The 55,460-nt window shown below is 46.5% G+C and carries 41 protein-coding genes, 1 tRNA gene, 1 pseudogene and 1 riboswitch; of the genes and pseudogenes, 23 read left to right on the top strand and 20 right to left on the bottom strand.

From position 1 onward, the window contains the following. On the top strand, window positions 1-4,596 hold a 4,596-nt coding region (locus QT987_RS19250; protein ID WP_333242991.1), incomplete at its 5' end, for a CHAT domain-containing protein. Window positions 4,597-4,736: 140 nt separating this feature from the next. On the opposite strand, the gene QT987_RS19245 is transcribed toward QT987_RS19250, so the two are convergent. From QT987_RS19245 to QT987_RS19230, 4 genes are all read right to left on the bottom strand, one after another. Continuing rightward, window positions 4,737-10,040, bottom strand: a complete 5,304-nt coding sequence (locus QT987_RS19245) for an AAA family ATPase (protein WP_333242988.1) — start codon at window positions 10,038-10,040, stop codon at window positions 4,737-4,739. Window positions 10,041-10,371: 331 nt separating this feature from the next. Beyond that, window positions 10,372-10,785: a hypothetical protein gene (locus QT987_RS19240; RefSeq protein ID WP_333242985.1), complete on the bottom strand. Its 414-nt coding sequence runs from the start codon at window positions 10,783-10,785 to the stop codon at window positions 10,372-10,374. 336 nt (window positions 10,786-11,121) lie between these two features. Then, the gene (gene ligA, locus QT987_RS19235; RefSeq protein WP_333242982.1) at window positions 11,122-13,353 is read right to left on the bottom strand and encodes an NAD-dependent DNA ligase LigA; all 2,232 of its coding nucleotides are present in this window, start codon (window positions 13,351-13,353) and stop codon (window positions 11,122-11,124) included. A 400-nt stretch (window positions 13,354-13,753) separates the two neighbouring features. Next, the gene (locus QT987_RS19230) at window positions 13,754-14,734 is read right to left on the bottom strand and encodes an Npun_R2479 family HD domain-containing metalloprotein (RefSeq protein WP_333242994.1); all 981 of its coding nucleotides are present in this window, start codon (window positions 14,732-14,734) and stop codon (window positions 13,754-13,756) included. 287 nt (window positions 14,735-15,021) lie between these two features. On the opposite strand from QT987_RS19230, the gene QT987_RS19225 reads away from it, so the two are divergent. Next, complete coding sequence (locus QT987_RS19225) at window positions 15,022-16,767, top strand: alpha/beta hydrolase (protein WP_333242978.1); 1,746 nt, start codon at window positions 15,022-15,024, stop codon at window positions 16,765-16,767. Window positions 16,768-16,964: 197 nt separating this feature from the next. Next, entirely contained in the window at window positions 16,965-18,047 is a 1,083-nt protein-coding gene (gene psbA, locus QT987_RS19220; protein ID WP_333070606.1) for a photosystem II q(b) protein, read from the top strand. A gap of 191 nt (window positions 18,048-18,238) precedes the next feature. Here psbA and QT987_RS19215 read toward each other — a convergent pair whose 3' ends face one another. From QT987_RS19215 to QT987_RS19185, 7 genes are all read right to left on the bottom strand, one after another. Next, window positions 18,239-18,793: a GNAT family N-acetyltransferase gene (locus QT987_RS19215; RefSeq protein WP_333242975.1), complete on the bottom strand. Its 555-nt coding sequence runs from the start codon at window positions 18,791-18,793 to the stop codon at window positions 18,239-18,241. A gap of 467 nt (window positions 18,794-19,260) precedes the next feature. Then, on the bottom strand, window positions 19,261-19,650 hold the full coding sequence (locus QT987_RS19210) for a hypothetical protein (RefSeq protein WP_333242973.1): 390 nt from the start codon (window positions 19,648-19,650) through the stop codon (window positions 19,261-19,263). Beyond that, complete coding sequence (locus QT987_RS19205) at window positions 19,647-20,216, bottom strand: hypothetical protein (RefSeq protein WP_333242971.1); 570 nt, start codon at window positions 20,214-20,216, stop codon at window positions 19,647-19,649. The genes QT987_RS19210 and QT987_RS19205 overlap by 4 nt, the downstream gene beginning before the upstream one ends. 134 nt (window positions 20,217-20,350) lie before the next feature. After that, window positions 20,351-20,599: a DUF4926 domain-containing protein gene (locus tag QT987_RS19200; protein ID WP_333242969.1), complete on the bottom strand. Its 249-nt coding sequence runs from the start codon at window positions 20,597-20,599 to the stop codon at window positions 20,351-20,353. Further along, window positions 20,596-20,970, bottom strand: coding sequence for a type II toxin-antitoxin system RelE/ParE family toxin (locus QT987_RS19195; protein ID WP_333242966.1), 375 nt, complete (start codon window positions 20,968-20,970; stop codon window positions 20,596-20,598). Before QT987_RS19195 ends, QT987_RS19200 begins: the two co-directional genes overlap by 4 nt. After that, on the bottom strand, window positions 20,960-21,244 hold the full coding sequence (locus QT987_RS19190) for a hypothetical protein (RefSeq protein ID WP_333242963.1): 285 nt from the start codon (window positions 21,242-21,244) through the stop codon (window positions 20,960-20,962). The genes QT987_RS19195 and QT987_RS19190 overlap by 11 nt, the downstream gene beginning before the upstream one ends. A 93-nt stretch (window positions 21,245-21,337) precedes the next feature. Then, complete coding sequence (locus QT987_RS19185) at window positions 21,338-21,679, bottom strand: XisI protein (protein WP_333242959.1); 342 nt, start codon at window positions 21,677-21,679, stop codon at window positions 21,338-21,340. 431 nt (window positions 21,680-22,110) lie between these two features. On the opposite strand from QT987_RS19185, the gene QT987_RS19180 reads away from it, so the two are divergent. Then, window positions 22,111-22,656, top strand: a complete 546-nt coding sequence (locus QT987_RS19180) for a hypothetical protein (protein ID WP_333242956.1) — start codon at window positions 22,111-22,113, stop codon at window positions 22,654-22,656. A 174-nt stretch (window positions 22,657-22,830) separates the two neighbouring features. Here the strand turns inward: QT987_RS19180 and QT987_RS19175 are convergent, their stop codons facing one another. Then, a complete protein-coding gene (locus QT987_RS19175; protein ID WP_333242952.1) occupies window positions 22,831-23,112 on the bottom strand; it encodes a hypothetical protein in 282 nt (93 codons plus the stop codon). Window positions 23,113-23,305: 193 nt separating this feature from the next. Then, window positions 23,306-27,892 (bottom strand): glutamate synthase large subunit, encoded by a 4,587-nt coding sequence (gene gltB / locus QT987_RS19170; RefSeq protein ID WP_333242949.1) that lies wholly within the window; start codon window positions 27,890-27,892, stop codon window positions 23,306-23,308. Window positions 27,893-28,089: 197 nt separating this feature from the next. On the opposite strand from gltB, the gene QT987_RS19165 reads away from it, so the two are divergent. From QT987_RS19165 to QT987_RS19135, 7 genes are all read left to right on the top strand, one after another. Beyond that, complete coding sequence (locus tag QT987_RS19165; protein WP_333242946.1) at window positions 28,090-28,302, top strand: DUF433 domain-containing protein; 213 nt, start codon at window positions 28,090-28,092, stop codon at window positions 28,300-28,302. Between the two features lie 101 nt (window positions 28,303-28,403). Beyond that, on the top strand, window positions 28,404-28,730 hold the full coding sequence (locus QT987_RS19160; protein WP_333242943.1) for a DUF433 domain-containing protein: 327 nt from the start codon (window positions 28,404-28,406) through the stop codon (window positions 28,728-28,730). A 3-nt stretch (window positions 28,731-28,733) separates the two neighbouring features. Next, window positions 28,734-29,075: a DUF5615 family PIN-like protein gene (locus QT987_RS19155; protein ID WP_333242939.1), complete on the top strand. Its 342-nt coding sequence runs from the start codon at window positions 28,734-28,736 to the stop codon at window positions 29,073-29,075. A gap of 117 nt (window positions 29,076-29,192) precedes the next feature. Further along, on the top strand, window positions 29,193-30,161 hold the full coding sequence (locus QT987_RS19150) for a Fic family protein (RefSeq protein ID WP_333242936.1): 969 nt from the start codon (window positions 29,193-29,195) through the stop codon (window positions 30,159-30,161). Between the two features lie 383 nt (window positions 30,162-30,544). Continuing rightward, window positions 30,545-30,964 (top strand): phosphomannose isomerase type II C-terminal cupin domain, encoded by a 420-nt coding sequence (locus QT987_RS19145; protein WP_333055108.1) that lies wholly within the window; start codon window positions 30,545-30,547, stop codon window positions 30,962-30,964. Window positions 30,965-31,096: 132 nt separating this feature from the next. Next, window positions 31,097-31,426 (top strand): iron-sulfur cluster assembly accessory protein, encoded by a 330-nt coding sequence (locus QT987_RS19140; RefSeq protein WP_333242932.1) that lies wholly within the window; start codon window positions 31,097-31,099, stop codon window positions 31,424-31,426. Window positions 31,427-31,736: 310 nt separating this feature from the next. Then, window positions 31,737-32,309 carry a Uma2 family endonuclease gene (locus tag QT987_RS19135; RefSeq protein ID WP_333055231.1) on the top strand — a complete coding sequence of 191 codons (573 nt, stop codon included), beginning with the start codon at window positions 31,737-31,739 and terminating at the stop codon, window positions 32,307-32,309. Window positions 32,310-32,445: 136 nt separating this feature from the next. Here QT987_RS19135 and QT987_RS19130 read toward each other — a convergent pair whose 3' ends face one another. The 7 genes from QT987_RS19130 to QT987_RS19100 form a co-directional block, all read right to left on the bottom strand. Continuing rightward, the gene (locus QT987_RS19130) at window positions 32,446-33,444 is read right to left on the bottom strand and encodes a glycosyltransferase (protein ID WP_333242929.1); all 999 of its coding nucleotides are present in this window, start codon (window positions 33,442-33,444) and stop codon (window positions 32,446-32,448) included. A gap of 105 nt (window positions 33,445-33,549) precedes the next feature. Further along, complete coding sequence (locus tag QT987_RS19125; protein ID WP_333055110.1) at window positions 33,550-34,764, bottom strand: response regulator; 1,215 nt, start codon at window positions 34,762-34,764, stop codon at window positions 33,550-33,552. Window positions 34,765-34,980: 216 nt separating this feature from the next. Then, the gene (yidD, locus tag QT987_RS19120) at window positions 34,981-35,211 is read right to left on the bottom strand and encodes a membrane protein insertion efficiency factor YidD (RefSeq protein ID WP_333242926.1); all 231 of its coding nucleotides are present in this window, start codon (window positions 35,209-35,211) and stop codon (window positions 34,981-34,983) included. A 149-nt stretch (window positions 35,212-35,360) separates the two neighbouring features. Beyond that, entirely contained in the window at window positions 35,361-36,287 is a 927-nt protein-coding gene (gene truB / locus QT987_RS19115; RefSeq protein ID WP_333242924.1) for a tRNA pseudouridine(55) synthase TruB, read from the bottom strand. Window positions 36,288-36,514: 227 nt separating this feature from the next. Next, entirely contained in the window at window positions 36,515-37,261 is a 747-nt protein-coding gene (locus QT987_RS19110) for a calcium-binding protein (RefSeq protein ID WP_333242921.1), read from the bottom strand. A gap of 40 nt (window positions 37,262-37,301) precedes the next feature. Continuing rightward, complete coding sequence (atzF, locus tag QT987_RS19105) at window positions 37,302-39,116, bottom strand: allophanate hydrolase (protein ID WP_333242918.1); 1,815 nt, start codon at window positions 39,114-39,116, stop codon at window positions 37,302-37,304. A gap of 205 nt (window positions 39,117-39,321) precedes the next feature. After that, window positions 39,322-39,459, bottom strand: a complete 138-nt coding sequence (locus QT987_RS19100) for a hypothetical protein (protein ID WP_333055115.1) — start codon at window positions 39,457-39,459, stop codon at window positions 39,322-39,324. 432 nt (window positions 39,460-39,891) lie between these two features. Then, a riboswitch (guanidine-I (ykkC/yxkD leader) is annotated at window positions 39,892-40,046 on the top strand. Window positions 40,047-40,190: 144 nt separating this feature from the next. On the opposite strand from QT987_RS19100, the gene QT987_RS19095 reads away from it, so the two are divergent. The 12 genes and pseudogenes from QT987_RS19095 to QT987_RS19040 all read left to right on the top strand — a co-directional run bounded on the left by QT987_RS19095 (window position 40,191) and on the right by QT987_RS19040 (window position 55,188). Continuing rightward, window positions 40,191-41,258: an ABC transporter substrate-binding protein gene (locus QT987_RS19095; RefSeq protein ID WP_333242915.1), complete on the top strand. Its 1,068-nt coding sequence runs from the start codon at window positions 40,191-40,193 to the stop codon at window positions 41,256-41,258. A 108-nt stretch (window positions 41,259-41,366) separates the two neighbouring features. Further along, a complete protein-coding gene (locus QT987_RS19090; RefSeq protein ID WP_172186088.1) occupies window positions 41,367-42,218 on the top strand; it encodes an ABC transporter permease in 852 nt (283 codons plus the stop codon). A 59-nt stretch (window positions 42,219-42,277) separates the two neighbouring features. Further along, window positions 42,278-43,054, top strand: a complete 777-nt coding sequence (locus QT987_RS19085; protein ID WP_333242912.1) for an ABC transporter ATP-binding protein — start codon at window positions 42,278-42,280, stop codon at window positions 43,052-43,054. Window positions 43,055-43,375: 321 nt separating this feature from the next. Further along, entirely contained in the window at window positions 43,376-44,107 is a 732-nt protein-coding gene (locus QT987_RS19080; RefSeq protein WP_333242909.1) for an urea amidolyase associated protein UAAP1, read from the top strand. Window positions 44,108-44,184: 77 nt separating this feature from the next. Beyond that, a complete protein-coding gene (locus QT987_RS19075; RefSeq protein WP_333242906.1) occupies window positions 44,185-44,826 on the top strand; it encodes an urea amidolyase associated protein UAAP2 in 642 nt (213 codons plus the stop codon). Between the two features lie 144 nt (window positions 44,827-44,970). Beyond that, a complete protein-coding gene (gene uca / locus QT987_RS19070; protein WP_333242902.1) occupies window positions 44,971-48,588 on the top strand; it encodes an urea carboxylase in 3,618 nt (1,205 codons plus the stop codon). A gap of 339 nt (window positions 48,589-48,927) precedes the next feature. Beyond that, window positions 48,928-49,153 (top strand): annotated as a pseudogene (locus QT987_RS19065) (IS66 family transposase); the annotation flags it as partial. A 476-nt stretch (window positions 49,154-49,629) separates the two neighbouring features. Continuing rightward, window positions 49,630-50,361 (top strand): RadC family protein, encoded by a 732-nt coding sequence (gene radC / locus QT987_RS19060; RefSeq protein WP_172193060.1) that lies wholly within the window; start codon window positions 49,630-49,632, stop codon window positions 50,359-50,361. A gap of 317 nt (window positions 50,362-50,678) precedes the next feature. After that, on the top strand, window positions 50,679-51,017 hold the full coding sequence (locus tag QT987_RS19055) for a DUF1815 family protein (protein WP_015176985.1): 339 nt from the start codon (window positions 50,679-50,681) through the stop codon (window positions 51,015-51,017). 704 nt (window positions 51,018-51,721) lie between these two features. Next, window positions 51,722-52,201 (top strand): DUF4079 domain-containing protein, encoded by a 480-nt coding sequence (locus QT987_RS19050; RefSeq protein WP_015176986.1) that lies wholly within the window; start codon window positions 51,722-51,724, stop codon window positions 52,199-52,201. 200 nt (window positions 52,202-52,401) lie between these two features. Next, entirely contained in the window at window positions 52,402-55,041 is a 2,640-nt protein-coding gene (locus tag QT987_RS19045; RefSeq protein ID WP_333242897.1) for a ComEC/Rec2 family competence protein, read from the top strand. A gap of 60 nt (window positions 55,042-55,101) precedes the next feature. Continuing rightward, window positions 55,102-55,188 (top strand) — tRNA-Ser (locus QT987_RS19040). The last annotated feature ends 272 nt before the right edge of the window (window positions 55,189-55,460 follow it).

The raw sequence follows: 55,460 nt of genomic DNA, 5'->3' as shown, positions 1-55,460 counted from the left end.
ACCGCATTTAATCAAACAGTCAATGCCGCGAGTTTGACTACAGATGCTGGCGGCACAACTCAAGTCAAGGGAAATGTTACTACAACTGGCGCTCAAACTTATGGAGATGCAGTTACAATTGCCAATAATCCGATTCTCTCCGGCAGCGAAATTACTTTCAATACAACTGTTGACGGTAGCAGCGATTTAACTGTGAATGGCGGTACTGGTAATGTTACCTTCAATGGTGCAGTTGGTGCTGTAACTCCGATCGGCAATTTAACAGCTAACTCTACAGGCACAACCGCATTTAATCAAACAGTCAATGCCGCGAGTTTGACTACAGATGCTGGCGGCACAACTCAAGTCAAGGGAAATGTGAGTACAACTGGTGCTCAAACTTATGGAGATGCAGTTACAATTGCCAACAATCCGATTCTTTCAGGTGACAGCATTACTTTCAATAATACTGTTGATGGTACCAGCGATTTGACTGTGAAGGCGACTAGCGGTAATCTTACCTTCAAAAGTGCGATCGGCGAAACAACTCCTCTCACAAGTTTAACTGCCAACAGCAAGATATCTTTAGGCGGGAATGTCACTACAACCGGCACTCAAACTTATGCAGATGCTGTGACGGTTGCCAATAATCCGATTCTCGCAGGCAGCGACATTACTTTCAATAATACAGTTGACGCACCTGGAAATCTCGGTATTGCTGCGGACAATGTTAATCTCAAAGGAACTGTAACAACCACCAACGACGGCACGCTCACAATTACCAATAAGGTGAATCTCAATATTGAGAAAAACCTGAACTTGGACGGTGCATTTATTCAAAATGGCGGGGGAAATGTTGCGGTTAGCGAAAATATCACCACAACTAATGATAACATTAGTTTTAGCAATCCAGTGACATTAAAAGCTCCTGTAACTTTTACACTGGGGGATGCAACTATTGATTTCGGTTCGAGTTTGTCAGCAGGTAGTAACCCGCTGACTTTAAGGGCAGGTGAAATTGATTTTTCGGGGAATGTTTCGGGTACGGGCGCGCTAACGCTGCAACCCGCAACAGCCGGACAAAATATTGTTGTTGGCGGAACAGATAACAATACTAGCGCTTTAGATTTGACTGCTGCGGAACTTAATTTGATTCAAAATGGATTTAGCTCGATCGCGATCGGGCGATCGGATAGCAGTGCCAATATTAGTGTTCCCTTTAATCTCACATTTTTAGATCCAGTAAATATTCAAACGGGAACTGGTGCGATCGCACTTGATGGCACTATTACCGGCAATGACAACAGCAGCATTGCTCTCAAGGCTGCCACAATTAATTTGAATGATGGCATCAATACCAATAAAAATCCGATCGCTCTCAACGGCACTGTCACACTCGGCAACGATATTAATCTCAGTACCAGCGGCGGAGATATTAAGATAATTGGGGCGATAGACGGTAATCATTTGTTGAACTTAGATGCCGCGACAGGCAATGTGTTGGTGCAAGGAAATCTCGGAGAAACAACGCCATTATCTGTTTTGAATGTTAGTGCCTCAAATGCAGAATTTATTGGAAACGTTAACAGTAATGCTGGTTTTAATTTTAGGGCTTTAAATACTAAATTAGGCGGTAATATTACGAATAATAACGGCAACATTAATATTAGCAATGCTTTGTTTTTGACAAAGGATGCGGTATTTAGTACGGCAGGGGGAAATATTGCTTTGGGTGCGATCGACAGTGACAGCATTAATGCCCGCAACTTAACTCTAGCCTCCGGTAGCGGCAGCATAACTTTCAACGGTGCGGTGGGTGCCACCAGCAAGTTAGGAAATCTTGCGATCGAAAATGCTGGCAATGTGACAGGAAACTCGACAATTAACGCGCAACAATTGACCGCACTAAACACGGAAAAAGTCAATTTATCGGGAGATGTCACCGCCGGCAAAGTCGATATTACTGCCAAGGGCGATATAACCGTTAAAAATATTACTGCTAATGGCGGAGAAATTCTATTTACAACTGGTAACAATTTCATCGCAGGCAATTTGAATACATCGGCAAACAGTGGCGGCAACATAACTGTTAAGGCGATAACTTCAATTACCACCGGACAAATTAACTCTAGCGGTATAGTCGGAAATGCCGGCAATGTGTTCTTAGATCCGATCGGCGATATTCAAGTAGAGTTTATCAATGCCCAAGGCGGTACAGGCGGCACCGGTGGCGATGTCACAGCAATAACAGGCAATTATTTCCGCGCTACGGGTACTTTTTCCACCCCACTGTCGCCGACGGGATTTGCTAGCATTTCTACTGCTGGCGGCACAGGTAGCGGAAATATCGCAATTACACACGCTGGGGGAGATAGAGGGACGCCGATTCAACCGTTTGTGGTGGGGGATGCTGCTAGCAACGGTACGGCGGGTGCAATTACCACGGGACAATCTACCATTACATCGCAGTCGTTTCCGCGTTCTAGTAGTGTTGGTAATATTGTATTTTCGACTGATGACGCGATCGACCCGCCGCCAACACCAACTCCCACTCCGGTAGTAACTCCAACTCCGACTCCGAGTGAAACTCCAACTCCGGTAGTAACTCCAACTCCGACTCCGAGTGAAACTCCAACTCCGGTAGTAACTCCAACTCCGACTGCAATTGTCACTCCAACTCCGGTAGTAACTCCCACTCCGACTGCAATTGTCACTCCAACTCCGGTAGTAACTCCCACTCCGACTGCAAGTGTGACTCCAACTCCGGTAGTAACTCCCACTCCGACTGCAGTTGTCACTCCCACTCCGACTGCAGTTGTCACTCCCACTCCGCTAGTAACTCCAACTCCGACTGCAGTTGTCACTCCAACTCCGGTAGTAACTCCAACTCCGACTGCAGTTGTCACTCCCACTCCGCTAATAACTCCAACTCCGACTGCAGTTGTCACTCCCACTCCGCTAATAACTCCAACTCCAACTCCGGTAGTAACTCCAACTCCGACGGCAGTTTTCACTCCCACTCCGCTAATAACTCCAACTCCCACTCCAAGTGTCACCCTAACTCCCACTCCAAGTGTCACTCCCGCTTCGATCGATCCTACGGAAATACAAGTGCCCACACCTGTGACAGCACCAAAATCGCCCACAGCCGCCGATACACCCACACCCGAACCCTCAACCTCCGATGAACAAGACTTTAAACGCCCCGAAAGTCGATCGCTAGACAATCTCGGTGTTGCTGCTGCCGATCATCGAGTTTTAACCATCGATCAAAGTATCACCAGTCAATTACCCGCTGGCATCGTAGCCTCTTCACTCGCATCCCAACAAGCACCAACAGTTAACCCTACTTCTAATTTAGTTCTGGGATATGTTCCGTCTCCCGATCGACTTTTTGAAGGTAACGACATACAGAAAACAGTCTGGGGAATCGAAGAAATGAGGAATCAAGAATTTGCAGAATACCTGGGGGTAGAAGCCAACATCCTAGAGGAAAAAACCTTGATTTCGACATCCCAACAAACTTTACAAAATATCGAACAGCAAACCGGCAAGCGGTCTGGTATTATCTACATGGTCTCGCGAGAAGATCAATTGGAACTAATTTTAGTTCCTCCCGCCGGGTGGCCGATTCACTACAGCGTCCCCGAAGCCAACAAAGCAGCTCTTTTCCCCACCGTCCAGGAGTTTCGCGCTGAAATCACCAATCCCGCAAAACGCGATACTAGCACTTATCTAGCCGCCGCTCAGCAACTATATAAATGGGCGATCGCACCCCTAGAAAAAGACCTACAAAACTTAGGAATTCAAACTTTATTACTGTCAGTCGATCCGGGATTGCGAAGCCTGCCCTTTGCCGCTTTGCACGACGGTAAAGGCTTCTTGATTGAAAAATACAGTTTTAGCCTAATTCCGAGTTTTAGTTCGACTAATACCGATTATAAAGCTGTTAGAGACGCCACAGTGCTAGCAATGGGAAGGTCAGAATTTGTTGACCAACAGCCCTTGCCCAGTGTGCCGATCGAATTGCAGGCGATTTCGGCTCAGTGGCAGGGCCCATCTTTCCTCAATTCTGCTTTCACTTTAGATAATCTCACGTCGGAACACACCAAGGGAGGATTTCGGATCGTTCATCTAGCAACTCACGCTGAATTCAAACCGGGAAAAGCGAGCAATTCCTACATTCAAATGTGGAATTCCAAATTGCAGCTCGATCGCATAGAGAGTTTGAATTGGCGCAATCCGCAGGTAGACTTGTTAGTATTAAGTGCTTGTAGAACTGCTATGGGCGATCGGGAAGCAGAGTTAGGTTTTGGAGGTTTAGCAGTAAAATCCGGCGCAAAATCTGCTTTAGGGAGTTTGTGGTATGTTGACGATGGAGGCACTTTGGGGCTGATGAGCGAATTTTACCACCAGTTGCGAGGAACCACAACTAAAGCAGAAGCTTTGCAACTGACTCAACAAGCAATAATGTCCGGTAAAGTTCGGATGGAAAACGGACAGCTAGTAACAACAGGCGGCAAGTTAAATTTACCTGCTAATTTACAACAACCAAACCAAAACTTTTCTCATCCTTATTATTGGAGTAGTTTCACCATGATCGGAAGCCCTTGGTAAGCTGCCATCTTTATTTTTCAGTCTCCGCTTCTGAGGGACGAAAGTTTCTACAGTAGCGGCAATGCCCGCTTGGGGCGGTTGGGGGGATTCCCCCCTGAAGAGCCGCAATTTCAACCGCCTATCCAGGGGGTTTGGGAACTCTATTTCTGCTTCATCACCACCAAAGTAATATCATCAAAAACCTTCTGAGCGCCAATATACTGCCGCACATCATTAATTACAACTTCCCGAATTTCTTGGGCACAGCGGTGACGATTTTCAACCACCACTTGCCACAACCTCTTTAATCCGTACTGCCCTTTATTAATATCGAAAGCTTCAGGAATTCCATCAGTATAAAGCACCACCACATCCCCAGGATTTAACTGCACTTCTGCTTGAGCAATAAACTCGCCAATCTCTTCTACTAAGCCAATGGGAAAGCCTAAATCCATCGTATCTATGCACTCCAATTTCCCATCAGCGCGCACCACAATCATTTCCTCATGTTGTCCGCTTAATTTCAGGACGCCTCCGGCATAGTCTAAGATAGCTAGAGACATATTTCTAGAGGAGTCCATGCGCTGGAGATTATCATACAGAGTCTGGTTGAGGACATCCAAAAACTTCACTGGATCTGTTTCGTTAATTTTCTGAAGCGTCCTGACCGCCGTTTGTGCCATAATCATCAACACGCCGCTTTCTAAACCATGTCCCGTGACATCGCCAATGCTAATCTTGACTTGACCATCCTGTTGCAATACGTCGTAGTAATCGCCGCCAACTTCGTCAGCCGGTTCCATGAAACCAGCTATTTCTAAGCCTTCAATTGCTGCGAATTCTGACTGTTTTGGCAACACCATTTGTTGCAGTTGTTTGACTATATCGAGTTCTGCACTCATGCGGATATTTTCTGCCTTGAGTTTCTGATTCAGGGTGCTAATTTCTTGATTCGCTTCAGCTAGTTGAGCCGTGCGTTCTTGAACTTTATCTTCTAAAGTGCGATATAGCAGGGCATTTTCAATGGAAATCGCAGCTTGAGAAGAAAGGACTTTGAGAATTTCTAGGCGATCGCGCGTAAAAGCTCCCGTAGTCAGATTATTTTCTAGATACAGAATGCCGAGCAGTTTACCTTGATTAATAATAGGAGCGCATAAGACTGACTTAGGCTGATTTTTTATAATATAGGGTTCGCTAGTAAAGACACCCTCTTTCGTAGCTTCTGATAGCACTACATCTTCCTGAGTTCTCGCTACATATTTTATCATCCCTACAGGAAGATTCTCGCTGCCTTCAATCGAAATACTTTGCCCAACTTCTACTTGTTCATTATCAACTTCACCTCTAGCTTCAATGGTTAAGTTATCCTTATTTGATAAGACAATAAAGCCTTTTTGGGCTCCGCCATTTTCCAGTAAAATGGTCATTAACTTCTCTAACAATTTGTTGCTCGCAATTTCACCAGCCAGAACTTGGGAAGCTTTGATAACTGTGGACAAGTCTATATTAAAATTTCCTCCCGTCGTCGAATAAGCTGTGCCCCTAGCTGTAGTCTGCAAATCAATTTGTTTCTTGGCAGATACCTTGGAGATTAACTGCGGATATTTCTGCTCTAAATCCTCTACTTTACGCTTAGCACCCCAAAGTTGGTAGCCATAGTGTGCCTTTTTCATGTAAAGTTTGGCAATTTCATTTTGGCTTTTCCCTAACCAGAATTTAGCGACTAATTCATTGCCTAAAGCTTCATTCTGAATGTATTCATTTTCATTAGCTGAACTAATAGCGCGATCGTATAAATCTATTGCTTCCATTTCTTTACCAGAAATACGCGCAATTTCTGCCTCGACCAACAGGTATTTGTGCAGAAAGTTTTCAGGACAGTTATCTGCCCAAATTTTCATCTGTTGTTGGTTGGTTTCAATTTGTTTTTGATAACTAATTTGTTCTGATTTGCTAACGGTTGGATAAACAGCCAGTAAAATTAAAGAATTATAGAAATTATTAACGGCATTGGTAATCATCCCTTGCACATAAGGTAACATTGTTTGAGCTTCTTGGATACAATGTAAAGCGATAACATTGTCACCATACAAGTAGAGGACTTGGGCTTTATAGGTTAAATAGTTACCCAGAGCAAAAAAGTTTTGATGAGTTTGACAATCTTCGATATAATCAGCTTCATTGAGGGATTCGCTGGCAAATTCTCTGGGTTTGGGACTCAAGCCACTTAAATTATAAATGAATAGTTGACTGGCAAGGATGGTATGATAAGCTAATAAATTTTTAGTTTTAGCTGTGAATTTTAAATAATCATTGAGAAGCGCTAATATTTCGAGAAGATTTTTACCAGAAACAAAAAAATTAAGCATTTGATGGAAGGTGATATAGCCGGCAAACTGTAGCTCTCCTGACTCCAAACCCGCTTGATAACCTTCGTTATTAATCGCTTCAGCTTCTTTTATGGGGAGAACCCAATGTTGGATGTGATTAGCCATGTTATTAGCAGCTTTCGCTTTCATGGATGAGTCATTAAAGCGCTTAGAAATGTTGAAACCTAAACGAGCAAATTCATAGCCTGAGCGATATTCTTGTAAAACTGAACTGAGGGTAAGTCCATAGCTGGTATAAGCTTTAGCGGAAGCAGCAATAGCACCGTATTTAATGCAAATAGAAGCCATTTTTGCCGCAATAATTCCATACAGTTCAGGGTTACTGAAATAAGCTGGTGGATCGGCGCTGACTAATAAAGTTAGGGCGGCTCTCATTTCCAGGCTCGTCATTTCTGGTTGCTCTTGTAGGGTGCTAATTTCCCCAGGTTGCCAAAGTTTTCGCACTTCTGCTAGTTCTTTTTGTAAAGCCGTGGTGAAATCTTTATCCGTTAACTCAATTCCCAATAAGTTCAAGGCTTGTCGAGCGGCGGTAATAGCTTTTTCATGTTTAGACATCATGGTTAACATGACTATTAAAAGATTATAAACTTCGGCTTTTTCTAACTTATTTTTGCATCTCTCAATTACCAAATAGATCAATTCTTCAGCATAATCAAAGTTACTGTTTAAATATTCAATTTCGGCTTTTTCCTTATGAAGTTGCAGGGTCAATTGATATTCTTCTTGCCAAAAATCACCACTTAATAAAGATATGCCGATCGTCAAATATTCTCGCGCCGCTAGATAAGCGGTTGAGTCTTTCGCTTTGCGGGCGGCGATTAAATTAAATTTGGCTAAGGCTATTTTTTCGGTTTGATCGGTAATTAACTCGCGCCCCAGATTAAAATGTTCAACTATATCGAAAATTTTTGCATCTCGCTCTGTCACTGGAGTATTAACTTGTAACAAGCGTCCAATCTTCAAGTGAACTGCTTTTTTTTCATTTTCACAAATTAAAGTATAAGCAGCTTGCTGTACTCGGTCATGCAGAAATTTATAATCTTGAATTAATAGGTTTTCATCAAACTCCGATGCTGGCAATATGAATCCGGTCTGAATTGCTGCGAGTAGATCCGAAAAAATTACTTCTGGCGGTTCCTCACAAACAATCGACAGGGTACTTAAGTAAAAAGATGCGCCTATACAAGAGGCTAAACGTAAAACCTGCTGTGTGATAGGAGGCAGTTTCTTTAACTTGTAGATCATCAATTCTACGACATTATCAGTGATATTTTGTGCCTCAATTTGGGCAATATTCCACTGCCAACTCTGCTGCTGCACATCAAAACTTATCAGTTTTTCCGCGTGCAGAGTTTTCAGAAATTGGTTGACAAAGAATGGATTGCCTCCGGTTTTCTTCATCACCAGTTCTGCTAGGGATTCTACTGATTTATTGTCGCTATATAATGTGTCGGCAATGAGTTGGCTAATATTTTCTAGTTCTAAAGGTGCTAAAGTAATATAATTGATAGTTGCTCCTTCTTTAAGCAATCCATCAAGGGTCATGATCAAGGGATGAGTGGGGCTGACTTCGTTATCCCGATAGGCTCCAATTAAAAACAGATATTGCATATCTGCATCTGTCATCATCAGTTCAATTAATTTGAGCGTGGCGGAGTCGGCCCACTGCAAATCGTCGAGGAATATGACTAAGGGATGTTCTTTTGTGCAAAAGGCTCGGATGAAGTTACCCAAGACAATATTAAAGCGATTTTGTGATTCGGTTGCCCCTAATTCTGGCACTGGAGGCTGCTTGCCGACAATCAGTTCCACTTCGGGAATTACATCAATAATCACTTGACCATTGACACCAAAAGCATTTCTAAGTTTTTCTCGCCATTGTTGAAGCTGTATTTCACTTTCCGTTAATAGTTGCCGCACTAATCCCTTAAAAGCGCTAACTACAGCGGAGTAAGGAATACTTTTTTGAAATTGGTCAAATTTGCCGGCAGTGAAATAGCCGCGCAGTCGGGTATTTGGTTTGTGAATTTCGGCTATTAGAGATGATTTGCCAATACCAGAATAGCCCGCCACCAACATCATTTCTATTTGGGATTGGGCATTGTCCGCTACTCGCTCAAATGCTTTTAGTAGTGCTTCTACTTCGGCTTCGCGTCCGTAGAGCTTTTGGGGAATTTGAAACTGGTCGGAAATGTCTTGAGTCCCTAAAGAGAAATCAGATATATTTCCTGTGGTTTGTAACTGATGCAAACATTCTGCTAAATCATTTTTGATTCCGAAACCACTTTGGTATCGCTCCTCAGCGGTTTTTGCCATCAGTTTCATTACGATATCTGACACGGGCTTGGGAATTTCTGGATTAACTTGATGAGGACAAATTGGCACTTTAGCAATATGACAATGCACTAACTCCAGGGCATCATTTGTTTCAAAAGGGAGTTTTCCTGTCAGTAACTCATAGAAAGTGACACCGAGAGAGTAAAAGTCGGTGCGGTAATCTAGGGAACGATTCATTCTTCCTGTTTGTTCAGGTGAAATATAAGCTAAAGTACCTTCTAAGACGTTAGGATTTTTGACGGTAGGATTTTCGCGGGTGAATTGAGTAGAAATACCAAAGTCTATAATTTTGAGTTGCCCGCTTTCAGGGTTGAAAATAATATTGGCAGGGTTAATATCTTTGTGGACAATATTCGCAGCGTGAATACTGCTTAGAATTTCAGCCGTTTTAATAGCAATGCTCAGAAATTTCTGTAGGGGCAATACTCCCGTGCCTGATTCCCTACGCTCATCCATCAACTGTTTTAAAGATGACGCGCCAAAATCCTCAAGGATGATACACAGGGTCATCTGATAGGGTTTTAATTCATAAGCTTTAATTACTCCATCGATATTCAGATTTCGGGTAATTTCATATTCCTGCTTATAGCGAACCAGTTCGGAGGGGGTAGGATAGTCTTCTTTGAGGAATTTAAGGATGACGGCTTGGTTGTCCTGTTGGCGGATGCCTCGATAGATAGTGGAGTTGGTACTTTCGTAGATTTGAGTGAGAATTTGGTAGCCGTTAATCTCGATCATTTTCAGGTTTCAATGATAGAAGAAAATGTTATTAAAGATAGTCAGCAATCATTATGGGCGAGCGGACTGATCCATTATAGTGGCAGAGGATGCTTTGATACCCATGCTAAAGGTGAAATCTTCACATTAATATACTGTCGCACATCCTCTATCACAGATTACCTCATGGCAATAGCAGGTAACTTTCATTACCTGCTAATTTACAAAGGAAAAACAAGAGTTTTCCGATTTTTATTGTTGGAGTATTTTCACGGTGAGAGTTTTTTTGTAAGTCCCATATTTTAAGTAGCAAATCTGTTCGTTAAACAATCATCTCTAACCCCCAGATGCTCTATCTAGGGTTCATCTGTCTCGGATTTGGTGCCGCAGTTCCGTAATTGACTCGACAGCCGATATTGAACAAACTCGAACTGCACTCAAGAGGGACAATCTGCTGATCGAGGAGGGCACTGCAACTGACATACTGGTCGTTATTAGTATCTCTTACCATACATTCGATCGGGTTAGCTCCTGATCGCGCCGCCCAACTCTTCATACCTACGACTGCAATGTTATGCTGCCAGTAGAATGCAAATAGCGACACTGCAAACAGTACAGCAACTGCTAATCCTGCTTTCAACTTCCAACTATTTAGGACGTTTCCCAAACTATTTTTCACGTTTTCCACCCCAGAAATTGAGCTTTCGGTAGTTATTTCTGGAGTTGGCAAGTTTGTTTGTGCTTGTTCTGCTGGAATTTCCGACATAATGTATCTCCTGTGATTGCTGGGACTTGGCTAATCTGGCAGTTGCGATCGCTATTGCAAACTTTATCAAATTTTAGCAAAACTCGCCTGTACCGACAACCGATTGGCGCAGCACCGCCGGGGAAGTATGTACATTCACCAAGGGCGGTCGCGATTTCTATGCCTTTTGAGGTATTGCCCAATTCGCGAACGGCTATTTTGCACTTATGGCAATAGAATTGTTGGCGATGTTCTTGGAAAACGGCTCAAGTGAATCAGCTTTTTTTTGAACCGCAGAGGGCGCAGAGGGCGCAGAGAAAGAGCAAAGAGAGAGATATATTGACTTTTACCAATCATTTATGGTTTGGATAGCAGTTCTAATAAGTCAGATTCCGAAAGTAGTTTGATTCCCAAAGATTGAGCCTTTTCCAACTTAGAACCGGCATCTTCTCCGACAACTACATAATCAGTTTTAGCACTCACAGAACTTGTGACTTTACCTCCTGCTTTTTGAATCAAATCTTTAGCTTCATCTCGTTTCAAAGTGGGCAAAGTTCCCGTCAGCACAAAAGTTTTGCCTGTAAGTTGTAAATTTGTGCTGGCTGAATTCTGATTTTTTACTTCTGACTGCAATTGCAAGCCTGCAGTTTTCAACCGTGCAATTAAACTTTGATTCGCCGGCACTCTAAACCACTGATAAACAGCTTGAGCAATTTCCGGCCCGATGCCGTAAACGCCCTCAATCGATGCCGCCGATACCGCTGCTAACTCTTCCACATTTGCAAACCTTTCTGTCAGCAATTGAGCATTCACGCTGCCGACGTGGCGGATGCCCAAGCCGTAAAGTACGCGCGAATAGGGTTGATTTTTCGATTGGGCGATCGCACTTACCAACTTTTCTGCTAACTTCTTACCCATGCGTTCCAAACTCATCAATCTTTCCGCAGTCAAATCGTACAAATCCGCCGCAGAATGCACCAGATTGCTATCAACCATTTGCTGCACCAACTTTTCGCCAACACCGTTAATATCCAGAGCATCCCGGCTGCAAAAATGAATCAGCGAACCCCTCAAAATTGCTGGACAAGATGTATTGATGCAGCGAGTAACGGCCTCCCCTTTTTCCCGAACCACAGGCTGTTCGCATTCGGGACAGCAACTAGGCATTTGGAAAAGTTGAGCATTTTGGGGACGAAGTTCCGGCAAAACTCGCACAACTTCTGGTATAATTTCCCCAGCTTTTCTGACAATCACAGTATCGCCAATATGGAGATTTAGGTCGGAAAGTCGATCGCTATTATGGAGAGAAGCCCGCGAAACCGTCGTCCCCGCCAAATGCACCGGTTTCAGTTCCGCTACAGGAGTCAGAGCCCCGGTTCTCCCTACTTGTACGGTGACAGCTTCTACAATTGTAGGGACTTCCGCCGCGGGATACTTCAGGGCGATCGCCCAACGCGGAAACCTCTGAGTAAAACCCAATTGTTTTTGCAGCAAAACCGAATTAATCTTAACAACAACCCCATCCGTCATGTAAGGCAAATTCCGCCTCTCTGTATCCCAATATTCGTAATACTCGCGAACCTCATCCAAAGAATAGCAAATTTTGCGATGGGGATTCACCTTAAACCCCATTCTTCGCAACAACTCCAACGAATCCCACTGCGTGTTACCCTCGTTACCTTGATCTAAATGCAGAGTATAAGCAAAGAAATCCAACCGTCGCTTATCCACAATTTTAGAATCCAACTGCCGCAGCGTACCCGCCGCAGCGTTGCGAGGATTAGCAAACAATTGTTCCCCCGCTTTTTCCCGTTCCCGATTAATTTCCTCAAACACAGCTAAAGACAAAAAAGCTTCTCCGCGCACTTCCACAATAGGCGGCGGATTATCTAAATTGAGCTTTAAAGGAATCGAACGAATAGTCTTGACATTTTGAGTAATTTCCTCTCCGGCAATGCCGTCTCCCCGCGTTGCACCGCGAACTAAAATCCCATTTTCATAGGTTAACGCTAAAGCAGAACCGTCAATTTTTAACTCGCAAACATAGGAAACCCCCCCCAACCCCCCCTTGCTAAAGGGGGGAGTAATTTCCCTATTTTCCTTATTGCTAATGGAAGATGTTATTCCATCAAGTCCCCCCCCTTGATAAGGGGGGGTTAGGGGGGGTGCATTTCCTTCTTGACCGGGAGTTAGGGGGGGTACATTTCCCTCTTGTCCCCCCCCTTGATAAGGGGGGGCTAGGGGGGGTGCATTTCCTTCTTGACCGGGGGTTAGGGAAGGTGCTACCCTTTGCCAGCGTTCCTGCCATTTAGCAAATTCCTCAAAATTAAAAGCATTTTCCAAACTGTAGAGAGGAATATTGTGTTTGACGCTAAAAAATTGAGTAGCAGGCTGTTCTCCCACGCGCTGAGTCGGACTTTCCGCAGTAATTAATTCAGGATAATCTGATTCTAATTCTTGCAACTGGCGATAAAGTCGATCGTACACCTCATCTGGCATAATCGGCGCATCGAGAACATAATAAGCATAGCTAGCTTCCTGTAGCTGCTGCCTCAACTGTTGAATTTGCTGCTGAATCTCTGCTGCCATATCGATTTAAGGTTTTCGATTTTCGATGTTATATTTTTGATTATAACTCTCCATTTTAGCTCAAAAAAAAGGATCGAGCAACCTCTGTGCTGCCAGACCGATTTTAGATTGGAGATGAGCAATGTCAATTTGAGCTAAAAATCAAGATATAGCAACTAGAAAATCAAAACTTATCCTAATTGTCACCCTGCCCAAAAACGGATACTTACTTTCCGACAGGAGTTGCCAGTCGGCCAAAATTTTCGACTCTTGTTCAACCTCCCCGATTCATCTATGGAGTAAATTTCAAATCCTTCGACTGATTGAACGCCGAACGTTGCGCCAAACCAGTCAGGCCACATTCTCAATTTTAAAATCCACTGACTCGCCTTTATAGCTGTAGAATTCAGCGCGTAAGCCATCACAAATTTAAGTCGGGAAACTCGGTAAATTTCTTGTTTTCCCCGGACATTGAAGGTTGAAGATTATCACCATCTTTTTCGATGTTCAAGTTGCTATTGGCGCGGGATTTGGTAAATTCTTGAGCGTTTGGCTTTGTGAAAGCGAGCGGTTCAGCGTGTTCTACCTGAAATACATTGGCGTAGAGGTTGGCAATAATTTGTTTGCCTCCTTGGGTTAATTCCAAGTAGTTCAAAGCTGCTGGAATGTAGGGAAAAACTCCATTCCAATAAAACTTGGCGTAATTTTGTCGCAAATCTCCCGGAGATTTGTAGCCCAAGATTTTATTAGTGCCGACTTCCTCAAATTCGTAGAACAAGGCACTTATTTTTCGCAGGTAATTTGGATCGCTCAACTGGCCGATCAAATCGGCGGCTCTAGCGAGTCCAGAATAATTGTTTCTGTCTTGATGAGTTTCGCTAGCAGGAACTGGGAAGCGCGTCAATTCAATATTGCGCTTGATTTGTTCGGCATCAATTAATGTGTGGCCGCCGAAGCGTTCGTCAATTACGAGTTTTCCTCGATCGACATGATAAGGAGTTAAACTGGCAGAAGTTGCCCCGATCGGCACAGAAACCATGCCCCCGTCAATACCCGTAGCATATAGTCCCACAGCTTCTTGGTCTTGGCGGCAAACACCTTTGACGTAGCCGATATCGTGACACAGCAGCGAGATCAGGTAGTGCAGCCAATCTTCCGGCGACACTCCGCCTTCCCGAATATGCTTGCCCCGGAGAATCTCTTGTCCCACCAAAGCCACGAGCATTGTGTGTTCCACATTGTGGTAAAGAGCATCGCAATTAGCGATATTTTCCAGAGCCATAGTCCCTGCCCAGGCGATAATTTCAGGGTAGTCAGGCTTGTACTTGCCGTAGGTGCGACGGTAGCCGGCCTGCAACTCTTGCACAAAAGCGTCAATCAGGATAGCAGTTGCATTGAACATCATAAATTCTCTCACTCAGGCTGTAGTTACAAACTCGATCGAAAATATCTTGGCCTTGCTGAAAAAATAATTAATGGGCATTCCAGTAGGTTTGACCCCTCGGCGTTGAATTTTAAATTTCAGCTAGTCTTGTCAGGTCAGAAAATTGCTCTTTTGGCTATGCTTCCCAAGATAACCTAATTTCGGAAGCATCCGAAGCAACAGATCGATTTTTTGGTATTAAATGTTAGTGAAACAATTTACATCGTTTCACTGACTAATTATTAGAAGTCCTAGGTTTGAAACTTATGAACTGTCTGTTTCGGAGTCTCTCCACTGCTGCCCTGGGTACTCGGCGCTCGATCGCCCAAAAATACCTAGGATTGTGTGCATTCACTGCTGTTTGCACCGCCGCACCGGCAATGGGTGCCGAGCGAATTTACGTAACTTACGGGCCACTAGAAGAATCAGTTCCCATCGAATCTCTGGCACTTTTCGCCAAAGAAGGCAAAATAGACTCAAACTTGGACGGCTTCGCTCAGTACGTCAAAGCATCTCAGCTAGCTGAGATTCGCAGCGCCCTGCAAGCGAAGGCTGAAATCAGCCACGTGACGATCGCCCAATTTCTCTACACGCCTCAAGGAGAAGTGCTGCTGAAACGCTTGGGCCGAGTAATTCAAACCAAAGCTCGGCAGCCCGGATTTTATGCCATCCGAGCCGCCCTGATTTTAGCAGCCTCAGATCCAGAAGGCCTGACAATTCTCAACGTGCTGCGGAAATTCCCCACCTATGGCATCAGGATTGACATCGCCCGCGCCTTGGGTATCGCCAACGAGCTGACATCGCTGATCAACCGTTCCAATCAGACGATCGCCGGAGTCGCCCAGTTGTCGGAAGCACAAGCAGCCTTAGAACCCACCATACCGCCCGCCCAAATGCAGCAGCCCCAGCTACCTGGCCCCTATACTTGGAAAAAATCATCGGTAACTCTGACGAGTCCAAATCGCAATCGCACATTTGATATGGACATTTACCTACCACAGGGCAGCCCCCAACCGGCCCCAGTAGTAGTAATTTCCCACGGTTTAGGTTCCGATCGCATTTCCTTTCAATATTTAGCAAAACACCTAGCCTCCTACGGCTTTGCCGTCGCCGTCCCCGAACATTCCGGCAGCAACGCCCAACAAATCCAAAACTTAGTAACAGGCAGAGCCAGTGAAGTAGCAGAACCAGCAGAATTTGTCAACCGCCCCCTCGACATCAAAGACCTGCTCGATTATTTAACCAAACTTTCTACAACCGATCCGGCCTACCAAGGGCAGCTCGACTTGCAGCGAGTCGGCGTCATCGGCCAATCTTTCGGTGGCTATACGGCTTTAGCATTAGCCGGGGCGGGGATTAATTTTGCACAGCTAGACAAAGATTGCGGACTCGAAAACGATACTTGGAACCTCTCCCTACTGTTGCAGTGCCGCGCCCGCGGCCTAGAGCGCAACCAGTACAATTTCGCGGACCCGCGCGTCAAAGCTGCGATCGCCATCAACCCCATCGTCAGCAGCATTCTCGGAGAAACAAACCTCAGCAAAATCCAAATCCCAGTCATGGTAATAGCAGGCAGCGCCGATACTGTTGCCCCCGCTTTTCTCGAACAAATTCAACCATTCACCTGGCTGACATCGCTCAACAAATATCTCGTATTGATGATTAACGGGACTCACTTCTCAACGATCGAGGAATCCCCTCAAAGCCTCTTTCTGCCACCACCACAGGCGATCGGGCCCGAACCCGCTTTAGCCCGCCGCTACCTCAGCGGACTCAGCCTAGCATTCATGGAAAGCTATTTGAACAACAAATCAAAATTCCGCCCGTATTTGGAGCCATCCTACGCTTTAAGCATCTCCAGAGACACTCTCGGACTGAGAATTTTGCGATCGCTCACCCCCCAGCAACTCCTGCAGTTCAGGATTTCTCCACCTCCTCGCATCCCTGCCTCTCCACCTGCGATCGCTCCTGTTCCTCTACCTTCTCCACCTCCCATAGCTCCCGTTCGTTAGGCTTGAGGTGCGCCGCGTGTGCACGCTGTCATCTCTTTTCGTGCGGGGGCGATGGGCCATCTCTTTCCTCTCATCAGCTTTCCTAATCACACTCATCAGTTTAACTGTCGTCAGACCCCTTTACAAACCTTAACGATAGGCGTAATAATATAAACATCATCCGAACATTGACAACCAAATACAGCAATCATAAAACCATGACAACAACCTTACAGCAGCGCGAAAGCGCCAACGTCTGGGAACGCTTTTGTGAGTGGGTCACAAGCACCGACAACCGCATTTATGTAGGTTGGTTCGGAGTCTTGATGATTCCTACCTTGCTCAGCGCCACCATCTGCTACATCATCGCCTTCATCGCTGCCCCTCCAGTGGACATCGACGGCATCCGTGAACCAGTAGCAGGTTCCTTGATGTACGGTAACAACATCATCACAGGTGCTGTTGTTCCTTCATCTAATGCGATCGGTCTTCACTTCTACCCAATCTGGGAAGCAGCTTCCCTCGATGAGTGGTTGTACAACGGTGGCCCTTACCAATTGGTAATTTTCCACTTCCTGATCGGTGTATTTTGCTACATGGGTCGTGAATGGGAATTGTCTTACCGCTTAGGTATGCGTCCTTGGATCTGCGTCGCTTACTCTGCACCAGTTGCAGCAGCCACCGCAGTATTCTTGATCTACCCGATCGGACAAGGCAGCTTTTCTGACGGTATGCCCTTGGGTATCTCCGGCACATTCAACTTCATGATCGTGTTCCAAGCCGAGCACAACATCCTGATGCACCCCTTCCACATGTTGGGAGTTGCTGGTGTCTTCGGTGGTTCTTTGTTCTCCGCCATGCACGGTTCTCTCGTTACCTCTTCCTTGGTTCGTGAAACAACCGAAACCGAATCGCAAAACTACGGTTACAAATTCGGTCAAGAAGAAGAAACCTACAACATCGTCGCAGCCCACGGCTACTTCGGTCGTTTGATTTTCCAATACGCTTCTTTCAACAACAGCCGTTCTTTGCACTTCTTGTTAGGTGCATGGCCAGTAGTTGGCATCTGGTTTACCGCTTTGGGTATCTCCACGATGGCTTTCAACTTGAACGGTTTCAACTTCAACCAATCGATTATCGACTCTCAAGGTCGTGTCATCAATACTTGGGCTGATGTCATCAACCGCGCTAACTTGGGTATGGAAGTAATGCACGAGCGCAACGCTCACAACTTCCCGCTTGATTTGGCTGCTAGTGAAGTCACTCCAGTAGCTTTGGTTGCTCCTTCTATCAATGGCTAATTTTTAGTTTTTGATTAACAAAAAGCGCTCCTAGAAATAGGGGCGCTTTTTGTTTGGGGAAAAATATTTTTACTGCGGGGAGGCGAAGTATCGCAGCCGCCAAGGAAGTTATATCGAGTCCCTCGCTTCTGGTAATTCCTGTTAGGCTGGATTGATGTCGGCTTCTCGTGGGAGACTCACTCATGATAAATTCAAGTTTCTTTAAACATCACAATACATTCATAATTTTCTAAATCTAGAAATCGGTCAATTTGCAAAGTTCCTATTTGTTCAAATCCCTGTTTTTGGTGAAACATTAGGGAACGAGTATTAGCTATTGGCTGGGTAACAATAAACAGTGAAATAAATGAATTTGGAAAAACTTGATAAATTTCTTTATACATAAATCGAGCAACACCTCTACCCATCCAATCTACCTGTGTTGCTACTCTTTCGAGATAAAAATGCCGATCGCTGGTGACTCTTTTCTTAAAATCCTCATCTTTCCAGATAATTTTATCCAAGATTTCATCAGATATTTTGGGTTGTGATATAGCCACAAATCCCAGAATTTCCCCATCGGTTTTAGCTGCCACAAAATATCTGCATGAATTATTTAAGCTTTGGACAATCTCATCTTCAGTAATTTGTGTTAGCAAAAAGCCGCGATCGATCGACGTATTTTGACCGCGCGCATGAGAATTGTGAATATTGACGATCGCCTGTATGTCCTCTCGATCGACTTCTCTAAAAATTAGATATTCCATTGCATAGTTTGTAGGAACTCGGACAAGGGGCTGTAAGCCCCTTGCTGCATGAGTAGGATTTTACTCCATAACCCTAACTGCCGCCAATCCCAGCGACATCGCGAGCATTTTCTTCAAACGCAGCCGTCAGCGCACGATCACCGCTTAAACCCGATGCGATCGCCCTAGTCCGGTATTGGCAAAGCGAAGGAATTACCCAAGTTGCTGAGGTGTATTTTTGCTGTCATACATTGGCGATTTTAACGCTCAGGTTTATCTATTTTAACAGCTAGATATAGAGCGCATACCAGATTGAGTTTTGTAAATATTTTAGGGGCGATCGCCTTCGGACAATATCATGACTGTAGGTATGTCTGCACTTGTGGGCGATCGCAAATAACTTCCAGGTAGCGTCGCAACAGCTACAATGTTTCCCAACAAATCGAAGAACTCAAGGCCATAACCTGTTTCTAGACCCTCGACGAGTGCTATTGATTTACCAGTCCTCGCAGTTCCTTAATGTCGATGTGGATTCCTTGACGTTTCAGATATTGGCTCAAGTTAATCTGGATGAATAAATCTTTGAGCTCTTCAGCAATCTCTGCCGGGGGATTGCCAGATAACGCAGTTGCAATTAGACGTTCTGCTATTCGTAATTCGCCACATTCAATCGCTAAAGATGCTGCGCTGCGGTGAAGCACAGAACGAGTGGGTTCAGCATCAAGGGCGCTAGCGATTAAGGCTGCGGCCTGAGTTTCTTGTTCAAAGGCTTGGCGCGTCAATTGTGCAGCCAACTCCAACGCACCTCTTAAGCGGGCGACTGCCGCTGCTTCGGCTAAATCCATTGCTTGTTTGTGGAGCGATTGAATCTGGCTCATTGGAGTACGGTTCCTTCAGGATTTTGCTTGGCGCTAATAATAGAAATCGGTCGGCTGAACTCTACTACAATGATATACGCTGGCAAGCCTTGTGCGTCTGAGGCGCGGGTTTGTTCAGTTTTCAGCTTGACTCTAGTATTGATTTGACTTTGATTGCCTTTGCGAATTCCAGAAACCTCTAGCCGAGCCATTCGCTCAAATGGCAGTGTGGTAGCTGAATTTTGACTTCCTAACCAATAGTCAAATCCAGTTCCTTTGCGAGAGCGTTCAATGACTGTGAGATTTGTTAATTGCAAAATTAACAGGAATGCGATTCCATAAGCAGCCTGCTCGGTAGTATATTCTTCGTCATTCCAACATCGTCGGGTTTGCTCGGTGACTGGCTGCCAATCTATCTTGAATGTGGCAGAAAATTCTCCCTCAACTTTAAGTGTTACTCCTGGTTGGTGAGCTTCATCGGTTAGACAAATCGCACCTGCTTCTGCGATCGCGGCTCCAAAGGCAGGTGTAATCGCAGGGAGTCCCTGGCTAAGGCTTTGTAAGTTTAAGATTTGAATCTGGCTCAAAGCGACGTTGCTCTATGGAAAGTAGATATTCAATTTTACTCTCAGTTGCGACAATTTGAGTCGATAGCCACTATTTTTAGACGATCGCCTTCCTCGACTTGGGGTCATCATCGCGATTGTACTATTTCCTCTACTTACGCAGCAAAACTATTAACAAGTCTAACTGTAGGTCTGTCTGCACTTGTCGGCGATCGCAAATAACTTCCAGGTAGTGTCGCAACTGCTACAGTGTTTCCCAACAGATCGAAAAACTCAACGCTATAACCTGTTTCTAGTCCTTCAACGTGATGCTGTTCTACAACCGTACCGATATCGCCGGCATAAAGTCCTTCTTCTGGAAGGTTGCACAGTAAAATGACATCAGAATAAAGTTGATAGTTCATAATTCTTCTGATTCGGGAAATTGTTGCTCGTATTGGCCTAGAATTTCTCTAACTGTTTCGGCCGCGATATCTGATAGGTCTGATTTAGAATAGATAGTCACCAAAACGATCGAATCGCTAGTTTTGAGGTAATAAATAGCACGGTAGCCCGCGCTTTTGCCTTTTTGAATGTCGCTGTTCTTAATTCTGACTTTGAAAATTTCGTACTCCATCCCCGGAATGCGATCGCCCGGAAGTTCCCCCGCTTGAAGTTGTACGATTACAGGCTGAATGTCGTTGCGAATGTTGCGATAGCGTTTGCCTAAAGTTCGCAAGTCTCGTTGAAATCGGGGGGTGAGTTCAATTTGGATCGGTTGTCGCTCAATTGTCATCGATGCCATCCCACAGTTGAGACAAGGGGAGAGTTTGTCCGGTAATTGCCTCATGGAAGCCTTGCTGAATCCCTTCGATGACAGTTTCAGTGGGGTCATCATCTGGATCGATGTCAGTGTCTTGACGAATTTCTTGTTGCAGTTCTTTGAAGCGTCCTTTATAGATATCTTCCCATTTATCGGACTGCAAGAATTTGATGAAAGCTAAGACTTCTTGTTGTTGGTCTGGCGATAAGACCTTCACATTTTCCAAAATGGCTTGTTCGACGGTCATAATTATTCCTTTTTTTTGATTGCTATTCTACAATCTAGTAACAACATTATATCAAACGGGTGGGTCAACAGCAATTTAAAGTTTGATAAATTACTAGGAAACTACTGCCAAATCTGTGTACTCTCGCATTCCAGGCTCGTGAAATGCCAATACAATATCTTCCTTGGGAACTCCTGCACGCACCAAATCCGTTGCAATCCCATCTTCTGTCCAGTCTTCCTCGATCCAGAATTTACCATCGCGAATCCGAACGTACACAGTGATACCGGTAATACGATCGCCCTTTTCCCAGCCAAGATTCATCCAGATGTAATGACCGTTTTGTTCGTCGGTAATCAAGAATGTCTCGATGTCTGGTTGAGGATGGCGGCACAATTCTACATACTCGGTCAAAATACGTTTGATTAATTGGGGATACTCGATTAGTTTATCCATTGTACAATTTCCTCTACTTATGCAGCAAAACTATTAACAAGTCTAACTGTAGGTCTGTATAACCGAGTTGGCGAGCGAAAAGAACTTTTAGGTAGCGTAGTAGATACTGGAAAATCATCAATATTTTTTGAGTAGGTATTGACAAAAAATAAAATATTCGGTAATATACGATAAGATAGGTGTTTGTCACGGAAATGTAAATCAATATGTAGTTAGCTTGCTGATTTGTTAGTGAGGGTCTGGCTGAAAAAAAAATTTGCGAAACAGAAGTTCATGGCTGTTGTTTTCCGCTAGAGAATTGCTAAAAGTTATCTCTAACAGTATGGTTATGGTGAAGCTCAGTATTTATTGGTATGCGTGTAGTTGCTGAACTGGTAAGCCAGTCCACCGGGTCATACACTACAAAAAGATTGGTGCTAGGTGAAGTCAGAATGAAATTAGGAGACATAACAGAGCCAATGTTAAAGCTTCTTGAAGATGCTGGAGAAGCAGAGGCTTTGCTTAATAAAGAGCCGAATACGCAATTTTTTCGGCGTGCATACATCCGCAGCATTTTTGCTTCTATAGAAGGAATAATTTGGGTGATTAAGCAAACTTGCCTTAAAGCAAGATCACGTAAGGGAGTTCTGCCAATGACTATTGCAGAATATGCGATGCTTGCCGATGAAAGTTATGGTCTAAAAGGTAATGGCGAAACATGTATTCAAACAAAATTTCTGAGGCTTCCCGATAATCTTCGTTTTACAGTGAAGGTTGTTAACCGTCTGTTTAGAATGCAGCTTGAACTTGGAATTGGAACAACTACATGGAAAAATTTTCAAACCGCTCTTGCAATTAGGCATAGAATTACTCATCCTAAGAATGCATCTGACATTGACATCTCAGATGATGAGATAGAAATTTGTAAGGAGGTTACTGGTTGGTTCAATGATATTGTGGCTAAATTTATTCAAAATTTAGGTAATACATCAACTTGAGAAACCGGGGGAGTCAGAAACCGGGTTTCTTCTCCAAATCCTGGTGAAAATGCCAAAATTATCGCAGAAACCCGGCTTCTTGGATTTACTAACTACCCCCAATCTATCTCGGCTCGATGTCATGGTGAGAAGTGGCCTTGCTGAGCTTGCTCTTCTCACCATCATCTGATCTATTTAATTGTCCAGGAATTGGGTCTCATCACCTTTAAACCAAAGCTTAACTACTTCAACTACCTCAAAGACAAAACCAAACGTCCTAGCTCCTATAGTTGCTTTACCTATCATAAAAGACACCTCCTTGCCGAACGATAGGATTTTTTTAATATTTCTTTTTGTAGGATTTTCTTCGATAGTTTCACAAATAGTTGGTGCAAACTTAAATATATACTTGCTAAGAAATAAAATAGTCAAATAGGTTATGAAGGTTATAGCTTCGGTTTCATGGAGTTGAACCATGTGAGACCCTCCGAATACTTGCTAATCCATAAGTGTACCATGAATCTGGCTGGGTGTCAACCCCCAACCTTAAAAAACGTCTCGATGCGAGGTGGCATATTGCGATCTGTGGGCGGGAGTCAGAAACCGGGTTTCTTCCTAAATCCTGGTGACGATGCCAAAATTATCGCAGAAACCCGGTTTCTTGGATTTACTAGCTGCCGCCAATCCGGGCGACATCGCGAGCGTTTTCTTCAAACGCAGCCGTCAGCGCATCATCACCGCTTAAACCCGATGCGATCGCCCTTTCAATAGCCTGCAACACCCGCTTGTAATCCCTCGGCATCACCTTCACAAACACCGGCACCATCTCATCCCACGCAGCCAGAACCTTCGATGCCTTCGCACTTCCAGTCAAATCAACGTGAGTTTGAAGCATCTGCCGCAAATCGCTAATTTCCTCAACATCCTCCAGTTTTTCCAAATCCACCATCGACATATTGCAGCGAGTAGCAAAATCCCCCGCCTCATCCAAAATGTAAGCAACACCGCCACTCATACCCGCTGCAAAATTGCGCCCGGTTTCGCCCAAAACTACAACTTTGCCGCCAGTCATGTACTCGCAACCGTGATCGCCCACACCTTCAACTACTGCGTTAACGCCGGAGTTACGCACCCCAAAACGTTCGCCCGCCATCCCTCGGATGAAAACCTCGCCGGATGTCGCGCCGTAAAGCACTACGTTACCGACAATCACGTTTTCCTCGGCGACAAAGGTGGAAGCGTGCGACGGATACAGGATAATCTTGCCGCCGCTGAGCCCTTTGCCCAAATAGTCGTTAGCTTCGCCTTCGAGCTCCAGGGTGACACCCTTGGGCACAAAAGCCCCAAAGCTTTGTCCAGCGCTGCCTTGGAAGTGCAGGTGCACCGTGTCATCCGGCAAACCTTCCCAGTTGCGTTTGGTGATTTCGTTGCCGAGAATTGTGCCGACAACGCGGTTGACATTGGTAATCGGCAGCTTGGCGTGGACTTTTTCACCGTTTTCGATCGCACCTTTGCACAAATCCAGCAGTACACTCATGTCCAGAGACTTTTCCAAACCGTGATCCTGCGCCATCTGACAATAGCGCCCGACATCCGCCCCAACTTCCGGCTGATAAAGGATTTTCGAGAAATCCAAACCCTTAGCCTTCCAGTGTTCCACAGCTTGCTGAGGTTCCAAAACATCAGTCCGCCCCACCATTTCATTCAGCGTGCGGAAGCCCAACTGCGCCATAATTTCCCGGACTTCCTGCGCGACGAAGGTCATAAAGTTTACCGTGTGCTCTGGGTCGCCGGTAAAGTTTTTCCGCAGCAGCGGGTCTTGGGTTGCAACACCCACCGGGCAAGTGTTCAGGTGACAAACGCGCATCATGATGCAGCCCAATGTCACCAGCGGCGCGGTTGCAAAACCGAATTCCTCAGCGCCAAGCAAAGCAGCAATTACTACATCGCGGCCAGTTTTCATTTGACCGTCTGTTTCCACGACAATCCGGCTGCGGAGATTGTTGAGTACCAAAGTTTGGTGAGTTTCCGCCAGTCCCAATTCCCAAGGTAATCCCGCGTGTTTGATCGAAGTCTGCGGCGAAGCGCCGGTACCGCCGTCGTAGCCGGAAATCAACACGACATCGGCGTGGGCTTTCGCAACCCCGGCCGCGATCGTCCCGACTCCAACTTCCGACACGAGTTTGACGCTAATCCGCGCTTCCCGGTTGGAATTTTTCAAGTCGTGAATCAATTCGGCCAAATCTTCGATCGAATAAATGTCGTGGTGAGGAGGAGGCGAAATCAAACCCACACCCGGAGTCGAGTTCCGCACCTTCGCAATCCACGGGTATACTTTTTTACCGGGCAACTGTCCGCCTTCACCGGGTTTCGCGCCTTGCGCCATCTTGATTTGCAGTTCCCGCGCTTGGGAAAGGTACAAGCTAGTAACGCCGAAACGGCCGGAAGCAACTTGTTTGATCGCGCTGTTTTTCGAGTCGCCGCGATCGTTCGTCCAAGTGTAGCGATCGGGATCTTCGCCACCTTCACCCGTGTTCGATTTGCCACCAATGCGGTTCATCGCCACAGCTAAAGATTCGTGGGCTTCCTTAGAAATCGAACCATAACTCATCGCCCCAGTTTTAAAGCGTTTGAGAATAGATTCGATCGGCTCAACTTCCTCAATGGGTATCGATTCCCGCTGTTTGAATTGCAACAAACCGCGCAAGGTAAAATGCTGCTGGTTTTGTTCGTTAACCAGCCCCGAATACTGTTTGAAAAGCGTATAACTGCCCTCGCGCACCGACTTTTGCAGCGCGTGAATTGTCTGCGGACTAAACAAATGCGCTTCGCCTTCTTTCCGCCACTGATATTCGCCGCCAACATCGAGAGTATGTCCGCTGGATGGGCGATCGGGGAATGCGTGAGTATGGCGCAAAATTGCTTCTTGGGCGATGACTTCGAGGTCTACGCCTTCAATCCGCGAGGCTGTCCAAGCAAAGTATTTATCGACTACGGATTTGTTTAAGCCGATCGCCTCAAAAATCTGCGCGCCGCGATAACTTTGAATTGTGGAAATCCCAATTTTTGAGGCAACTTTCGTCACGCCTTTAGTTGCGGCTTTGATGTAGTTTTTGCAAGCAGTTTTGTACTCGACATTTAGCAGCAATCCTTCGCGGATCGAATCGGCGATCGTCTCAAAGGCCAAATACGGATTAATCGCGCCGCAACCATATCCAATAAGTGTCGCAAAGTGATGCACTTCCCTCGGTTCGCCGGATTCGAGCACGAGTCCCGCCCGCGTGCGCGTACCTTTACGGATCAAGTGGTGGTGCAGGCCCGCAACTGCCAGCAGCGCCGGAATTGGGGCTTTGTCTGGACTGATACCCCGATCGCTCAAAATGAGGATATTCACCCCGGAGGCGATCGCGCTGTCTGCTGCTGCAAACACCTCTTCTAAGGCTTGTTCGAGACCTTTTACACCGCTTTTGGGGTCAAACAAAATCGGCACGGTGATGGATTTGAAATTGCCCTCATTTACGTGTTGGAGCTTAGCTAATTCTTCATTGCTGAGAATTGGCGTTTTCAGTTCAATCAAATGACAGCTTTCCGGTTCTGGTTTGAGCAAATTGCGTTCAGCGCCGATCGTAGTTTCGGCAGAAGTTACAATTTCTTCGCGGATAGAATCGATCGGCGGATTGGTAACTTGAGCAAACAACTGCTGGAAGTATTCATAAAGCAGTTTTGGGCGATTAGAAAGCACCGCCAGCGGCGTATCCGCACCCATCGCGCCGACAGCTTCCACGCCATCTTTCGCCATCGGTGCTAACAGCAACCGCAGTTCTTCAAAGGTGTACCCAAAGGCCATTTGCCGCTGCAACAATGTTTCGGGATGAGATTCTGCTACTGCCGGCGCATCTTTCAGTTTGGCGATTTCGACCATGTGCTGGTCGATCCACTGGCGGTACGGGTGTTCTGTGGCGATTTTGGTTTTAATTTCCTCGTCAGAGACGATGCGGCCTTCCTCGGTATTTACCAGGAACATCCGCCCCGGTTGCAAGCGACCTTTTGATACAATTCGTTCTGGGGCGATCGGCAAAACTCCAGCTTCCGATGCCATAATTACTAAGTCATCTTTGGTAACGCAGTAGCGGGAAGGGCGCAAACCGTTGCGATCGAGGACTGCCCCGATCGAAGTACCATCGGTAAATGCGATCGAAGCTGGGCCGTCCCAAGGTTCCATCAAGCAAGAATGGTATTCGTAGAAAGCTTTTTTCTCGTCACTCATGGACTCGTGGGCTGTCCAAGGTTCGGGAATCATCATCATGACGGCGTGCGGCAAAGAACGCCCGGCCAAAGTCAGCAATTCCAAAGCATTGTCAAAAATCGTCGAGTCGCTGCCTTCGATATTGATTAAATTGGGGATTTTCTTTAAGTCATCGCCGAATAGTTCCGACTCGAACAGCGATTGCCGCGCGTGCATCCAGTTAATGTTGCCGCGCATTGTGTTAATTTCGCCGTTGTGGGCGATGTAGCGGTAAGGGTGCGATCGTTCCCAACTCGGAAAAGTATTGGTGCTGAAGCGCGAGTGAACCAGGGCTAGAGCGCTTTCCATGTCTGGGTCGTGCAGTTCGGGATAGTAATCGCCGACTTGCACCGGCATTAACATACCCTTGTAGACGATCGTCCGGCAGGAGAGTGTGGAATTATACCAGTAGGGGTCTACTTCCGTCCTGCGGATGGCATTGTGAGCCCGTTTGCGGATGACGTACAGTTTCCGCTCGAAAGCCGCCTCGTCAATACCTGCGGCGCGCCGGAGGAACACTTGCTGCATGAAGGGTTCGCTAGATTTGGCGGTGTCGCCGAGGGACGAGTTGTCGGTGGGAACATCGCGCCAGCCGAGCACTTCCTGGCCTTCTTCTGCGGCGATTTCCTCAAAAATGCGTTTGCCGTTTTCGCGTTCAGTTCGATTTGGCGACGAGTAAATCGCGCCAACGCCGTACTCGCCGGCTTCGGGAAGTTCGATGTTTAGGGCCGCAGTTACTTTCTTGAGAAACTTGTGGGGTACCTGCATCAAAATCCCCGCCCCGTCTCCGGTGTTCGGTTCGCAGCCGCACGCGCCCCGGTGGTCGAGGTTCAAGAGGATTGTCAGTGCCTGCTCGACTATTTCGTGGGATTTGTTACCCTTCATGTGTACGATGAATCCGACTCCGCAAGCGTCGTGCTCGAACTGCGGATCGTACAAGCCTTGTTTTTGTGGCAGTCCGTTGCTGTTCATTTTGATGCTCCTGTCAAAGTGGCGAAAAGATGTTGATCTAGAGTAGAGGCTGGGATGCCGATCGATCTAGTATCATGTATTATATGTGGATCTACTCAATTGGGTAGACCCACCAAAAAATCCAAGCTTATTCGATCAAGCGTAAAAAAATAGTTAAAGCCGATAACTTAACTATGGAACCCGGAGGTTAAAGATTTATGCTTAAAGACTCTTCAATTATTAGCGTATCTCCTGAGATTATGGGCCCAAGCCCAGTATTTGCTTCTACGAGGGTTCCGGTACAAACACTTCTGGACTATCTAAAAGCCGGAGAATCCATTGATGATTTTTTGGATGGATTTCCAACTGTGACTAAAGAGCAAGTTATCGCCTTGCTGGAAGAGGCTGAAAGACAGTTTGTTGCTAATTAGATGATAAATTGATATTGGCATTTTTTTTTTACCGCAGAGAGCGCAGAGAGCGCAGAGGAAGAGAAGAGAGAGATGATTAATAATGATTGAGATTGTAAAAAATGACACTGAAAGAATTAGAAAAACAACTCTTAGCCTTGACTCCTAGTGAAAAAACTCAGGCAATACAGCTATTAGCTCAAAGTTTAAGCAATACCTGGCAAGGAATTGAAATAACTCCCGGCGTGTGTGGGGGCGATGCTAGAATTGCGAAGACTCGCATACCTATTTGGTCGATGGTAAATTATCGCCTTCTGGGTGCAAGTGATGTGCGAATTTTGCAAGACTTTCCTCATTTGAGTGCAGCAGATTTGGCAAATGCTTGGGCTTATGCTGAGGCACACCCAGAGGAAATTGAAGCAGCCATCGCTAGAAATGAGGAAGATTAACAAATGGTGCGTCTTTATGCAGATGAAAATTTTCCACTGGTAATCGTGGAATTACTGCGAATTTGTGGTCACGATGTTTTGACAGTGCAGGAAGCTGGAAATGGTGGACTGGGGATTCCTGATGAAGATGTGTTAGCTTTTGCTATTAACCACAATCGATCTGTTTTGACGCGCAATTGGGATGATTTTAGACACCTACACCGTTTGCAACCCGATCATAAAGGTATCATTATTTGCAAAGAAGATTTGAATATTGAGAGACAAGCTACACTGATTAATGAAGCTATTTCTACTGTGGAAAATCTCACAGGTAAATTGATTCGGGTAATTCGTCCGCCACAGTGAAAACAAGCTGATTGCTCAACAACTACCCCAGCAGATTATAATCGACCTTAGAGAAGTATTAGCATTAGCCACAAAAGTCGAGTCGCCATAATCTCCCGACAAATATACCGATTCCCTATGCAATTTTTCTCAACCGCTCAATCCTCGATCGCCCATCAACCCTATAATAACTTTATGGCGTTGTTAGTGCGAGTTTATCCTCAGCGCTTGGGTGACATTCTCCACCAGCATTTTGCCTTCTCATCCACGATGAACCTTTCTGAAAAATTGCAAAAAGTCGATCGACTCAAAGCCTGGTTGGATAGCTTTCGTCCGCTTTCTCCCACGCTGGTTGCAGAATTGAAAAAACTCTACGACGTTCGGTTCACTTATCACTCCAATGCGATTGAGGGAAACACCTTAACGCAACGCGAAACCGAATTAGTCCTAGAAACCGGCATCACTGTCGGTGGCAAAACTTTGCGAGAACACCTAGAAGTCATCGGACATCGAGATGCGATCGACTATATTGAAATGCTAACGCGATCGGACACGGAGATCGGTGAATGGGAGATTAAACAAATTCACAACTTAATTATAAGGGCGATCGCCCCGGAGGAAGCTGGACGCTATCGGCAGTTAGATGTCAAAGCCGCCGGTACCGAATACCTCTATCCGCCTCATTATTTGCTTTCGGGTTTGATGCCGGAATTTATCGAATGGCTCAACAGTGATAAAATCAAATCGTTACATCCGTTAGAGTATGCAGCCGAAGCACATCTTCGCTTTGTGTCGATTCATCCATTTCGGGATGGTAACGGACGGACGGGACGGCTATTGATGAATCTCCTGCTGTTGCGGGCTGGATATCCCATTGTGATTATCTCTAACCAGGTGCGTGCTGCCTACATCGATGCGATCGCAGAAGCACAGCAGCAGGGTTCTGGGATTGAGCCTCTCCTCGATCTTATTGTAGATGCGGCCCGATACTCGCTGATCGAAACCTTGCAAATCATCGCAACCGCCAGCGATAGCCAAAGTCAAGGGCTGCCTTTCTATCAAGAGATGCTAGCCGTTTTGCAACAGCAGTCTCAAAAGCTGGATTAGAATTCACCAAAAATCCGCTGCTATCAAAATTATTCATCTCTCTCTTCTCTTTCTCTGCGCCCTCTGCGGCCTCTGCGGTTAAATCATTCCGAAACCACCGTAAATCGTGCAAGATGTCCCATTAAATAAATAACCAGCCGCCACAGATAAAGATTTGATGTAGATTGGGGCGATCGAACCCATAACAGGTGACAACAGCTATGTTGGTTTTGCTATGGTTGTTAAGGCAGGTCGATCGGGCTGAGCACAACTCTTGCAAAACTCTACAGTCGGCTAACCAGTCCCCGCAGGTGGGCTTCGGTTTTAACTATAGATTAGTTAATCTCAAAAAACAACGTCGTTTACCAAAGGATTCAGCAAGCAATCCTCAAGGAGTGAAAATCATGGTTCAGATTCAAGAAATTTCTCAAGTATCTACCCTGCACGCACCTGCAGCACCCAACGGAATAGCCGCTACAGAATTGCGGCCTTGGGGCTCATTTACGACTCTAGAAGAAGGCCCAGGATATAAAATTAAGCGGATCGAAGTTAAGTCGGGACACCGCCTCAGCCTGCAAATGCACCACCACCGCAGCGAACACTGGATTGTGGTTTCAGGTACTGCAAAAGTTACTTGTGGCGAAACTGAACAAGTTCTGTTTACAAATCAGTCTACCTACGTTCCTCAGTGCATTTCTCACCGCCTGGAAAATCCGGGAGTTATCCCTCTGGTTTTAATTGAGGTGCAGAATGGCGAATATCTCGGAGAAGATGATATTGTACGCTTTCAAGACGATTATGCCCGTACTGAAAAGGCTAAGTAACTCAAGTTGCTAAAAATATAGGAGTATGGTGCGCGGCGCGGCGCACCCTACATTCTCCGCGTAAGGTACACGCCTAGGCACATTCTACCTTTTCAAAACTCAACATTACTTCCCAATTACCAATTACTCATAATGATTCATCTGAGCAAAACAGCAGCAACTGAAGTAACGCGCCTCAAGTCGAAGCATCCGAACCCCAATGCTTTATTTCGTCTGGGCGTGGAAGCGAGCGGCTGCTCCGGTTTGTCTTATACAATGGCATTTGACGATGCGCCAGCCCCAGAAGACGCTGTATGCGAGTCCGAGGGAGTTCAAGTGGCGATCGACCCCCAGCACTTAAAATATCTCAATGAGCTCACCTTGGATTATTCAGAAGACTTGATGGGCGGAGGTTTCCGATTTCACAATCCCAATGCCGCCCAAAGCTGTAGCTGCGGCAACTCCTTTTCTGCCAAGGAATAACCAACCTGTAGGGTGCGTCAATCGATTTTAGATTTTAGATTTTAGATTTTAGAGGCGACCCCACGGATAAATGCGGGGGCTTGAGGATTTGCGATTTGCGATTTTGGATTGATTCCACGGATAAATCACGTGGCGGGTACCATCAAGAAATTCTTGGTCAGTTGCAGATAATTCTTCAATTCTAAAATCTAAAATAGATTGACGCACCTGACACAATAAGCAATAACCAATATGATTTAGAGTGCGTCAGTTGCAGATAATTATAAAATCTAAAATCTAAAATCTAAAATCTAAAATCTAAAATCGTATGATGACACTCAAAGACTTAGAAAAAGTCCAAAAAACCTTCAAAGAAGCCGGTCAAGACTACCAAGTTGAACTAGAAAGCGGGAGGATTATCATTGTGGGCCCGTCAGACATTGTATCTAGCGAAATTGGCATTCGCTTGAGTGCCTTTCTCTTCGTTTGGGTGAATCCCCGCCGTTTGGGTCGAGTTTTTGACTCCGCAGGCGGCTTTATCTTACCTGATGCTAACCTTACAGCACCTGATGTTTCTTTTGTTCGAGCGGCACGTCTCAGGCAAAGTCCCCGTTATTTTGGAGAATTAGTCCCAGATTTAGTAGTAGAAATTAAATCACAGAGCGATCGCATTAAACCGCTAGAAAAAAAGATTCAGAATTTCCTAGAACTCGGAGCGCAAGTAGGAATTTTGATCGATCCAGATGAAGAAACTGTAACAGTTTATCGTCAGGAAGGTGAACCGATTGTGTTGGGAAATGAAGATATTTTGACAGTCCCCGAACTTTTCCCTGGTTGGGAATTGCCAATTGCTGAACTGTGGCCACCAATTTTTACAGAAGCAGAAACTCAAACTGAAGCCTAATAAAGTTTATGCAGATTTTACATAGCCAGAAATGCGAAAAACCTCTCTTCTCTTCCTCTGTGTCCTCTGCGCTCTCTGCGGTTAAATAATTCCTATGCAACCGTAAACGATATGAGTACAATGGAAAAGCTTTCAATCAAGCTGGCGTACCGAGAATAATCCACTGCATTAACTGCTCCCACTCTGGAGATTGAGCTAACAAATCTGCATCGAATTCATTTCCCGCATCCTGCGAAAACTCGGCGAAAGCTTCCGCCCAATTAATTACCGTTTCCACAGGCAAATAAGGCGTATAATTCCAAGAACGCTGCAAAAACTCTACCATCTCAACAGAATGACCGGTGCGGTACAAATACCAAGCAATCCAAACTAAGGTACTGTACTTGATTTGCTTTTCCAACAAACGTATTTTATCCGGCAATTCGGGGCGGGCAAAAAAATTGTCCATGACTGCGGCGAGGGATTTAGCCTGCGGTAAACCTTTGTACATAGCGCTTTGTTCGTGCTGGCGGTAGCAAACAGTTACTTGCTGCAACCACTCTGCTTCGCATCCCATTAAGGCTAAACGCAGCACTAAATCTGTATCTTCCGCCGGTGGAAATCGAGGATCAAATCCGCCGGCGCGCTCTAACCACTGACGGCGAAATACCATCGCGCTGGGTAATACAGGTTTCCACCGCAGCCACATTTCTAAGTCTAATTTAGGGACATTTTGCCAGGGTTTGACATCTTTTAGCGGTTCGCCTATACTATTAACTAGACGCCAGCCGCTGTGAACTATTCCTAGATTTGGTCGCGCTGCAAATACAGCCATTTGTGCTGCTAATTTGTCAGGAAAAAAGTAGTCGTCCGCATCGAGAAAGGCGATAAATTCTCCTCGCGCTAGCTCGATGCCGTGATTTCTGGCAATCGAAACTCCTTGATTTTGTTGGTAAATGTAGCGAATTCGATCGCCATATTTCTCTAAAACTAATCTAGTGTCATCTTTGGAACCGTCGTCTATGACAATAATTTCCCAGTTAGTATAGGTTTGGTGCAGAACGCTATCTACGGCTTGGCCGACGTAAGCTGCACAGTTGTAAGCCGGAATTACTACGCTCACCTGCGGGGTGCGATGGATCGTAACATTACTCATAATTAATTATCTTAAATTCGATTGCGTCTTTATTTTACAATGAGTGTAGGGTGCGTCAGGAACTGACGCACCCAGCAAGGGGTTATTGTGTTCATTAATTTTGGTTCAAGAATTTGCCAAGGTAAGTTGGTGCGAGTTCAGTAAATCATGGGGGCGAATAGCTGAATGGTAGCGATCGCCTTTTACCTTCAAATACTTGTCAACTATTTGCAAAACCTGTTCGGGATTGGCTGGCTTCCTCAAAAAATCGGAAGCACCTGTCAATTTCGCTCGCGTGCGGTCAATTATACTGTCTTGACTGGTCAAAAACACGATCGGAGTTTCCCGAAAAGCAGGTGTCTTTCGCAAAAAATTGCACAAAGCAAAGCCACTTGTCTTCGGCATCACCACGTCCATAAAAATTAAAGCAGGCTTTTGTTTGGCGAGGAGGCCCACTCCCTGCATGGGATCTTGAATTTTTAGGACTCGATACCCTTCCGGCAATAAAATTTGCTCTAAAAATTCGCATACTGTCGGACTGTCATCGATACAGGCAATCAAAGGGCGACCCGGCCCTGCGATCGCCGCCGCCAGGCGCCACTGTTCTATAGGCGACGGCAAGTCTGGTACTGTTCGGAAATTTACTAAACCCTGCTTGATGTAATTAACTAAAGCGCGAGTTGCCACTGTCACGCACTGCTTTTTCTTAAATGCAATATCCCAAAGAGTATTCTCGCCGTTGAATACGTTACCCAAAGCGATCAAAGAATTAGAACTAAATCGATTTTGCTGCAACTGGGCCGACGGTTTTAAAAGCGGTGCTTGTTCTGGATCTACAAGCCACAAACCCATTGCTTTCCACTTTTGCCAAATTTCTTCTGTACAACACAGAATTTTTTCTACTTCTGTTAAAGACAGCAGCAAAGAAGAGGTAATGGTAGAAAAATATTTCTGGGAGGGACGCCACTCCCGGCGCAAACCCGATTGACCGATCAGAGCAAATAACACTTCCGAAAGGCTGGTGTGGACGATCGCCCTAGCTTGTTCCAGACTCATTTCGCTGGCTGCTATCCCTCGCTGAAGCAGTTGATATTCCCACAGTTCTCCAGCATTGAGGTCTCTGAGATCCACTTGAAAGTTTCGACAGTGTTGCCCGATCGCCCTGTACCAGCGTCTCGCTCTGTGCGATCCTCCCGTGGCATACACCAAACTACCCTGAAAAAAGTAAAGTTGCCACTGTTGTTCCCCTTGCTCTAACACCAGTTTCCCCGTTGCTTGTTTCTGGCTGAGTACAGCCAGAGTATGGGACAACATTTTGTATCCGATTGCGGTAGCAGACATATCAACTCGCATCCCCTGTACTCTGTTTGTACCATTATATAGCTGCTGAGTTTTGAAAGATAACAGTAATTTTACTGAATTTGGGTTAAAAAACACCACTAATTGTGAGAATTTAACCCTCTTAGGGACTGATTCCCCCCAGGAGTTTTAGCCATGAGGATGTAACGGCTATTTGCCCTATTAACTAATCACTAAAATCGGGATTCTAACTAATAACTAATTGCCTTCGCTATCTGCAGGAGGTACTGGATCGTAACCCCCTGGATGAAAAGGATGACAGCGCAAAATCCGCTTAACTGCCATTGAGCTGCCGCGGGCCGCCCCAAATCTTTCTATTGCTTCGATCGCGTATTGCGAACAAGTGGGCTGAAATCTACAGGCGTTAGGCAGGTAAGGAGAAATTCCCATTTTGTAGCCTCGGATTAATCCGATCAGCAATATTTTCACAATTTTTACCTCAGCGATTGATTAGATTAATAGGCCAATCTCGTCCGGTACCGCTGTAAGCTAGGTGCATCGAGAGCATTCCCAGCGGTTAGAGTTCCGCCAACTTTTCCCGTACCAATTATACCTTTTTTCATTATTATTTTAGATACTTAAAGCACAATTTGAGGAGATAATATGGTACTTGTCTCTGAGTTGGCTACTTGACCGATACCTAAAAAATTACCGTCTCGATCGTACACCTGCAAGGGATAGGGATGTTCGGGTATTGGGTTGCTACTTTCCTCCTCCGATCCGATCGACGTTTCGGGAATCGGGAGGCGCTGTCCTTGAAACCAGCGTTTGGTATATTCAGGGGAAAGGACGATCGCACCTAAATGTCCCAAAACCGCCGATGGCAAAATCGGGCAAAATTTATTCTCCTGCAATTGCAGTTCTAATTCTTCAAAACTGAGACTTTGGTCGATCGAAAAACCGCTACTTTCGGTGCGAGTCAAACAAGCCAAAGTACCGCCTGTATTCAACAGTGCACCCAAATCCCGCGCGATCGCCCGAATGTAAGTACCCGCCCCGCAGGCGATCGACAAATCCAATTCAGGAAAATCCCCCGGCCGCCAATCCAAGATTTCCAGCCGAAAAACCTCGACCTTCCTAGCAGCAACTTCCACAGTTTCGCCTTTTCTAGCTAACTCATAAAGGCGTTTTCCTCCCACCTGAACCGCACTAAAACTCGGTGGAAATTGCTCGATTTTTCCTATAAATTTTGGCAGTGCCGCTTGCACTTTTTCCAAACTCAACTCTGGCACCGGTCGAGAATGGATAATTTCTCCTTCTAAATCGTCAGTAGCAGTAGTTAAGCCAAATCGAATCGTGCCTCGGTAAGCTTTATTGTGTTGGAGATATTGCAGCAGTCTGGTTGCTTTGCCCAGGGCGATCGGCAAAACGCCAGTCACAGCAGGATCGAGGGTTCCTCCGTGTCCGACTCGCTTGAGTTTCAATAGTCGGCGCACTCGCCCCACGCAGTCGTGAGATGTCATGCCCGCAGGTTTGTTGAGATTGAGAAAACCGTCAGTAGTCATTAGGAAGTTCGGCAACGGATTTTGTAACGGATGTAACGGATATAACGGATGTCAGGAAGAGGGAAGATGGAAGATGAAAAGTTTTGAGTTTGCTTTTTTTCGCATCGCGAAAGCTAACGTTACTTGCAACGCAAAAGCGGTTTTTAGTTAACAAGTTAAACATTGAAAACTTAAAACTACAAAGTACCCGCCAGCCCAATTATCAATTCTCAATTCCCCATTCCCAATTAAAGAATAAAGTCGGCCTGACTGATAGAAGTGCGGGCAACTCCGAATAAAGTAGCCAGAGTTTCCTTGGTGCTTGTAAGCTGAATAATTGTACTGGGCGAAGTTCCTGCCCCAGCGGAAATGGTGATTTCGCCAAAGGTGAGGCCGGCAGTCAAGCGAATTTGATCGATACCATCAGTAAAGTCTGTAATCACATCACCATCTGCCAAACGCCCGATCGCAAAAGTATCGTTTCCGGCGCCGCCAGTTAAAGTATCTTGGCCGCGATCGCCCGATAAACAGTCATTGCCGATGCCACCAAACAGCGAGTCATCGCCGGCACCCCCAAAAAGCGAGTCATCGCCCGCGCCTCCCAACAAAGTATCGGTGTCTTGGTTGCCAAACAGCAAATCATTGCCAACGTCGCCCTGCATTGAGTCAGAACCTTTGCCGCCGTAGAAAGTATCGTCGCCGGCGCCGCCCAAAACGCTGTCGCGGCCCGCACCGCCGAACAGCAAATCATCGCCAACGTCCCCCAGCAGTGAGTCATCGCCGTCGCCGCCGTAGAGGGAATCGTCTCCGCCTAAGCCGAAAATGCTGTCAGGGCCACCCAAACCAAATATCAAGTTAGCGCCCGCACTACCTCTGAGGGAGTCGGGGCCGCTGGTGCCGCGAGTGCCACCAGCGGCCCCTCCGGGACGGGTACCGCCGCCGGTGGGGGTTGGGGTTGTGACGGGAATTGGTACAAGTGGCACTGCTGATGGCATGATTCTGAAGATGGGTAGAAATTTGCAATTCTAACTTAACTTAAAACCGGAAGTTATAAGCTCGCCAACCGCCGAGATGAGAAATATCGATCGCATCCGCCACAGCATAAGGTTCGCACAAAAAGCCCTGCACCGTCGAGCCGTCCTCCAACACCAGCGTACCAATTCCCAGCGGCGGGGGAATTTTAGCGACAAATCCGCCGAAAGCCGCGATCGACAACTCCCAAACTTCCACCTCGATCGCGCTACCGCCCTCTATCTGACGCACCAATCCCGGCTTGCCCAGAGCAGTACCCGTCAAAGCGTACAGCTTGTAAATCGGGCTGGTACGGCAGGCGCGAACCAAAATGCCTCCGAGCTCGATTAGTTGATAATTCAGCGGCTCACCGCTCAAATGAGCGCCAACCACGGCTATTTTGACTCGTTCTTCTGAGTCAGATTTGGCTGCGATAGCGGGTTCCGGGACGGTTGGCAGCGGTAGGCCGGTTGCGCCCATAGTTCCCCCCAAGCTAGCGTGGAAAGCAGATCCCAGGCTGCAGAGCGATAGATCGTGCCACGCAGGAGCCATCAGTGTCAATCCTGCGGGCAATCCGCTGCTTTGAAACCCGCTGGGAACTGCGATCGCGCACAAATCGAGCAAGTTCGCAAAGTTCGTGTAGCGGCCGAGATTGGTGTTGAGGGCGATCGGCTCGGCTGCAACTTCTGCGACAGTATAAATCGTACCTGTTGTGGGAACCGCCAACACATCCATTGACTGCCACTGAATTTCTGCCTGTTGGCGGAGTTCTGCCAACCGGTACGACGCGCGGTAGGCAGAGACGGCATCGTAGCGTTTGCCGCCCCTGATAATTTCGTAGACGATCGGATCGATCGCATCTGGGTGCGCGTCGAGGAAATCGCCGATCGCGGCCAACCTTTCTGCTACCCAAGGCCCGCCGTAGAGGAGTTCGGCAGCATCCGCAAAGGGTTTGAAGTCAATAGGTGCGATCGTGCAGCCCAATGATTGCAAGCGCGCGATCGCCTCCCGGTAGCGGTGTTCAGCTTCTGCATTTCCGAAAAATTCGAGTTCGCCCTCTCCGGGAATTCCCACCCGCAAGCGGGATAAATCTGGCAAAACTTTCGTTTCAGGGCGGCGAGAAAACGCATCCTCAGCGTCAAAACCGCTGGCTGCTTGCAGCACGGAAGCCGCATCCGCGCAGGTGAGAGCGAACACAGAAACGCAATCGAGCGATCGCACTGCCGGTAACAGGCCGCGAGTGCCGATCGAGCCGCAACTTGGCTTCAGCCCGACAATGTTGGTAAAAGCAGCGGGAACCCGCCCTGAGCCTGCGGTATCGGTACCCAGAGCAAAACTCACCAATCCGGCGGAGACTGCTGCTGCGGAACCGGAACTCGATCCGCCAGGGATGTAGCGCGAATCGAAGGGATTGCGACAAACTCCATAGGGAGTGCGGGTTCCGACTAATCCTGTGGCAAATTGATCCATGTTTGTTTTGCCGATCGCGATCGCACCTGCCGCGCACAGGCGCTCTACGACTGCGGACGATCGCGCTGGAGTGCGAGCAAACTGCGGACATCCCGCTGTAGTGGGAACGCCCGCCCAATCGAGATTATCTTTGAGCGCAAAAGGTATTCCGTAGAGTGGCAATTTTTGCGGGTCTAGGTTTTCCAAGGCTTTGGCGCGTTCGAGGGTTTCCGCCTGCGGTGCTAAATAAATCCATACTGCCGGATCTGCATAGCGTTCGATTCGATCGTACACGCTGGCGATCGCATCTGCAGGCGCGATCGAGCCGGTGCGGTAGCGATCGAGCAGCGAATGAATGTCGAGACTGTTGCTGTAGTTAAATTTTTCCATAGTGCACGGTCAGTCGATTTTAGATTTTAGATTTTAGATTTTAGATTGAAGATTTGACTTCATATCATTTCTGGTTATATGAGGATGATTTAACCGCAGAGAACGCAGAGAACGCAGAGGGAGATCGGAGAGAGATGAATAATTCCAATGCTAACGGATTTGACTTCACAGGCTGTGTTAGGCGATCGTTATTACAAATAGGATGTTAGTTTACCGCATTGTCGATCGTACTCGCATCCAGTCTAGGACTCGAAGTATTTCTCAAGAAATCTTCAACCATGACCTTGCTGGTTTCGTCTTTTTGTGCAGATAAACTTCGCGATCGACAATCGCCCCATCTCATTGCCCGGTTTAATCTTCCAAAAATTTTAATTTTACTTCGAGAAAAACGGTTTTTTGTAACATTTTACACATTTTTGCATCAAGTTTGCTGTTAGGGTTTGAAACGTAGCAATCTAGTAAGATTGCACGCTACAGTATGCTTATCTTTAAAAAAAGTAAGTGAATTGCAGCAATCAACAGTCTAGGATAAATCCCTGAGTCCGCCAGGGAATGAATTCCCTGTCTAATAGTTAAAGTCCTCTGAAGAGGACTAATGAGTTTAAAATTTTTATTAGTCCTCTTCAGAGGACTTTAGCTTTGAGACAGGGGTTGAAACCCCTGTCGGACTAGGGGTTTAACGTGGAAAGTTGAAATCAATTGGCTTTTGGAGTGTCCCTACAAGGGCTAGGTACCTTACCTGAAAAGTGCTGTATACAGACCAAAACCGAAAAAATTTAACCGCTTCTAGGGTTCCGATTTGAATCAGTTTCTAACTCAGCTTAGAAACTTCAAGTGCTGGTCCGAGAGAAGCAGACTGGTCATCCCAATATTTTATTAATTTGAGGGAAACACTAGCCAGTTACACGGCGGGATAAAAGCCCGGGAGAAACGCGATCGGTCAGCAAGACTCGGTTCGTTAGCTCTCGGGCTTTATCCTTGTATATCAGGGGGGTTTGCGGAAGCTAAGGAAGCCAAAGAAGGTGCAAAAGCTCGATCGACATATTCACCTCTCACCAGCAACCAGAATATCCTATGAATATCCGATATTGCTCCCCAAAAATAACGCGATCGCCCTTGTCCTACTGCGCCATATTTTTCATCAGCTTGTTTTTCGCTGTCGGCTGCGTCAACCCAGCAATTTATATCAAAACCACGACTGAAAGCGAAGCAGCTTCTTCAGTAAGTGCTAACGCAGTTCGCCTCGGATTCAGCGCGTGGCCCGGCTGGTTTCCGTGGCAAATTGCCAAAGAACAAAAGATATTTGAAGCCAACAATGTTCCTGTAGACTTAAAATGGTTTGACGGCTACCTAGAATCGATCAGCACCCTCACAGCAGGACAGATAGATGCTAACAGCCAAACCCTCGGCGATACAGTAAACTCTATATCAGGCGGTGCCGACCAAGTAATTGTTTTAGTCAACGACAACTCGACGGGAAATGACAAAGTGATTGTCGCTGAAGGCATCAATTCCGTTGCGGATTTAAAAGGTAAAAAAGTTGCGGCAGAGGAAGGTACAGTCGATCACTTTCTATTGCTGTTAGGGCTGAGACAAGCAGGTTTATCAGTGCAAGATATTCAATTTGTACCGCTGGAAACCGGCAAAGCTGCGGCGGCTTTCGTCGGAGGACAAGTCGATGCGGTGGCAGTATTTGCGCCGTTTACCACCCAGGCATTAAAACGATCGAACAGCAAAGAACTGTTTAGTTCAAAAGATTTTCCGGGGGCGATTTCCGACCACTTGGTATTCACGCGAAAGTTTATTGGCGAACACCCCGATCGAGTGCAAGCCCTGGTCAATTCATGGTTTGCAACATTGGAATACATGAAATCAAATAAAGAAAAATCTTACGAGATTCTAGCCAACCGCGCCGGAGTTAGCGTTGAGGAATACAAAGAATATGAAAACGGCACTCAGATATTTACGATCGAGGAAAACTTGAAAGCCTTTCAACCGGGAAATGACATGACATCATTGCAGTTTGCGGCGGCCGAAATGACTAAATTTCTTGTAGATGTAAATTTAGCAAAAACCCAACCAGATATCAGCACATTATTTGACGATCGCTTTATCAAAGCTTATGCAGAAGGTAAAAGCTAGGAGGCAGAATTTACGATTTTGCAGACACAAAAAACTTTCAACAAAATTCTTTTTTTAAATACCAAAAAGCTACTAAAATTACTCGCTCAACCATTCTGCAATTAAATCATGCCACCAAATCCCGAACCGCGATCGATCCAATCCCACCTCAAGCAAAAAAGCCTAAATCCCACCGTTTTCTGGCGGATTGCGGAAGAGATACCACAACCCCTCAATATTGGGTTAACGGTAACATCGATCGCACTGCCGCTGCTGCTGTGGTGGCTAGTAACAACCTTCGCCAACGTAGACCCCAAATTTTTGCCTTCCCCCGGCAAAGTTTTAGAGGCATTTGGTAGGCTGTGGAACACTCGCGAACTTTTGAAAGACACAGTAGCGAGTTTGTGGCGGGTGGGAGTGGGCTTTCTGTTCGCCTTGGTTTTTTCCATACCAATTGGCGTGCTGATGGGCAGTTTTCCCAGTATTCGCGCCTTGCTGGAACCCATGTTCGGCTTGATGCGATATATGCCCGCACCAGCGTTCATTCCCCTGCTAATTCTCTACTTGGGAATCGGCGAAGAACCCAAAATAATGCTGATATTTATCGGCGTCTTTTTCTTCAATTCGCTGATGGTGATGGATACAGTCAAGTTTGTTCCCAAAGACTTGATCGAATCTACTTATATGTTGGGCGGAAATCGCTGGGAAATCCTAACTCAAGTTATTTTTCCCCACGTTTTGCCGGGAATTCTTGATGCTAGCCGCATCAACCTAGCTGCGGCTTGGCAATTGGTAATCGTCTCCGAATTGATTGCGGCAACCGAAGGCTTAGGCCGCCGGATCAGCGTCGCCGGTCGATTTCTCCGAACCGATGAAATTTTTGTGGGGCTGATTGTCATTGGGGCGATCGGACTGACTTTTGACTTGCTTTTTCAATATCTGCTGCGGGTTTCTTGTAAATGGTCAAGTCAGAAACAGTAAGCAGATGTTAAAAGGCAGAATGGTGTCATTTTTTTACTTACAATACAGAGGATAAACTCATGTTTCTACAAATCAACAACCTCCACAAAAACTTTGAAACGAAAAACGGTAAATTAGTTGTCCTCAAGGACATCAACATGAGCATCAAGCAAGGCGAATTTATCTGCGCGGTAGGCGCATCCGGTTCGGGCAAATCTACTCTTTTGAGGCAGATTGCGGGATTGGACAAGCCGACAACAGGGGAAGTGAAAATTGATGGGAAAGAAGTTGTTTCGCCTGGGCCCGATCGAGGTATGGTATTTCAGCATTACACTCTTTATCCTTGGATGAACGTGCAGGAAAATGCCGAGTTTGGCCTCAAACTTCAAGGCGTTTCCAAGAAAAAGCGACGCGAACAAGCGAGCTATTATTTGAATGTGGTAGGATTGACGCAGTTTGCTTCGTCGCTACCGAAGGAATTGTCGGGCGGGATGAAACAGCGGGTGGCGATCGCCCGCGCCCTCGCTTCTGAACCTAAAGTGTTATTAATGGATGAACCTTTCGGCGCCTTGGATATCCACACTAAAGAATCGATGCACGAATTTATGCTGGATTTGTGGCGCCGCACTCAGATTACAATCTTTATGATTACCCACGATGTCGAAGAAGCGGTGTTTCTTTCCAATCGGATTTATGCTTTGGGTGCTCGTCCCGGTACAGTGAGAAAGGAAATGTCGATTAATTTGCCCGATCGCACTCCCAGCATTAAACGCCACGCCAAATTCCACGATTACCGCGACGAACTCATGGATTTGATGCGGAAACACGGACAGGAAGCAGTTGCAATGGCTGCTTAAATAGAAATAGGTTTGTAGTTGCACTTTTACTCTTTGTGGAACAGGCATCTTGCCTGTTCGGGCGGGCTAGAAGCCCAACCCCTACTCCCCACAAAAAAATTCAATTTTATTGTGGAACAGGCATCTTGCCTGTTCGGGCGGGCAGGATGCCCACCCCACAAAGACTAAATTTTCTTGTGGAACAGGCATCTTGCCTGTTATTGAGAATGGTGCAAAATATCAGTGTAGATAAATATTACTTTGGGAGAGGGTGAGTTTTGCCACTACAAAATACTATTGTTTTGTTTCCCTCACCCCCCCCAAATACATCAAGAGGAACTTATGGTGCAACTATCATCGATCGACACAAACTCACAAATTGATTCTGACCTCGTATTAATGCAAGAAACCGTACCGGGCGGCGCGTACTGGTCGGGAGTCATCAAGCGGGGAAACACCCTGCGAATCACCGATTTAGAAGGCTCTCGCGGCGTTTCCATGCTGTGCTACAACGCCGACAATGCGATCGAACGTTTCAACGCAGCAGACACCGCCAAAATTCAATTCAACGCCTTTCTCAAACAAGGCATGGTGCTTTACACAGACATGGGGCGCATCCTATTTTCTATCACCCAAGACACCTCCGGCTGTCACGATTTGCTAGGAGGATGCAGCAACGCCATTAGCAATGCCAAAAAATACGGCGAAGGAGACTGGAAAAACTCCCGCGACAACTTCCTCAAAGCCCTAACTCGGTGGGGATTGAGCAAAAAAGATATCATGCCCAACCTCAACTTATTTACTCGCATTGTCGTCAAACCAGACGGCACAATGGAGTTTCGCGAAGGCTGCGAGAAACCGGGTAGTTTTATCGATTTGCGAGCCGAAATGAACGTATTGACAATTATCTCTAACTGTCCCCACATCCTGCATCCGGGTTCAATTTACGATCCAAAACCCATCCAAATTCAGATTGTGAAATCCCCCGCACCCGCACCAGACGACTTGTGCCGCACCGCCAACCCGGAAGCAGTGCGCGGCTTCATCAACACCGATGCTTTGTTCGTACAATAGACTCGATTCCAGCACTCAATCTTGTCCGCACCAATTGGCGGTAAAAAATTCTGCTATTCCATCACAAAAAGTGAACCATGACTGCAACTACCCAACAACTTCTCGATCCAAAAAATGCAATTTATAACGAAGTTTTACCCGCCAGACATCCCTGGTCTCGTGTCATCAAAAAAGGACAGATTCTTCGGATTGTAGATTTAGGCGGAAATCAAGCAGTAGATTTTTTAGTTTACAATGCCGATGACCCTTCCGAACGCTACAGCGCCCCCGATACGATCGTCAATCAAGGCAACATCTTTGTCACTACAAACAGCCAACTCATTTCCAACGAAGGGCGAGCCATGATGACCATAATTGCTGACTCCTGCGGGCGGCACGATACCTCCGGCGGCGCCTGTAGCTGCGAGAGCAATTCGGTGCGGTTTGGACTAGATAAAAAATACCAGCACGCCTGTGTTGAAAATTTCCTCGCCGCAATTCTTCCCTACGGTTTGGGTAAGCGAGATTTAGTCAGCAATATCAACTTCTTTATGAATGTTCCGGTTAGCGAAGATGGCACGCTTGAAATTGTTGACGGCATCTCTGATCCGGGAAGTACAGTTGATTTGCGAGCTGAAATGAACGCGCTGGTTGCTATTTCTAACTGCCCGCAAATGAACAATCCTTGCAATGCTTACAATCCTACGCCGATTCAGTTGATTGTTTGGGATGCGGTGTAGGTTGTAGCTGCATACCCGCCAGAAACCGCCAGGGGTTTAAACCCCTGGCTAATAGCTAAAGTCCTCTAAAGAGGACTGAAGAATCGATTGCCCATTAGCAATTATCAATTATCAATTAGCACTTATCAATTCCCAATTCTCTAAATGTTTAACAAAGTTTTGATTGCAAATCGCGGTGAAATTGCCTGCCGAATTATCCGCACCCTCGATCGCCTCGGAATTGCTTCGGTAGCAGTATATTCTGAAGCCGACGCCCATGCCAAGCACGTTTTCGCCGCCAGCGAAGCCGTTTGTATCGGTGCAGCCGCCGCAGCCGAGAGTTATTTGCGGTTCGATCGCATTCTCGAAGTTGCGCGCCAAACTAAAGCTCAAGCTATCCATCCGGGTTACGGCTTTTTAAGCGAAAATGCTGAATTTGCCGAAGCTTGTGCAAGCGAAAATATTGCATTTATCGGCCCGACTCCGAGTCAGTTGCGCTGCTTTGGATTGAAGCACACCGCGCGGGAAATAGCTGCTGCAAATCAAGTGCCGCTAACTCCCGGAAGCGAACTTTTAGCCAGTTTGGAGGATGCCCAAAAAGCGGCTGGGGCGATCGGCTATCCGGTGATGCTCAAAAGTACCGCAGGCGGCGGCGGCATTGGTTTGCAGGCTTGTTTTGGCGATCGAGATTTGGCAGAAGCCTTTGAAAAAGTACAGCGTTTGAGTCAAAGCAATTTTAAACAAAGCGGCGTTTTTTTAGAGAAATACATTCAAACAGCCAGGCACATAGAAGTCCAAATTTTTGGAGATGGCAAAGGAAATGTCATAGCCTTGGGCGAGCGAGATTGTTCGGTGCAGCGGCGCAATCAAAAAGTAATTGAAGAAACCCCCGCCCCTGCTATTAGCGACGAACAGCGAAATCAGTTGTACAGTGCAGCCGTGCGGTTGGGAAAAGCGGTAAATTACCAGTCAGCCGGTACTGTTGAATTTGTCTTTGATGTCGATGCGAAACAGTTTTATTTTTTGGAAGTCAACACGCGCCTGCAAGTTGAACATGGCGTTACTGAAGCTGTCAACAACATCGACCTCGTTGAGTGGATGGTAAAACAGGCTTCTGGAGATTTGTTCCCCCTGGAAGAGTACCGCTATCAACCGCAGGGACACTCAATTGAGGTGCGAATTTATGCGGAAGATGCCGGCAAGAATTTTCAGCCGAGTTCCGGGTTGCTGAATCAAGTTGCGTTTCCCGAAAACGTCCGCTGCGACAGTTGGATAGAAACCGGCACTGAGGTAACTCCTTTTTACGATCCGCTGCTAGCCAAAGTAATCGTTTGCGCGGATAATCGAACCCAGGCGATCGCTCAACTAAAAGCTGCTTTAGATGCCAGTGAAATAGCGGGAATTGAAACTAATTTAGATTACCTGCGCCAGATTTTGGACGATGCCCGATTCAGCCGGGGCGAACTGAGCACGCGCTTTTTAAACTCTTTTGAATACGCACCTTTAACGATCGATGTATTGGATGGGGGAACCTACAGCAGCATTCAAGATTATCCGGGGCGGATTGGCTATTGGGATGTTGGCGTGCCGCCTTCTGGGCCGATGGATCATCTGGCATTTCGATCGGCAAATCGTTTAGTAGGAAATCCCGAATCGACAGCAGGATTGGAATTCACAGCGACAGGCCCAACTCTGCGCTTTAATGCCGATACAGTTATTAGTTTAACTGGTGCAACTATGAAGGGAACGCTAAACGGCGAATCGGTGCCGTTTTGGACAGCAATTCCCGTAAAAGCTGGCAGCATTCTCAAGTTAAAAGCCATTCAAGGCGGCGGCTACCGCACTTATTTAGCAGTAAAACACGGCTTTAATGTCCCCGATTATTTGGGCAGCAAATCAACTTTTGTACTGGGCAAATTTGGCGGACACGCGGGCCGCACGCTGCGTCCGGGAGATGTATTGAAACTCAACCAAACTGCAACTCTGGAAGCGGAAATATCTTTGCCTCCAGAACTAATTCCCACCTACAGCAATAATTGGGAAATCGGCGTTTTGTACGGCCCTCACGGCGCGCCGGATTTCTTTACTGAGTCAGACATCGAAATGTTTTTCTCTACAGAATGGCAGGTGCATTACAACTCGACGCGGACGGGCATTCGGCTGATCGGCCCGAAGCCGACTTGGGCGCGTCAAGACGGCGGGGAAGCGGGTTTGCACCCGTCTAACATTCACGATAATGCTTACGCGATCGGCACGATCGATTTTACGGGCGATATGCCTGTAATTCTCGGTCTTGACGGCCCGAGTTTGGGAGGTTTTGTCTGTCCTGCTACTATTGTGCAGTCGGAATTGTGGAAAATCGGGCAACTGAAACCGGGGGACAGCATTCGCTTTCACTGTTTGAGTTTTGCTGAAGCTTTGCAGCGGGAAGTAGCACAAGATAGGCAAATTGCTACTTTTTGCTTGCCTGTTTTTGGGGAAAATGCGGAGGAATTGCCCGCAGTTCCCGCCTCTCCAATTTTGCACGAAATTCCCGAATCTCCGGGACAGGTTGCTGTTACTTACCGTCAAGCTGGGGATAAATATATCTTAGTTGAATACGGCCCGTTGGTGCTGGATTTAAATTTGCGTTTTCGGGCGCACGCATTGATGGAACAGTTGAAAGCAAATCCGTTGCCTGGTGTTATCGAATTAGTGCCGGGAATGCGATCGCTCCAAATTCACTTTGAGGGCCGCCAGATTTCGCAACAGCAGCTAATGCAGGCGCTGATTGCGGCGGAGGCGGAACTTCCGGCGATCGAGGATTTGGAAGTGCCGGCGCGAATTGTACACTTGCCTTTATCTTGGGAAGATGAATCGACGCTGTTGGCAATTGAAAAATATATGCAGTCTGTGCGATCGGATGCACCTTGGTGTCCCAGCAATATTGAGTTTATTCGCCGCATAAACGGGCTTGACAGCATCGAACAAGTCAGAGAAATTGTATTTAATGCTAGCTATTTAGTGATGGGTTTGGGAGACGTTTATTTAGGCGCGCCCGTCGCAACTCCCCTCGATCCGCGCCACCGTTTGGTTACTACTAAATACAATCCCGCCCGCACTTGGACTCCTGAAAATGCAGTTGGCATTGGCGGCGCGTATTTGTGCGTTTACGGGATGGAAGGGCCGGGAGGTTATCAATTTGTCGGCCGCACGGTACAAATGTGGAATCGGTTCAAACAAACGGCGGATTTCCAGTCTGGTAAACCTTGGCTTTTGCGCTTTTTTGACCAAATCCGATTTTATCCGGTTTCTCATGAGGAATTGCACCGCTGTCGGGAAGAATTTATCGAAGGGAAGTTTCAATTAAAGGTTGAGGAAATCACTTTTAATTTGAGAGAATACAATGAGTTTTTGCATTCTATTGCGGGCAGTGCTGCTGAGTTTAAAGCGCAGCAGCAGGCGGCATTTAATGCAGAGCGCGATCGCTGGGCCGCATCCGGGGAATTTGAAGCTGAATCAGCAGCAGAATCTTCGGCGGATATGGCTTCGGAAACGGCGGCGGAGGTTACTTTGCCGATCGACTGTGAGGCTGTTGTCGCTCACGTTTCGGCTAATGTTTGGCAGGTGCTGGTTAATGTGGGAGATGTGGTTGCTGAGGGCGATCGTCTGTTAATTTTGGAAGCGATGAAAATGGAAATTGCTATTACTGCTGATGTTGCGGGCACTGTTGCCGAGTTGTTTTGTGAAAAGGGGCAAACGGTGACAGCCGGACAAATTCTAGCGGCTATTCAACCGAATTAATCTCTCTGGTGTCAGGAGTGAACACTTACGCGCTTATGCGGGAAACACTTCTGTAATGAGGCACACTACTATCGTCTTTTAAATGCCGAACAGCTTATCGCCCATGAGTCCTGGCGCAAGACAAAGGATATACTTAGGAATGAGAATTAAATAACTTCCACTCTTGAAAGTGGGATGGGCTCTTATAGCCCGTCCAAAAATGACGGGCTATAAGAGCCCATCCCACAATAACAATTAAAATTGTAAGTTATTTAATTCGCGCTCCTTACCTACAACTCGTGGGATCAAGATTTCAAAATAAGATTGAATCAAGCTTTGGTGACTTGGTCGATCCTTGTGGGTTATGCCGCAGGTTTGTTGCTCAAATACTTACCAGATAAAGCAAAACAGTGGTGGTATTTTCTGGATGAGTCCTCGATGTCTCCGGATAATAATTTAGCAGAACTTTCTCTATGGCTAGCTGTAACTAAACGGAAAGTTTTTGGCGGCTCTCGTTCGATGAAACGATTTGAGGAAACTGCTAATCTCCGCTCGTGTGATTCAAACCTGTCGTTTTCAAGCTCGTTGAGTAATGGCTTTTTTCCGTGAGGCTATTTCTGCACATTCTTGTGCCTTGCCTATGCCGCTCGTTTATTCCCATTTTTCAGACCTGAATCCTTACACTGCAATAATAGCTTCAATTAAATTCATGGAGCTATGCACAGAGTTTGGATAGAACGGGCGATCGTCCCCTAGCCTCGCGCCGGTTCTATTATATAATCATCCGGTCAGAATAAATCCGCCCGGTCTGGCTTCTAGCCGTGGGGAGTGTCAATTTGCGACTCAAGCCCAAGCGCAGCGAGTGTTAGAGGCATATCCGGGCGATCGGTTTAAGCTCGATCGACATCGAGACTCGATCGCTTGCGAAACCCTGGGTTAGATTTTATCTGCCAACAGCCTCGGTTATTGATGAAGGCTTTTTTCGGTGATTGTACGAATAGAAGAACGCAAATCGATCGGCTAAAATTGTCTAATTGTTGAGCTTGCGGTGCGGGTGCAGCTATGACTTACAGCTTGAGAATTGTCGATTTGCCAACGAGTGAACGGCCACGGGAACGGCTGATGGCCGGGGGCCCGAAAAGTTTGGCGACTGCAGAATTGATTGCGATTCTTTTGGGTACTGGTCAAGGACAAGGCAAACTTTCCGCCGTAGGGCTCGGACAGTATATTTTAAATCAGTTGAGTTTGCATTCCCGCGATCCTCTGGCTGTGCTACGCAGTATTAGCGTTCAGGAGTTGACGCAGATTCACGGGATTGGCCCGGCTAAGGCAACTTCGATTTTGGCCGCAGTGGAGTTGGGGAAGCGGGTATTTCAGTCGCGGCCGCCGGAAATGGCTGTGGTTGACTCTCCTCAAGCGGCGGCTGATGCCCTGAGTCAGGATTTGATGTGGCAGTCTCAGGAACGTTTTGCTGTGGTGTTGCTGGATGTGAAAAATCGGCTGCTGGGTACTCAGGTAATTACGATCGGCACAGCAACGGAAACTTTGGCTCACCCACGGGATATTTTTCGCGAGGTGATCCGCCAAGGGGCGACGCGGGCGATCATCTCGCACAATCACCCATCGGGGATTGTGGAACCCAGCCCGGAGGATATTGCTTTGACGCGACAGTTGCTGGCGGGAGCGCAGTTTTTGTCGATTCCGCTACTGGATCACTTGATTTTGGGGAATGGCGATTTTCGGAGCTTGCGGCAGACGACGACGCTTTGGGACGAGTATCCCCAGGGTGATTGAACTCTTCTACTTAACTAATTTCATTACTATCATTAGTTATTTGTATCTTTGGGCTCTCGAACGGCTGAATCAGCCCTGACAGCAGGCAAATTTTCCGGCTGGAGTCCCCCGCGAGAGCCTGTTTTGAGTGAATGTTGCTGCTGATACTTCGTTTCGAGCACAACTCGGTTAATCTAGTATAGGTAGGCTGAAGAGGTCGCTAATCCGATTTTTTTTGAGCATACTAAACGTATACTGAACCAGCACCTAAATACCCATTTATTAAGAAATTATTAAATGGGCTGTAAAATACACGGTGTGGTGATAGGAGGAGAACTGTGTTTCTGAGACTTGCAGAACAACACCGTAAATTCGTTCAAGATTTGGTAATGAACCTCCAAGCTTTAGCGATCGTGCTAGAGCATCGGGGTTATCTGGCATCCTGCTACACTTGCGGGGGTCAGATGAACAGTGCCTCATTTATGGTCAGTTTGACGGACAACCATCTGATTCGATTTTTAGTGTCAGATTACGGTATCACTTGGACTGAGATGCGGGACGACCGCGAACTCATGAAACTAGAAGGTGCAGAAGCGATTAATCAGTTACAAGAACTGGCAAATCTCGTAAAGTATCAAATCCAACCTTCGGAAGCTACTTTAGCGACGGCCCAGTGAGTGTAGCGATTGCACGGTTCCGAGGAAGGCGACGCAAGAAAGTGGCTGCTTGTCTGCTAAAACCGAATCCCCAGCGAGTTAGTTGAGAGGGTTCATTTATGTGTACAGCGATGGCTGCTCAACAGCCAAGAGTGCTATCAGGGTGCCTTGAGACTGTTTAGCGATCAGTCGATCGAAGCGATCCTGGGCAGACGGCATACTTTATTCCCGAAGTCTCAAACTTGGAACCTCTAGTTTTTTTTTCAGTAGTTGATTCTCCCTTGAGAGCGATTAGCAAAATGTAGAAGTGTGACTGCTCTTTGGCTGCGATGTTAATTTCTCCCTTTGGCATTCACAAGTCAAGGAATTGAAATTAACTTTGAGCAGGCAGGTATAATTTAACATCCAGAGTGAGGATGAGGCTGTGAAGATTGGGCAAAAGGCAGCCCACGGGGTGTGATGTGCGGGCGAATGGCGTTTATTTTTGCTCTTAGATTTAGCCGATCGGGCTAATAATTAACTTGAAGCAGCATCACTGCTGTAAAACATCTCACAGCCGGCCCAAGCCGGCTAAGTTTTGCCTATATCCAGGCTTTTGACCAATGTTTGGCTGTTAGGTTAAACGGCTCTTTGAAGTGCACGATCGCACTTGCTACACTAATATTTTATAATATTTTAATGATTAGTCCGAAAATATTTATCGCCAAGTTTGGAGTCAGTATCAAATGGTAAATTTAAGCGAACTACTAGAACCCATCGCCAGTCAATTTCGCAGTCTAGGAATTCCCGAACCAATTACCCATTGGGGACACCCTGTAATGATGGGGATCGTGGTAGTGGCGATGGGCAGTTTTGTCGGGTATACGGGATGGCAGGGACGTTTGGCAACCGATAAAGATGTCGCACTCAAAAGTCGATCGGATCACCGCAAGCTTGCACCGTGGATGTTTCTGTTTCTAGCTTTGGGCTATACAGGCGGCTTGCTGTCGCTGGTGATGCAGCACCAGCCAGTCATGGAAAGTCCGCATTTTTGGACTGGTTCGGCAGTGCTGGTTTTGCTGGCTGTTGGCAGCTTGATTTCGCTAACGGGTTTTGGGGGCAATAAGCTGGCACTGCGCGCGGTTCACGCTTATTTAGGCACGACGGCCCTTGCACTTATGGTGCTGCACGCGGCTTTCGGTTTAAAATTGGGGCTGTCTATTTAGAAAAGGAAGAGGAAGGGGAAGGGGAAGGGAAAGAATATAAGGAAAGAATTTTTGCCATAACTTACGCACGGGTAGCCAGAAACCGGGTTTTTTACCCAAGTTCACGGCGTTTAGCCCTTTACTCCGCCTGAAAAACCCGGTTTCTTTGGTAAGGAGTGCATAGGTTGCCCTGAAATATTCCCCCTCTAAATTGCTAATTAATGAATCAAGCAACGGGTGTCATCTTCTGTCTTGCCTACATTTTGGGATTGATTTCTACAGCGGTTTCTTGGGGTAGATACGGGATACTTGCTTTGGGAATAACGGTAGCGATCGCCCTGCCGAAATTGTTGCGGAAATATACTAAAAATTCTGTCAAAGTTACTAAGAAAAGACGCAGCCGACAAAAAGAAAATGCTCTTGAAGCACCCTTAGATGCGAGGGAAGAGTTGAGTTTGTTGGAGATGCTGCCGCGATCGAAATGGGTGTGGGCGGTTGCTGGTTTGCTGGCATTTCTAGCTAGCGTTTATTTTGCAGTTCGATCGCCCCAACCGGCCATAGATGACATCAGCAAACTGATTCCGGCGGTTGGAAACACTCAAGAAGTGGCAGTGACAGTTCGCGGTAGAGTTGTCAGTACGCCTCGATTGACTCGATCGGGTCGATCGCAATTTTGGCTAGAAACAGATTTAGTTAGCGAAATCAACGGCGGCGAGGGAGGAGCAGTTGTAAACCGCCCAGTATCCGGCAAACTCTACGTTACAGTTCCCCTGCTGCAAGCAACGGGTTTGTACGCCGACAATACGATCGCAGTTGTGGGTTCCTTGTACAAACCGCAGCCGCCGTCGAATCCGGGGGCTTTTAATTTTCAAGCATATTTAGCCAGAGAAGGAGCTTTTGTAGGGCTCAAAGGGCGTCAAATTGACTGGAAGAGAGAAAAGGCGATCGCGGATGTAAATCGAGTTAACAGCCAAACGGCTGCTTTCTTGGAACCAAGCGGGATGCAGCCATCGAAAATTCAAGCGATGCGGCAGCGGATCGTGCGATCGCAACTATCACAGTTAAATGTTCCCGAAGGGCCGCTAATCAGTGCGATCGCCCTCGGCAAACAAGCAGTAGATTTACCTTACAACATCCGTGACTATTTTGTGCAGGCTGGATTGGCCCACGCGATCGCAGCTTCCGGCACTCAAGTTTCGATGGTTTTGGCTTTAGTTCTAGCTTTAACCAGGCGTTTTTCCAAACAATTGCAATTTAGCTTTGGCGTCGGTGCTTTATTTTTGCTCGTGGGATTAACTGGCTTTGAAGCTTCAGTATGCCGCGCTGCTTTGATGGGATTTGGGACACTATTTGCTTTGGTGCTCAACCGCGCAGTTAAGCCGCTGGGATTGCTGTTAATTGCTGCTACTATTTTACTGCTGGTTAACCCTTTGTGGATTTGGGATTTAGGTTTTCAACTAAGTTTTTTGGCAACTTTGGGGTTAATCGTGACAACGCCACCACTGATGGCAAAGTTGGACTGGATGCCGCCTGCGATCGCTTCGATTGTTGTGGTTCCAATCGCCGCTTCAGTTTGGGTGCTGCCGCTGCTACTTTACGTTTTTAGCGTCGTATCACCTTACAGCATTTTAGTTAATATTATTGCCGCTCCTTTGCTGTGGATTTTGAGTATTGGGGGGATGGTTAGCGCTTTAGCTGGATTGATTTTTCCGCCCGCTGGCAGTGTTTTAGCACAACTGCTGGACTATCCGGCAAAGGGGTTAATTGCGATCGCCCAATATTTCTCGCAATTACCCGGTAATTCTGTAGCTGTCGGTCAAGTATCGGTGTTTCAGCTAATCGCGCTTTACAGTTTAATTTGCTGGGTTTGGATCGGGGGAAGAAGGAAGAAGGAAGAAGGAAGTTCGGCAACGGATTCTGTAACGGATGTAACGGATGTAACGGATAGAAGGAGGAAGGAAGAAAAAAGACGGAAGCCGGAAGCAGTCCGAGGGAAAAACCAGGAAAAGGGGAAAGGGAAGAAGGGGAAAAGTAGAGTTATTTCGCTACCGATTTTTTCATCGGCTTGGATTTTACCGCTGGCGCTGGTGGGGGGAATAAGTATCATAGTTTTGCCAGCTTGGCACGTTCAAGCATCTTTATTTCAAGTTACTTTGCTGGCGACATCTGGCGAACCTGTTTTAGTAATTCAAGATAGGGGAAAAGTGGCGCTAATTAATAGCGGTGATGAAAATACCGTAAGGTTTACAGTGTTGCCTTTTTTGCAGCAGCAAGGAGTTAATTCTGTGAATTTTGCGATCGCCACTCACGGTCATTTAGGATTGAGCAGTGGTTGGGGAAAATTACTAGCACGCTTGCCAATAAAAACCTTTTATGATAATAACGCTCCCAAACAAATTTACCGTAGCAACAATCAGGAATTTATGACGGCTGTGCAATCTCGCCAAGGCGTTTACTTTCCTTTAGAAACTAACAGTACAGTTGATATGGGTGCGACGCGGTTGCAGTTGGTGAATGCGGAGATTCCGGTGGTAGAATTCCTGGTGGGAAATCGAACTTGGTTGCTCGTCGGTGAAATGACACCGGAAGCGCAAAAAAAATTGGCAGCAACGGGAACCTTGAAGCCGGCTCAAGTGCTGTGGTGGTCAGGAAAAGCCCTGACGGCTGAGTTGTTAAGCGCAGTTGGGCCACAAGTGGCGATCGCCTCTGCTGACGAAATCGACCCAGAAACCGCAGCCCAACTGCGCCAAAGCAAAACCCAGATTTTCTGGACAGGGCGCGACGGAGCCCTCCAGTGGACTCCAACAGGGGGATTTAAGACCACTTTGGAATCTGAAGAAAATCAAACTTCTTTTTTATAAAGATTTACAATCTGGCACACTGTGCGGTAAAATACTTTTAGCTCACATCTCAAATCAATTGGAGAGGTGGCAGAGCGGTTGAATGCGGTAGACTCGAAATCTACTTTGGAGGCAACTTCAACGTGGGTTCAAATCCCACCCTCTCCGTACATCTCTTACTACACAAGGCTTTGAGGTTATCACCTTCTTTAGCCATCCGTGCAGTTTATCGGCAGTGGTATATAAAGTGGTATATAAAAACTGTATATAAACCGCTTTTATATACCACTTTTTGCTTTCACTCCACACCGCATCAGGGCGATCGGTCAAGACAAAAGTATTTCTAAAATTGCCTCGAAATCTATTTTAACTACCAGCCGGGAAGTCCCGGGCGTATATTCAGAGGGGATGAATCTGAGCGCTAAGCGAAGTACCCCGAA

This window comes from Microcoleus sp. SVA1B4 (assembly GCF_036700545.1).
Taxonomy (GTDB): domain Bacteria; phylum Cyanobacteriota; class Cyanobacteriia; order Cyanobacteriales; family Microcoleaceae; genus Microcoleus.
Note: the sequence above shows the minus strand (reverse complement) of the source record. Positions and strands in the feature narration are given on the sequence as shown.

What these genes read in the sequence shown, in the direction of transcription:
- gltB (WP_333242949.1), bottom strand. Translation starts at nt 27,892, where the DNA reads ATGAACAGCAACGGACTGCCACAAAAACAAGGCTTGTACGATCCGCAG.
- psbA (WP_333070606.1), top strand. Translation starts at nt 16,965, where the DNA reads ATGACAACAACCTTACAGCAGCGCGAAAGCGCCAACGTCTGGGAACGC.
- QT987_RS19090 (WP_172186088.1), top strand. Translation starts at nt 41,367, where the DNA reads ATGCCACCAAATCCCGAACCGCGATCGATCCAATCCCACCTCAAGCAA.
- radC (WP_172193060.1), top strand. Translation starts at nt 49,630, where the DNA reads ATGACTTACAGCTTGAGAATTGTCGATTTGCCAACGAGTGAACGGCCA.
- QT987_RS19075 (WP_333242906.1), top strand. Translation starts at nt 44,185, where the DNA reads ATGACTGCAACTACCCAACAACTTCTCGATCCAAAAAATGCAATTTAT.
- QT987_RS19145 (WP_333055108.1), top strand. Translation starts at nt 30,545, where the DNA reads ATGGTTCAGATTCAAGAAATTTCTCAAGTATCTACCCTGCACGCACCT.
- QT987_RS19100 (WP_333055115.1), bottom strand. Translation starts at nt 39,459, where the DNA reads ATGAGATGGGGCGATTGTCGATCGCGAAGTTTATCTGCACAAAAAGAC.
- QT987_RS19225 (WP_333242978.1), top strand. Translation starts at nt 15,022, where the DNA reads ATGAACTGTCTGTTTCGGAGTCTCTCCACTGCTGCCCTGGGTACTCGG.
- QT987_RS19175 (WP_333242952.1), bottom strand. Translation starts at nt 23,112, where the DNA reads ATGGTTCAACTCCATGAAACCGAAGCTATAACCTTCATAACCTATTTG.
- QT987_RS19110 (WP_333242921.1), bottom strand. Translation starts at nt 37,261, where the DNA reads ATGCCATCAGCAGTGCCACTTGTACCAATTCCCGTCACAACCCCAACC.
- QT987_RS19140 (WP_333242932.1), top strand. Translation starts at nt 31,097, where the DNA reads ATGATTCATCTGAGCAAAACAGCAGCAACTGAAGTAACGCGCCTCAAG.
- QT987_RS19180 (WP_333242956.1), top strand. Translation starts at nt 22,111, where the DNA reads ATGAAATTAGGAGACATAACAGAGCCAATGTTAAAGCTTCTTGAAGAT.
- QT987_RS19240 (WP_333242985.1), bottom strand. Translation starts at nt 10,785, where the DNA reads ATGTCGGAAATTCCAGCAGAACAAGCACAAACAAACTTGCCAACTCCA.
- truB (WP_333242924.1), bottom strand. Translation starts at nt 36,287, where the DNA reads ATGACTACTGACGGTTTTCTCAATCTCAACAAACCTGCGGGCATGACA.
- QT987_RS19155 (WP_333242939.1), top strand. Translation starts at nt 28,734, where the DNA reads ATGGTGCGTCTTTATGCAGATGAAAATTTTCCACTGGTAATCGTGGAA.
- QT987_RS19045 (WP_333242897.1), top strand. Translation starts at nt 52,402, where the DNA reads ATGAATCAAGCAACGGGTGTCATCTTCTGTCTTGCCTACATTTTGGGA.
- QT987_RS19085 (WP_333242912.1), top strand. Translation starts at nt 42,278, where the DNA reads ATGTTTCTACAAATCAACAACCTCCACAAAAACTTTGAAACGAAAAAC.
- QT987_RS19165 (WP_333242946.1), top strand. Translation starts at nt 28,090, where the DNA reads ATGCTTAAAGACTCTTCAATTATTAGCGTATCTCCTGAGATTATGGGC.
- QT987_RS19185 (WP_333242959.1), bottom strand. Translation starts at nt 21,679, where the DNA reads ATGGATAAACTAATCGAGTATCCCCAATTAATCAAACGTATTTTGACC.
- QT987_RS19130 (WP_333242929.1), bottom strand. Translation starts at nt 33,444, where the DNA reads ATGAGTAATGTTACGATCCATCGCACCCCGCAGGTGAGCGTAGTAATT.
- QT987_RS19125 (WP_333055110.1), bottom strand. Translation starts at nt 34,764, where the DNA reads ATGTCTGCTACCGCAATCGGATACAAAATGTTGTCCCATACTCTGGCT.
- QT987_RS19135 (WP_333055231.1), top strand. Translation starts at nt 31,737, where the DNA reads ATGACACTCAAAGACTTAGAAAAAGTCCAAAAAACCTTCAAAGAAGCC.
- QT987_RS19160 (WP_333242943.1), top strand. Translation starts at nt 28,404, where the DNA reads ATGACACTGAAAGAATTAGAAAAACAACTCTTAGCCTTGACTCCTAGT.
- QT987_RS19150 (WP_333242936.1), top strand. Translation starts at nt 29,193, where the DNA reads ATGCAATTTTTCTCAACCGCTCAATCCTCGATCGCCCATCAACCCTAT.
- QT987_RS19080 (WP_333242909.1), top strand. Translation starts at nt 43,376, where the DNA reads ATGGTGCAACTATCATCGATCGACACAAACTCACAAATTGATTCTGAC.
- ligA (WP_333242982.1), bottom strand. Translation starts at nt 13,353, where the DNA reads ATGGCAGCAGAGATTCAGCAGCAAATTCAACAGTTGAGGCAGCAGCTA.
- QT987_RS19195 (WP_333242966.1), bottom strand. Translation starts at nt 20,970, where the DNA reads ATGACAATTGAGCGACAACCGATCCAAATTGAACTCACCCCCCGATTT.
- QT987_RS19200 (WP_333242969.1), bottom strand. Translation starts at nt 20,599, where the DNA reads ATGAACTATCAACTTTATTCTGATGTCATTTTACTGTGCAACCTTCCA.
- uca (WP_333242902.1), top strand. Translation starts at nt 44,971, where the DNA reads ATGTTTAACAAAGTTTTGATTGCAAATCGCGGTGAAATTGCCTGCCGA.
- QT987_RS19050 (WP_015176986.1), top strand. Translation starts at nt 51,722, where the DNA reads ATGGTAAATTTAAGCGAACTACTAGAACCCATCGCCAGTCAATTTCGC.
- QT987_RS19245 (WP_333242988.1), bottom strand. Translation starts at nt 10,040, where the DNA reads ATGATCGAGATTAACGGCTACCAAATTCTCACTCAAATCTACGAAAGT.
- QT987_RS19095 (WP_333242915.1), top strand. Translation starts at nt 40,191, where the DNA reads ATGAATATCCGATATTGCTCCCCAAAAATAACGCGATCGCCCTTGTCC.
- QT987_RS19210 (WP_333242973.1), bottom strand. Translation starts at nt 19,650, where the DNA reads ATGAGCCAGATTCAATCGCTCCACAAACAAGCAATGGATTTAGCCGAA.
- QT987_RS19230 (WP_333242994.1), bottom strand. Translation starts at nt 14,734, where the DNA reads ATGTTCAATGCAACTGCTATCCTGATTGACGCTTTTGTGCAAGAGTTG.
- atzF (WP_333242918.1), bottom strand. Translation starts at nt 39,116, where the DNA reads ATGGAAAAATTTAACTACAGCAACAGTCTCGACATTCATTCGCTGCTC.
- QT987_RS19215 (WP_333242975.1), bottom strand. Translation starts at nt 18,793, where the DNA reads ATGGAATATCTAATTTTTAGAGAAGTCGATCGAGAGGACATACAGGCG.
- QT987_RS19190 (WP_333242963.1), bottom strand. Translation starts at nt 21,244, where the DNA reads ATGACCGTCGAACAAGCCATTTTGGAAAATGTGAAGGTCTTATCGCCA.